The organism is Streptomyces sp. R11 (assembly GCF_041051905.1).
Classification (GTDB): Bacteria; Actinomycetota; Actinomycetes; order Streptomycetales; family Streptomycetaceae; genus Streptomyces.
In genome coordinates, this window is the sequence record NZ_CP163432.1 from 1,079,934 (window position 1) to 1,136,531 (window position 56,598).

48 protein-coding genes, 4 pseudogenes and 2 riboswitches (1 of these 54 cut by a window edge) are annotated in these 56,598 nt (G+C 71.6%); of the genes and pseudogenes, 12 read left to right on the plus strand and 40 right to left on the minus strand.

Translation table 11 applies throughout. The annotated features are described in order from the left end of the window. The 13 genes from AB5J55_RS04945 to AB5J55_RS05005 all read right to left on the minus strand — a co-directional run. A protein-coding gene (locus AB5J55_RS04945) for a phage baseplate assembly protein V (RefSeq protein ID WP_328429409.1) crosses the window boundary here: on the minus strand, positions 1-314 show its 5' portion. 223 nt of this gene lie to the left of the window's left edge; only the first 314 of its 537 coding nucleotides appear in the window; it begins with the start codon at positions 312-314; the stop codon falls past the left edge of the window. A 77-nt stretch (positions 315-391) separates the two neighbouring features. Further along, positions 392-1,531, minus strand: coding sequence for a hypothetical protein (locus tag AB5J55_RS04950; protein ID WP_369269475.1), 1,140 nt, complete (start codon positions 1,529-1,531; stop codon positions 392-394). Further along, a complete protein-coding gene (locus AB5J55_RS04955; RefSeq protein WP_369269476.1) occupies positions 1,524-1,907 on the minus strand; it encodes a hypothetical protein in 384 nt (127 codons plus the stop codon). Before AB5J55_RS04955 ends, AB5J55_RS04950 begins: the two co-directional genes overlap by 8 nt. Before the next feature lie 11 nt (positions 1,908-1,918). Next, entirely contained in the window at positions 1,919-2,647 is a 729-nt protein-coding gene (locus AB5J55_RS04960; RefSeq protein ID WP_369269477.1) for a hypothetical protein, read from the minus strand. An 18-nt stretch (positions 2,648-2,665) separates the two neighbouring features. Then, on the minus strand, positions 2,666-3,355 hold the full coding sequence (locus tag AB5J55_RS04965; protein WP_369269478.1) for a hypothetical protein: 690 nt from the start codon (positions 3,353-3,355) through the stop codon (positions 2,666-2,668). Between the two features lie 15 nt (positions 3,356-3,370). After that, positions 3,371-10,309 (minus strand): DUF4157 domain-containing protein, encoded by a 6,939-nt coding sequence (locus AB5J55_RS04970; RefSeq protein WP_369269479.1) that lies wholly within the window; start codon positions 10,307-10,309, stop codon positions 3,371-3,373. Beyond that, positions 10,306-10,644 (minus strand): hypothetical protein, encoded by a 339-nt coding sequence (locus tag AB5J55_RS04975; protein ID WP_369269480.1) that lies wholly within the window; start codon positions 10,642-10,644, stop codon positions 10,306-10,308. The genes AB5J55_RS04970 and AB5J55_RS04975 overlap by 4 nt, the downstream gene beginning before the upstream one ends. Beyond that, positions 10,635-12,659 carry an ATP-binding protein gene (locus tag AB5J55_RS04980; RefSeq protein ID WP_369269481.1) on the minus strand — a complete coding sequence of 675 codons (2,025 nt, stop codon included), beginning with the start codon at positions 12,657-12,659 and terminating at the stop codon, positions 10,635-10,637. The genes AB5J55_RS04975 and AB5J55_RS04980 overlap by 10 nt, the downstream gene beginning before the upstream one ends. Before the next feature lie 33 nt (positions 12,660-12,692). Continuing rightward, positions 12,693-13,541, minus strand: a complete 849-nt coding sequence (locus tag AB5J55_RS04985; protein WP_369269482.1) for a DUF4255 domain-containing protein — start codon at positions 13,539-13,541, stop codon at positions 12,693-12,695. Positions 13,542-13,574: 33 nt separating this feature from the next. Beyond that, positions 13,575-14,324 (minus strand): hypothetical protein, encoded by a 750-nt coding sequence (locus AB5J55_RS04990; protein WP_369269483.1) that lies wholly within the window; start codon positions 14,322-14,324, stop codon positions 13,575-13,577. Further along, positions 14,317-15,054, minus strand: coding sequence for a hypothetical protein (locus AB5J55_RS04995; protein WP_369269484.1), 738 nt, complete (start codon positions 15,052-15,054; stop codon positions 14,317-14,319). Before AB5J55_RS04995 ends, AB5J55_RS04990 begins: the two co-directional genes overlap by 8 nt. Positions 15,055-15,081: 27 nt before the next feature. Next, complete coding sequence (locus AB5J55_RS05000; RefSeq protein WP_004003113.1) at positions 15,082-15,606, minus strand: phage tail protein; 525 nt, start codon at positions 15,604-15,606, stop codon at positions 15,082-15,084. A gap of 33 nt (positions 15,607-15,639) precedes the next feature. Beyond that, positions 15,640-17,505, minus strand: coding sequence for a phage tail sheath family protein (locus AB5J55_RS05005; RefSeq protein ID WP_369269485.1), 1,866 nt, complete (start codon positions 17,503-17,505; stop codon positions 15,640-15,642). 524 nt (positions 17,506-18,029) lie between these two features. Between AB5J55_RS05005 and AB5J55_RS05010 the strand changes: the two are divergent. From AB5J55_RS05010 to AB5J55_RS05020, 3 genes and pseudogenes are all read left to right on the plus strand, one after another. Next, positions 18,030-18,544, plus strand: a pseudogene (locus tag AB5J55_RS05010) (enolase C-terminal domain-like protein); the annotation flags it as partial. Between the two features lie 71 nt (positions 18,545-18,615). After that, positions 18,616-19,674: an NAD-dependent epimerase/dehydratase family protein gene (locus AB5J55_RS05015; protein WP_369269486.1), complete on the plus strand. Its 1,059-nt coding sequence runs from the start codon at positions 18,616-18,618 to the stop codon at positions 19,672-19,674. A 142-nt stretch (positions 19,675-19,816) separates the two neighbouring features. Continuing rightward, positions 19,817-19,994, plus strand: a riboswitch (cyclic di-AMP (ydaO/yuaA leader). Between the two features lie 56 nt (positions 19,995-20,050). Then, on the plus strand, positions 20,051-21,613 hold the full coding sequence (locus AB5J55_RS05020; RefSeq protein ID WP_369269487.1) for an NlpC/P60 family protein: 1,563 nt from the start codon (positions 20,051-20,053) through the stop codon (positions 21,611-21,613). Between the two features lie 18 nt (positions 21,614-21,631). Here the strand turns inward: AB5J55_RS05020 and AB5J55_RS05025 are convergent. Then, positions 21,632-22,095: pseudogene (locus tag AB5J55_RS05025) on the minus strand (substrate-binding domain-containing protein); the annotation flags it as partial. Positions 22,096-22,098: 3 nt separating this feature from the next. Here AB5J55_RS05025 and AB5J55_RS05030 point away from each other — a divergent pair. Both AB5J55_RS05030 and AB5J55_RS05035 read left to right on the plus strand, forming a co-directional pair. Then, a pseudogene (locus AB5J55_RS05030) lies at positions 22,099-22,560 on the plus strand (Gfo/Idh/MocA family oxidoreductase); the annotation flags it as partial. A 12-nt stretch (positions 22,561-22,572) separates the two neighbouring features. Continuing rightward, positions 22,573-22,692, plus strand: a pseudogene (locus tag AB5J55_RS05035) (sugar phosphate isomerase/epimerase); the annotation flags it as partial. A 70-nt stretch (positions 22,693-22,762) separates the two neighbouring features. Here AB5J55_RS05035 and tgmB read toward each other — a convergent pair. From tgmB to AB5J55_RS05075, 8 genes are all read right to left on the minus strand, one after another. Beyond that, positions 22,763-23,719, minus strand: a complete 957-nt coding sequence (gene tgmB / locus AB5J55_RS05040) for an ATP-grasp ribosomal peptide maturase (protein ID WP_369269488.1) — start codon at positions 23,717-23,719, stop codon at positions 22,763-22,765. Between the two features lie 13 nt (positions 23,720-23,732). After that, positions 23,733-23,924 (minus strand): putative ATP-grasp-modified RiPP, encoded by a 192-nt coding sequence (gene tgmA, locus AB5J55_RS05045; RefSeq protein WP_369269489.1) that lies wholly within the window; start codon positions 23,922-23,924, stop codon positions 23,733-23,735. Positions 23,925-24,058: 134 nt separating this feature from the next. After that, a complete protein-coding gene (locus tag AB5J55_RS05050) occupies positions 24,059-24,487 on the minus strand; it encodes a hypothetical protein (protein ID WP_369269490.1) in 429 nt (142 codons plus the stop codon). Between the two features lie 121 nt (positions 24,488-24,608). Beyond that, the gene (locus AB5J55_RS05055) at positions 24,609-25,802 is read right to left on the minus strand and encodes an esterase-like activity of phytase family protein (RefSeq protein ID WP_369269491.1); all 1,194 of its coding nucleotides are present in this window, start codon (positions 25,800-25,802) and stop codon (positions 24,609-24,611) included. 53 nt (positions 25,803-25,855) lie between these two features. After that, the gene (locus tag AB5J55_RS05060) at positions 25,856-27,334 is read right to left on the minus strand and encodes an MFS transporter (RefSeq protein ID WP_369276095.1); all 1,479 of its coding nucleotides are present in this window, start codon (positions 27,332-27,334) and stop codon (positions 25,856-25,858) included. 198 nt (positions 27,335-27,532) lie between these two features. Beyond that, a complete protein-coding gene (locus tag AB5J55_RS05065; RefSeq protein ID WP_369269492.1) occupies positions 27,533-28,993 on the minus strand; it encodes a cytochrome P450 in 1,461 nt (486 codons plus the stop codon). Positions 28,994-29,107: 114 nt separating this feature from the next. After that, positions 29,108-30,505 (minus strand): FAD-binding oxidoreductase, encoded by a 1,398-nt coding sequence (locus AB5J55_RS05070; RefSeq protein WP_369269493.1) that lies wholly within the window; start codon positions 30,503-30,505, stop codon positions 29,108-29,110. A 208-nt stretch (positions 30,506-30,713) separates the two neighbouring features. Then, complete coding sequence (locus AB5J55_RS05075) at positions 30,714-31,439, minus strand: ankyrin repeat domain-containing protein (protein ID WP_369269494.1); 726 nt, start codon at positions 31,437-31,439, stop codon at positions 30,714-30,716. Between the two features lie 126 nt (positions 31,440-31,565). Continuing rightward, positions 31,566-31,649, plus strand: a riboswitch (cobalamin riboswitch). 154 nt (positions 31,650-31,803) lie between these two features. Here AB5J55_RS05075 and AB5J55_RS05080 point away from each other — a divergent pair. From AB5J55_RS05080 to AB5J55_RS05090, 3 genes are read left to right on the plus strand one after another with little or no spacing between them, the layout of a single operon-like run. Continuing rightward, entirely contained in the window at positions 31,804-32,856 is a 1,053-nt protein-coding gene (locus AB5J55_RS05080; RefSeq protein ID WP_369276096.1) for a FecCD family ABC transporter permease, read from the plus strand. Between the two features lie 2 nt (positions 32,857-32,858). Continuing rightward, complete coding sequence (locus AB5J55_RS05085) at positions 32,859-33,644, plus strand: ABC transporter ATP-binding protein (RefSeq protein ID WP_369269495.1); 786 nt, start codon at positions 32,859-32,861, stop codon at positions 33,642-33,644. 6 nt (positions 33,645-33,650) lie between these two features. Further along, the gene (locus AB5J55_RS05090) at positions 33,651-34,649 is read left to right on the plus strand and encodes an ABC transporter substrate-binding protein (protein ID WP_369269496.1); all 999 of its coding nucleotides are present in this window, start codon (positions 33,651-33,653) and stop codon (positions 34,647-34,649) included. Here the strand turns inward: AB5J55_RS05090 and AB5J55_RS05095 are convergent. The 15 genes from AB5J55_RS05095 to AB5J55_RS05165 form a co-directional block, all read right to left on the minus strand. Beyond that, on the minus strand, positions 34,619-35,590 hold the full coding sequence (locus AB5J55_RS05095; RefSeq protein ID WP_369276097.1) for an L-tyrosine/L-tryptophan isonitrile synthase family protein: 972 nt from the start codon (positions 35,588-35,590) through the stop codon (positions 34,619-34,621). The genes AB5J55_RS05090 and AB5J55_RS05095 overlap by 31 nt on opposite strands. 94 nt (positions 35,591-35,684) lie before the next feature. Continuing rightward, a complete protein-coding gene (locus AB5J55_RS05100) occupies positions 35,685-36,947 on the minus strand; it encodes a cytochrome P450 (RefSeq protein ID WP_369269497.1) in 1,263 nt (420 codons plus the stop codon). A gap of 12 nt (positions 36,948-36,959) precedes the next feature. Next, entirely contained in the window at positions 36,960-38,786 is a 1,827-nt protein-coding gene (asnB, locus tag AB5J55_RS05105; RefSeq protein ID WP_369269498.1) for an asparagine synthase (glutamine-hydrolyzing), read from the minus strand. 13 nt (positions 38,787-38,799) lie between these two features. Beyond that, on the minus strand, positions 38,800-40,158 hold the full coding sequence (locus tag AB5J55_RS05110) for an MFS transporter (RefSeq protein ID WP_369269499.1): 1,359 nt from the start codon (positions 40,156-40,158) through the stop codon (positions 38,800-38,802). Between the two features lie 112 nt (positions 40,159-40,270). After that, positions 40,271-40,495, minus strand: coding sequence for a hypothetical protein (locus AB5J55_RS05115; RefSeq protein WP_369269500.1), 225 nt, complete (start codon positions 40,493-40,495; stop codon positions 40,271-40,273). A gap of 29 nt (positions 40,496-40,524) precedes the next feature. Beyond that, positions 40,525-41,385: an ABC transporter ATP-binding protein gene (locus AB5J55_RS05120; protein WP_369269501.1), complete on the minus strand. Its 861-nt coding sequence runs from the start codon at positions 41,383-41,385 to the stop codon at positions 40,525-40,527. Continuing rightward, positions 41,382-42,449, minus strand: a complete 1,068-nt coding sequence (locus tag AB5J55_RS05125; protein ID WP_369269502.1) for a FecCD family ABC transporter permease — start codon at positions 42,447-42,449, stop codon at positions 41,382-41,384. Before AB5J55_RS05125 ends, AB5J55_RS05120 begins: the two co-directional genes overlap by 4 nt. A 2-nt stretch (positions 42,450-42,451) precedes the next feature. Next, positions 42,452-43,516, minus strand: a complete 1,065-nt coding sequence (locus AB5J55_RS05130) for an ABC transporter substrate-binding protein (protein ID WP_369269503.1) — start codon at positions 43,514-43,516, stop codon at positions 42,452-42,454. Between the two features lie 112 nt (positions 43,517-43,628). Continuing rightward, entirely contained in the window at positions 43,629-44,312 is a 684-nt protein-coding gene (locus tag AB5J55_RS05135; RefSeq protein WP_369276098.1) for a sigma-70 family RNA polymerase sigma factor, read from the minus strand. Positions 44,313-44,544: 232 nt separating this feature from the next. Further along, positions 44,545-45,276: a hypothetical protein gene (locus AB5J55_RS05140; protein ID WP_369269504.1), complete on the minus strand. Its 732-nt coding sequence runs from the start codon at positions 45,274-45,276 to the stop codon at positions 44,545-44,547. 183 nt (positions 45,277-45,459) lie between these two features. Continuing rightward, positions 45,460-46,038 carry a copper chaperone PCu(A)C gene (locus tag AB5J55_RS05145; protein WP_369269505.1) on the minus strand — a complete coding sequence of 193 codons (579 nt, stop codon included), beginning with the start codon at positions 46,036-46,038 and terminating at the stop codon, positions 45,460-45,462. Next, positions 46,035-48,371: a heavy metal translocating P-type ATPase gene (locus AB5J55_RS05150; protein ID WP_369269506.1), complete on the minus strand. Its 2,337-nt coding sequence runs from the start codon at positions 48,369-48,371 to the stop codon at positions 46,035-46,037. Before AB5J55_RS05150 ends, AB5J55_RS05145 begins: the two co-directional genes overlap by 4 nt. Further along, on the minus strand, positions 48,371-48,586 hold the full coding sequence (locus AB5J55_RS05155; RefSeq protein ID WP_369269507.1) for a hypothetical protein: 216 nt from the start codon (positions 48,584-48,586) through the stop codon (positions 48,371-48,373). Before AB5J55_RS05155 ends, AB5J55_RS05150 begins: the two co-directional genes overlap by 1 nt. Positions 48,587-48,693: 107 nt before the next feature. Further along, a complete protein-coding gene (locus AB5J55_RS05160; RefSeq protein ID WP_369269508.1) occupies positions 48,694-49,419 on the minus strand; it encodes a DUF1775 domain-containing protein in 726 nt (241 codons plus the stop codon). 55 nt (positions 49,420-49,474) lie between these two features. Further along, positions 49,475-50,074 (minus strand): DUF998 domain-containing protein, encoded by a 600-nt coding sequence (locus AB5J55_RS05165; RefSeq protein ID WP_369269509.1) that lies wholly within the window; start codon positions 50,072-50,074, stop codon positions 49,475-49,477. 214 nt (positions 50,075-50,288) lie between these two features. Between AB5J55_RS05165 and AB5J55_RS05170 the strand changes: the two genes are divergently transcribed. Further along, a complete protein-coding gene (locus AB5J55_RS05170) occupies positions 50,289-50,777 on the plus strand; it encodes a hypothetical protein (protein ID WP_369269510.1) in 489 nt (162 codons plus the stop codon). Here AB5J55_RS05170 and AB5J55_RS05175 read toward each other — a convergent pair. Beyond that, positions 50,746-51,156: a hypothetical protein gene (locus AB5J55_RS05175; protein WP_369269511.1), complete on the minus strand. Its 411-nt coding sequence runs from the start codon at positions 51,154-51,156 to the stop codon at positions 50,746-50,748. The genes AB5J55_RS05170 and AB5J55_RS05175 overlap by 32 nt on opposite strands. A gap of 246 nt (positions 51,157-51,402) precedes the next feature. Between AB5J55_RS05175 and AB5J55_RS05180 the strand changes: the two genes are divergently transcribed. Then, the gene (locus tag AB5J55_RS05180) at positions 51,403-51,558 is read left to right on the plus strand and encodes a hypothetical protein (RefSeq protein ID WP_369269512.1); all 156 of its coding nucleotides are present in this window, start codon (positions 51,403-51,405) and stop codon (positions 51,556-51,558) included. A gap of 12 nt (positions 51,559-51,570) precedes the next feature. On the opposite strand, the gene AB5J55_RS05185 is transcribed toward AB5J55_RS05180, so the two are convergent. Continuing rightward, on the minus strand, positions 51,571-52,803 hold the full coding sequence (locus AB5J55_RS05185) for a PP2C family protein-serine/threonine phosphatase (RefSeq protein WP_369269513.1): 1,233 nt from the start codon (positions 52,801-52,803) through the stop codon (positions 51,571-51,573). A 346-nt stretch (positions 52,804-53,149) separates the two neighbouring features. On the opposite strand from AB5J55_RS05185, the gene AB5J55_RS05190 reads away from it, so the two are divergent. Then, positions 53,150-53,713, plus strand: a complete 564-nt coding sequence (locus tag AB5J55_RS05190; protein ID WP_369269514.1) for a hypothetical protein — start codon at positions 53,150-53,152, stop codon at positions 53,711-53,713. A gap of 105 nt (positions 53,714-53,818) precedes the next feature. Further along, entirely contained in the window at positions 53,819-55,006 is a 1,188-nt protein-coding gene (locus AB5J55_RS05195; protein WP_369269515.1) for a cytochrome P450, read from the plus strand. Positions 55,007-55,102: 96 nt separating this feature from the next. Here the strand turns inward: AB5J55_RS05195 and AB5J55_RS05200 are convergent, their stop codons facing one another. Then, positions 55,103-56,584, minus strand: coding sequence for a DEAD/DEAH box helicase (locus tag AB5J55_RS05200; protein ID WP_369269516.1), 1,482 nt, complete (start codon positions 56,582-56,584; stop codon positions 55,103-55,105). Positions 56,585-56,598: the final 14 nt, after the last annotated feature.

The window sequence follows — 56,598 nt, forward strand, 5'->3', positions numbered from 1 at the left end:
GGCGAGCCGGCCTGGAGCTCGCGGCGCGCGTCGGGCGGCAGCTCGTCCGCGGCCCCGTACCAGCACCCGGTCCACACGGGGAAGCTGGGATCCCCCTGCTCGAACTCCACCCACACGCCCGCCCCGGGCGGCGGCACCACGAACTGCCCCGACTGGGGCCCGGTGAACGGCAGACAGGGCAGCGCCCACGTCGACGGCTCGTCGCCGAGGACGTCCGGGACCTCGACGGTGATACGGCCGATGCGCAGCGGGTCGTCGTTGCTGACGACCCGGCCGCGGAACTTGCCGAGGTAGCGATTGCTGGGTGCCGCCATGGTGGAGGTGCTCCTGGTCGATGGGACTGAGGTGTGGGGTGGGTGTGGGGGTGGGTGGGTGTCTGGGTGTCTGCGGCTTACGGCCGGACGTAGTCGCTGCGGGCTTCGAGCCCCTCTCTGGAGAGGGTGAAGTTCTGCTGGTACGAGCCCGGACGCAGGTTGTGGGTGACGGACTTGACGTAGTAGTCGCCGTCGTAGGCCCGGCCCGCGCCGCGTACGCCGACGAGCTGGCGGGGCTGGAGGATGTAGCCGTGCCGGTTGACGTCGAGCGAGCCGGAGCCGGAGACCACGTCGGCGGACACGGCCGCGCGGGCGAGGAGTTCGGCCTCGGCCTGCTCGCGCTGCTGCTTTGCGGTGCCGGAGAGCGTCCTGCGCTTCAGGGCCGGGGTGGGCCGCTTGCCCAGGGGCGGGCGCAGCGGGCTGATCGACGGTTGCGGAAGCAGGGCGGACTGCCGGGTCTCGGGGTTCTGCCAGCGGGCCTGCGGCTCTTCCCGGGCCGTCCCGTCGTACGCGAACGTCATCTGGTCGACGGTCGAGTTGGCGTCCATGTTGACGTTGAGGGCGTGCTGACGGATGCCGAGGCGGACTTCCGGCCCCCACCGGGCGGAGGACTGACCGGGGTTGGGACCGGGCTCCAGGTAGAAGGTGTACCCGTTCGCGCGGGCGAGCTCGGTGACGTACTGGAGGTCGGTGCCCGTCTGGTAGTGCACGCGGAGGTCCTGGTGCGGGGGTTGGGCGACCTTCTCGGTGTAGACGTCGGGCCGGACGCCGTAGTCGGAGTAGCGGCGCAGGATGTTGAGCACGCGCTCGGACGGCGGGAGGTTGGGATAGCGGGCGGTGCGCTCCTCGAGATCCATGAGCAGCGTCAGGTCCTCCCCGGTGACGGTGAGGGTGGAGTGACCGGGCTGGTTGCTGGCGCCGACCTCGTGGCGGACGACGAGCCCGTCGAAGAGGACGTCCGGGGTGCCCTTGACGCTGACGGTGACGATGATCCGGGTCTTGGGATCGAAGAACCCCTCGGGCAGCAGCCGTCGGCTGATGATCCCGTTCTTGGTGAGGTCGAAGGCGATCTGAAAACCGCTGCGCTCCCCCGCCGTGGCGGTGATCTGCGCGGACAGCAGGGCCTCGGTGACCTCGGCCGGGACGGGCCGGGCGAGCTTCGGCCCCATGAGGAGCGTGAGGTGCACGGGGCCCTGCCCCACGGGCAGATCAAACACGCCGGTCTCCCCTGCCGCCGGGGAACCCGCCGGCCAGCGGGATGTCGATGACGCGCCCGGCCTCGTCGGTCAACTCGCGTGGATCGAGTACGGGATTGGCGTCGGCGATCTGCCACCACTGGCCGACGTCGCCGAAGTAGCGCTGAGCGAGCAGGTCGGGACGCTCGCCGGCGCCGACGGTGTGGGGCTGGGTGAGGTCGCCGTCGGGGGTCGGGTCGAGAGGGGGCAGCAAACGGCGCTTGGTGTACCGGACTTCGCTGCCGTCGGGACGGCGATGGATGCCGATCTCGGCGTCGTGGTAGCGGCTGGTACGTGGATAGGGGTGTGCTCCCGGTATGGCGTCCAGGGCGTTCTCGTACGGCTCGATCTCAGCCATGGTTGTCCTCCTCAGCCCCTTCCGAACGCGACGTTGGTTCCGACTCCGGTGCCGAATACGCCTCCGGCTCCACCTCCGCCTCCGCCGAGCCCGAGCGAGCCGAGGCCGCCGCCGCGCGCGGCTGCGGCGAGCCGCTCCTTCTGCGCGAGGTGGGCCATGTACAGGTCGGCGCCCCGATGACCGGCAGGCAGGTCACTGACCGTGAGGATCTTCATGCCGATGCTGAGGGAGGCGCGGATCGGGTTGAGGTTCACGTCGAAGGCGGACTCGTTGACCGACAACTCGGTGAGCCGCACGGGCATCACCCGCTTGCTCCCCCAGGTGAACAGGGTGAGCGGCATCTCGATCGGGCTGATCTCGATGGCACCCTTCTGGGACAGCTTCATCGCTGCGCGGAGCTGGGCGGTGGTCGGTTGCACCAGCATCTCGAGCGTGGCGAGCTGCGGGTGGATGCCGTCGGGCGCCGCGATCTCGAACTGGTCGGTGGCGTCGATCTCCGCGGTGAACTTCCAGGTCTCCTGGGCGGGGCCCTTGAGCCGGAGAGCCTCGTTGCGGTCACCGCTCCCGGTGCCACCACTGCCGCTGTCGCCGCTGTCTCCGGCCGACTGGGGGGAGACGCTGCGCTCCAGGGTGTCCGGGTTGAACTGCAGGACGATGATCCGCTGGGGGGTGCCGGTGTCGGGGTTGACTACGACTATTCCGGAGCGGATGGGTTTGGGGATGTCGGCGTAGCGGGTCATGGGGTCCTGTCCCTGTGTCTAGCGGAGTCGTTCCGCGAGCCGTGCGTGCAGGGGCGCATAGTCGTGGTCCGGGAACACACTCGGAAGGATTTCCAGCATGGCCTGCAACTCCCGGGCTACGCCAACGAATTCCTCGTCGTTCAGCGGCGCCTCGGTAAAAGCGTGCTGCCAGTCGAAAACGCCTTTCGTGATTCGCAGGTTCTCCATGTACGTGACGTAGTCGAGATCCATCCTCCAGAGCGTGTTCGTCCGGTGGTCGGAGAACCAGATCTCCGGATTCGTGACGCCGACCTGCAACCGCATCGCCACAAAGGAGCCCGTACCCGTGAAGGGGCTGGAGTCGATGACACGGAACCCGGAGGCAATGTCCCGCTGTTCGTCCGAGTACAGCGACGATGAGAATTCGGGCGGATCCTCGTGCACTGCGAGCGGCAGAGGGCTGAGCCGAAACTCACCTGCGAGATCTTGGTGGGTATCAACAGTCCGCCACTGACTGCCCAGCTGCGAGAATCGAACGTAGGCATGACGGAGTTCCTGGCCGAGTTCGACACCTTCCCACTCTGCGAGGTCGTCGAAGGACGAGTCCTCCACCATCAGGTCGATGTCGTCCTGCGCCTCGTTCAGCACTTCGACCGCCGGGGAGTCGCGCAATTCGTCGAGAACTTTGAGCCAGCCCTCTTCGTACGCGGTCGGTTCCTCAAGCTCCATTCCTGCTCCCATGACCTAGAAGTACAGCTTCTGGTTCCGCACGGCCGTTTTCAAGATATCGATCATTCGCACCACCGCAGCCAATGCGGCAGGCCCGGAGGTCTGCGCCTTCAGCTTGCCCTCAAGGTCGCCCATTCCACTGAACGTCTTGGTCGGCTGCTTATCCCTGAGGGCGATGATCTTCTTGGCATGAGCAGCGGCCAGTCGCGTGACCGCGACGATCTGCTTGTCGGTCGCGTTGTTGAGATTCACCGTGAGCGGACTGTTCCCGGTGGCCCGCCACGGCGGCGCGGCAAAGGTGCCGGTGGTCCAGGATCCATCCGGTCGACTCTTTCGCTGCCAGTGCCCCTTGGGGTATTCATAGCTTCCCCAGTACATGTCCACAGCGCTCGGGAATCCCGGATGAGTGCCCCGCATGGTGATATTGACGTCGTACCAGACCATTTTCTCGAGTTGGCCTGTTCCCCCGGACTTCTTCCCGATCGCGCGGGCGGCGGGATGTTCCGCCTTCTCCCGAGCGGCGATGTTGTCCTCGCGGGTCGCCGGCGCAAGGTTCGACGTTGAGGCATGACCTCCCAGAACCGCCGTCAGCATGTGCATGCGCACCCAGTCACCCCGGTTGGAGAGGCCCTCGGCGACGACACGATCCCAGCCCAAGGGCCATACGTCGGGACGCTCCGAGGCCTCCGTGCCGAGCGGAGTGCTCTTCTTGATGTGGTGCGCCCTGAAGGACTTCGCGGTGTCCCCGTCGGAGAACGGAGGCAGGATCGTGGCCGGCAGGGGCGGCTCGTTCGCACCTCGTGAACGTTGCTCCAGAGCTGTCGCCAGCGTCTCCATGAGCGCCCTCAAAGCACGCAGTTGGCGCTCGACACCGGGCTGGTCGGCCGACAGGAAGATCGGTTCCCCGTACGAGGTCCGGCTGGTGCGACGGTTGTACCTGGCACTGCCCGGTTCCCGGTCGGGGAGACCGGCCTGCACGGCTTCCGTCTGCTTGCGCAGAGCTTCCGCCTGCTTCCGGGCCACTTCCTGTTTCGTCCGCAACTCCTGATTCTCGGAGATCGGCGCCGAGTTGTTCTCCCGTTCCCAGTCGTTGATGTACGACGTGATCTCAGCGAGGGTGCTGCGCATGGCCAGGTCAGCGCTCTTTCCCTTGCCGTCGAAGAGCAGCGTGTGCATCGCGCCGTCCACCGTGCGGAAGCGGACCGAGGGGAGGTCGTAGTCCCTCCTGCCCTCCTGCTGTGCCTGCCTGTCCCGGTCCCTTGCGCGATCCCTGTCACGGTCGCGTCGCCGATCCCGGTCGTTCCGCCGCCGCCACTGGTCCCGCAGTCTGCGCAACCGGTCGTTCAAGCGGTTGCCAACCTTCCGGCGAGCCTTGCCGAAGAGCTTGGCGGCGGCGCGGCGGGCCCTGTTGACAGCCGACTTGACGCTCTGGCGGGCGCGTCGGACGCGGTTGCCGGGGCGGCGGTCCTTGTCACGGTCACGGTCGGCGTCCCGGCGGCGGTCGTCGGTGCGCGTGTTGTCGGGGCGGCGCTTGTCGTCCGTCCGCCTCTCGTCCGGACGGCGCTTGTCGTCCGTACGTCGGTCGTCCGTACGTCGGTCGTCCGTACGTCGGTCACCCGGGCGGCGGTTGTCGGGGCCCCGGCTGTCCGTGCGGCCCGTGTCGGGCCGACGGCGCGACGGGGTGCCAGGAGTGTCGTCCTTGTCGTTGCGGGTGCGCTGCTCCGCATCCCGTACCCGCTTCCGGGCGGCGTTGACCTCACGGCCCTCCTCACGGCGCCGCTCGTCGTCACGGCGCTTCCTCGGGCGGGTGGTGTGCGAGGGGCGCTTCTTCTCCGGGGAGGAGCGCTTGCCGGGGCGCGGCCTCGTCGGTGGCCGGGACTTCTGGTTCGTGGTGGGCCGGCGCGGCGCGGTGCGGTCGTCGTCACGATCGGACCCGCGGTCGGTCGGGCGGTCCGGATTCGGTGAGCGGTCGCTGGTCGTGGGCGCCTGGGCCTGGTCACGGTCCTTTGTGTTGCCCGGAGCGTTCGGCTGTGCCGGCGGAGCGTCGGGGCCGTCCGGCTTGTCCTTCTTCCTGCGGAGGTTCTTCAGCATGTCGCCGAGCTTGTCGGCCACCTTGCCCATGAACCTTCCGACGCCCTCGATCAGGAACTCGTAGATCAGCTCGAGCAGAGCAACGACACCCGCGGCCACCGCCTTCGCGAAGGGGAGCGCGCCGTTGCCGCTCTTGACCGACTTGAGGAAGTCCATGAACAGGCCGAAGGCGGCGAGGATCTCGCTCAGCGCACCCCATGCCGTCTTCAGGGCGTCGATGACCGCCATGACCCAGCCGGCGCCGGGGATCAGCTTCGCGACGACTTTTTCGACGACCAGGACACCGATGATGACCGGCAGTTGGGGCAGCGCCTCGTCCCACGCCATCTGGGCCATCTGCTCGACCGTCACCCCGCCGGAGACCAGCTCCTGGAAGTCCTCGATCGGAATGCCGATGATCTCCTGGACCTTCTGGTTGAACCAGGCCTTCACCGCGCTGGTGACCTCGTTGAAGAGGTGCTCCCTGGCCCCGGTGTCCGCGGCGGCTCCCGCCTTGCTGATCCAGTCCCCGGGGTCGGAGACGATGTCGTTGAAGATGGCGGCCCACTCACCGAGGCCCTCCACGACGGCGGCACCGAATTCCAGTGCACCGACCGTGGCGGACTCGGCGACCTCGACGGCCGCCAGCATCCCGGTCTCCAGGACGTCGAGCCCCGCCAGCAGCGCCCCGCACAGGCCGTCGAGCAGTCTCCCCGCGATCTCCTTGAGGCCGTCGGCGAGCTGGTTGACCTTCTCCACGGCCCAGTCACGCGCACCGTCGATGGTGCGGCGCCACTTGTCGCGCATCGCCGGGTAGTCGGCGAGGAGCTCGTCACCGAGGGCGACCAGCACGTCCGCAAACTTGTTGATCTTGTCGATCACCCAGTTGCGGGCATCATCGATGAGCTTGAAGACCTGCTGCTTGAACCTGTCGATGAGATCGGTGACGAGCTGCCGGGCCTTCTCGAAGATGCCCTTGATGGCCTTCTTGAGCCCCTCGAAGAACTCCTTCAGCTTCTCGATGGCCTCTTCGAGCCAGTTGTCGGCGTCGTCCTTGCCGTCCTCCTGCTTCTTCTCCGCCTCCTTCTCGGCGTTGGTCTGCTCGTCGGTGATCTTCTTGTTGTCGTCCTCGGTCCGCTTGTCGACGTCCTTGTCCGTCTGCTGCTGCTTGTCGTCGATGTCCTTGCGGACCTCGTCGTACTTCTTGCCTTTCTTGCCGTCGATCTCCGCGGTCTTGTCGTCCTGCTCCTTGCGCCACTTGTCGCGTGAGTCGGCGACGTCGGAGCGGCCCTTGTCCCGGGCATCGGACTGCTGCTTGCCGCTCTTGTCGACCTCACGTTTGAGGTCCTGATCGTGCTTCTGCCGGTCCTTGTGCGCCTTGTCGTCCTTGGCCTTGCGCTCCTGCCCCATCTTCTGCCGACCCTCGCCGAAGCCGGCCTGGATCTGCGGGCCGCGGTCGTGCTCGGCCACGGCGGACGCCGACTCGATCGGCACCCCGCCGCCGGTCATCGTGCGCCCGGCACCCTTGGCGTTCTTGCCGTTGCCGCCGGGCACCTTGCCGGTCAGGGTCTCCTTGGGCACATCCGGGTAGATCTGGTCCTCGCCCATCGGGCGGGCCGCGTCCTCCCGGCCGGAGCGGTGCAGCTCCGACTTCCGCTCGTCGAGCTTCCGGCCCTGCTCGTCGGTGCGCTGCGGGTCCGAGTCGTTGTCCAGCGGCAGTCGCGGCGCGTCCCCCACTTTGGCGTTCTGCAGGCCCTCGTCCTTCGTGGGGAGGCCGAGGATCGAGTCGATCAGGTCGTCGAGCGGCAGGATCTCTTTGAGAAGTTTGCCGAAGAGCTGGGCGCCAATGGTGACGGCGATGTCCCACCAGCTCGGCTCCGGCACGTTCGCGCCCGGTACCTCGCCTTCCGGCTTCTGGTCACCGGTGATCTCGGGCGTCTTGCCCGGGGCGGCGTCGGTCCGGGCCACCTTGGCATTGGTGTACGTGCCCGGAGCCGCCGACGTCGGGCCGCCCGGCACCGTGCGCGGCGAGCCGGAAGGGCGCTGTTCCTTCGGCGGCGCCTTGCGCAGTGCCGAACGCTCCTTGTCGACCGAGCGGCCGACAGCTCCGTTCACGCCCTTGAGCGTGTCCAGCATCTGATGCGGCTTCAGGCCGGCGGCCGTGGCGAGTCCCGCCTCGGGCGTGGCGTTCGAGACATCCGGTGCGGCACCTTCCTTCTTGGACCTCGCCGGGGCCGATGCGCCCCCGCGCCCACCGCCACCCCTTGCCGGGGCCGGAGCCTTGGACGAGCGACCCCCGCCGCCCGGGGTTCGGCGGGCGTTTCGCGCGACCTGCCGTGCGGCCTGGCGCTTGCTGCCGGATGGCTTCGGCCGGGCGGTGGAAGCCCCTCCCCCGGAACCCGAAGCGCCCCCAGCCTTGGGCGTGTTGGTCTTCGCCTCCGCGGCGGACATGGGTGAGGGGCCATTGCCCGGCGCAAGTTGTGGAGCGGAGCCCGGCCCCGGTGTGGAGACCTTGTCCGGGCCGGTCTCCGGTCGGGGTGAGGTGGCATCCCCGTTGCCGTCGGTGACTCCCCGGTCGTCGGGAGTCGGGGTCGGCGTGGTGCCGGGAGTGTCCGGGTTGCCCCCTCCGCTGTCGGCGCCGGTACCGGTACCGGTACCGCTGCCGGTGCCGCCCGTCTTGTCCTCGCCCTCGGCGGCCGGCTTCGCGGCGTCCTTGTCCGTTCCGGCACCAGGCTCCGTCGCCCCCTTCGCCGGGGTGCTCTCGCCCTTCGCCGGGGCGCCCGCCGCCTGGGATCCCTGTTTCGAGGAGTCTTCGGACTTGCTGCCGCCCTCCGCCGCCTTGCCCGACGCCTGGGACGAACCCGCGTCCTGGGTGCGGGCGTCCTCGTCCGCCTTGGCCAGTCGCTCGGGTCCGGCCGGCTCACCGGTCGGCGGAGCTCCACCGGGGCCCGCGCCATCGGCGGTACGGGCCTCCTCGTCCCGCCGGCGGGCCTCGGCGTCCTCCGCACGCTGCTCCGCCTGCAATTTGTCGCCGATGCCCCCTGCCGAGGGCGCCGTGCTGAGCCCGGACCCGTCGGCGCCGATGCCGGAGGTCGACCCTGCGCCGTCCGGCCCGACGCCCTGCTCCGAGGACGCTCCGGCGAAGAGGTCCTGGTCGGCGAGGCCTTGGGACCCGTCGTCCGCCCCGGAACGTGCCGGTGTCTCCTCCGGGCCGACGGGTTCGGCCTCGTCAGGCGCCGGTCCGGCGTCCGTGGACGGCAGGGCCGGCCGGGGGGCGGTGCCCTTCTTCCGTTCCTCGACAAGGCCCGGGTTCCTGGCGGCATCCGTGTAGCCGACGAGGTCGACGTCGGGGACGGGTTCGTCGCCGCGGGCGGCCGCCTCGGAGGTCTCCTGGTCGGCGGTCGTCTCCTGCTCGGTCGGCTCCGAGTCGAGCCCCAACGGCTCGTCGTCCGCGTCCTGTTCATTCTCCGGATCGCCCGCCGCACGAAGCGGGCCGGTGTCGCCGCCGGTACGGGACCTCTCGCCGGGCTCGGCGCCACTCCTGTCGACCGGCATCGGGGCGGCCGCGGCGCTCGAGGCGACCGCCGGGCCCTCGTCCTGGTGCGCCTGCTGCTCGCCCGCTTGCTGCTCCGGCTCCGGCGGGGCTTCCTCCTGGCCTCCTGCCTCTTCGCGGTCCTCCTCGGCGGCGGCCTCGTCGTTCTTCGCCTCGTCTTCCTTCGTGCCGTCGTCCGCGGCCTTCTGCTGTGCGTCCTGCGCGGAGGCGTTCTTCTCCTCGCCGGCGGACGCGTCCTCGTCCGCCTGCCGGGACCGGGACCGATCCTGGTCCCGCGCCCCGGCCTCCTCCTTGTCCTGCACAGCGGCATCCTCGGGGGACGTGCTCCCCTTCCCGTCGCCGGCGGCTCCCGTACGCCCCTCGGTCGCGGGCTGGACACCGCCCTCGCCGGGCTTCTCCTGCTCGTCCTCCCCGCGCCCGCCCTCGGCGCCCTCCTTCGGCTCGCGCGCGTCCGGGCCTTCCTCGGCGGTCTCGTCGCGTCGGCGCTCCTGCGCGACTTCGTCCGCAGCGCCGGGCACGGCCAAAGGCGCCGCCGCGGCATCCAGCGGCAAGGGCCCCGCCTGCTCCAGCTCCTCGACATCCGCCAGCAGCCGGTCGAGGACCGGCGCGGGCACTCGGGTCTCCAGCCGGTCGAGGACGACGTCCTGTACCTGCGCAGACATCCGCGCCAAGTGCAGCCGTGCCCTGCCCGACCGGTCTTCCGGGTCCCCGCGCAGCGAGCGCAGGACGGTGTTGGCCAAGCGGTCGACCACCGTCGCAGGGTCCAGCTCCTGCATGCGGCGCCGGTCCGCGTCCACGGTCGCGTAGCGCAGCCACCCCGGCGTCGCCTGGCCGACCTCCACCTCGGGAGTCTGCGGGTCGTGGTCCTGCCCGGGCACGAGTTGCTGCGCCGCCGCCTCCGCCTCCCGCTCGATCGCCTGCTGCGGCACACTCACCGCACCCAACTCCCGCCCGGCACGCAGCGCCCCGAGACCGTGCGGGTTCTGCACGGTGTGCAGAAGCTCGTGGGCGAGAAGGCGGCGCCCCTCGTCCGTGCCCGGCTTGAAGGCGCCCTCGCGGAAGAAGATGTCCTGGCCCACGGCCACCGCGTCGGCGCCGAGCAACTCGGTCAGCTGCCCGGCGTCACGACCGGTGTGCAGCCGGACGCGGCTCAGGTCGTGCCCGAGCCGCTCCTCCAACTCCCGCCGTACACCGGGGTCGAGAGGCTGCCCGGCGCCGCTGACGATGTCCTTCGGCTCGGGCGTACGAGACTTGGCGGCGCGCTCCTTGCGCTTGCGGCGGCGCTGTTCGGCGGCCTGCTCGGACTGGGCGTCCTGGGCCTGGGAACTCATCGGGTCACCTCCCCGTGGCCGCTGAGCCCTTCGTGCACGGCGCGGGCAAGTTCCTGGCCGAGACGGCGGGCGGACAGGCCGGCGGGCAGGGGCGGCAGGCCGGACAGCGCTTCGAGGATCAGGGCGCCGTCCGTGGCCAGCGGGACGCCGTGGGCGTGGACCAGGCGGGTCAGTTCGCGTTCGAAGGCGTCCGACACCCGCTCCGGGTCCACGCGGAAGCCGTGGAGGGCGAGTTCGCCGATCTCGACCCGGATCTCACGAGGGTTCCGGCCCTCACGAGGGTCCCGGGCCACTTGGGGGCCCCGGGCCCCACGGATCTCCCCGTTCACACCCATCCCCGCACCTCCCCCGGAGTCAGCGAGCGCTCCAGCTTCTGGTACTCCGTGCGAGCCGCCGCCAGCATGTGCCGCATCTGCAGGCGGTCGCCCTCCTCGGCCGCGAGGAAGGCACCGGACAGCGCGATGTTGCGGATCGAGCCGCCCGCGACGGTGAGTTGGGCGAGGAGCCCCGGGTCGATGTCCTTGACGGGGGCGCGGGAGGGGAGCACCCGGCGCCAGATCTCGGCGCGCTCGTGCTCGGCCGGGAAGGGGAAGTCGACGACGAAGCGGATGCGGCGCAGGAAGGCGGTGTCGAGGGCCTTCTTCATGTTGGTGGTGAGGATGGCGAGGCCGCGGTAGGCCTCCATCCGCATCAGCAGGTAGCTGACCTCCAGGTTGGCGTACCGGTCGTGGCTGTCCTTGACCTCGCTGCGCTTGCCGAACAGGGCGTCGGCCTCGTCGAACAGCAGCAGTGCGCCGCCGCGCTCGGCGGCGTCGAAGACCCGGCGGAGGTTCTTCTCGGTCTCGCCGATGTACTTGCTGACCACCTGGGAGAGGTCGACGATGAACAGGTCGAGGCCGAGTTCCTTCGCCATCACCTCGGCGGCCAGCGTCTTGCCCGTGCCGGACCCGCCCGCGAACATCGCGGTGACGCCGAGGCCGCGGCGCAGGGTGCCCGCGAAGCCCCACTCCTGGTGGACGGTGGGGCGCTGCCGTACATGCGCGACGATCTCGCGCAGCACGTTGGTCTGCCGATCGTGCAGGACCAGGTCGTCCCAGCCCGCCCCCGGTTCGATCCGGCGGCCCAGCTCGTCCATGCCGATCCGGGCCTCCTCCATGCCCGCCCGCCAGGCGAGTTCGGCGGCGTCGACGGAGTCCTCGTACGGCAGTCGGCGGCGTACGGTCGCGGCGGCGGACCGGATGATGTGCGGGGGCAGCTGGAACTGGGCGACGAGGGAGCGCAGTTCGCCGTCGTCGAGGTCGGCGACGGAGTGGAACGCCTGGGCCCAGAGTTCGGTCTGCTCGTCGTCGTCGAGGCGGGGTACCGCCACGCGTGCGCCGTGCGGGCGGTCCGTGCGCAGGGGGTCCTCGCTGGAGACGACGACCGGTACGGCGGCGCCGGCCAGGAACGCCTCGGTCGCCGCCCGCTGGTCGCGGTCCAGTTCGCCGACCTCGACGAGCAGCGCGGAAGGCAGCAGGATCGCCTCGCGCTGCCAGAGCCGGGCGAGCCCGTCGCGTTCGGCGGGGTCGGCCGGGATGTCCTCGGCGCCCATCGCGTACAGCCCGAGTCCCGACCGGGCTGCCGCCGCGGCGGCGATGTCGGCACGGCTGCGCAGATCACCGCCGGTCACCTCGACGAGCAGCGGCGCTTCGGGGTTCGCCCCCGTCGTCCAGCCCTCGGCGACCCGGCTCGCGGCGACGTCGTACGACGGCGGCAGCTGTTCCGGCATCGGGGTGCGGCGCAGGCGGCCGTGCAGGCGGGCGTCGAGGTAGGGCGAGCCCAGCAGGAAGTGCAGGATGCGCTCGTCCAGGCGTAGTCGGGAGGTCGTCAGCCGGGACTCGTCGTCGAGCTCGACGATCCGCCAGCGCCGCAGCGGCGCGACCGGCGTGAGTGCGCTCCAGTGCGGCTCGGCGAGCGCGGCCAGGGCGAGCGAGAAGGTCGGGTACGCCCGCTGCGGGTCGCCGCACGCCGCGGCGCAGCGGGCAGCCGTCGTGGGGTCCAGTTCGTCGGCGGCGGCGAGCAGGATCAGGTCGCGTTCGAAGGGGGTGAGGCCGAAGCAGGTGAGGAGGGCGTCGAGGGGGGCGGTGCCGGGGACGGCCAGGGGGGCGGGGCTCGCCGCAGGGGTGGCCTCCGCGTCCGGCGCCTCTCCGGCGCCGGCGGCATGGGCGTCGATTCGGGTCAGGACACGCCTGATCTCCTCGATCAGCTTCGCGCCCACGTCGGGTCCGCCTTCCGTGCCAGAAGCTTCCGAAGTGCCCGACGTACCCGAAGCGGCCGAAGTGGTCGCCGTGCCCGCCTCGTTCGTGCCCATGCCCTCACCTGCCCCCGTCGTCCCCATCTGTTCTCAGCCCTCCGTGCCCTTCCGGGGCTCCGGCTGCGGCGGCTTGCTCGCCCGGGTGGTCTTGCGGGCCCGTGCCGGAGCCTTGGCGACGGTCCTGTCCGGGGTCTTCGTGGTCTTCTTGGCGGCACCCCTCACGGGCAGCCCGGGTTCCGCCGAGGCCACTTCGTCAACAGACACCGGTGCGGTAGTAGTTGACGGCACCTCTGCCTTCGACCCGGCCCCCGGAGGGACCGGCGCCCCGGGCGCACCGAACGGCAGCACCCGTACGTCCGTCCGCTCCACCGGCTTCGCCGGCACCGGTGTCTGACGACAGTCGATGAAGACCAGGGCCGCCTGGTAGACCACCGACAGCGAGTACGGCGTCTGGTGGAGCATCCCCCACAGCTTCGACGTCTCGTCGACGTCCATCGCCGTGGGCGTGAACCGCACCCGCTGGGCCGCCTCGGCGAGGTCGCTGCCCACCAGGTGCGGGAGGTGGCCGGTCTCTTCGATGACGTCCTTCGGCAGGATCGGTATCTCGTGCAGGGTCCGCACCACGGAACCGATCAGCCGCTGCCCGACCAGGGTCGTCTCGTCGCCGTACGCGCTGATGAGGTAGTGCAGGTCCAGCGCGGCGGCCGGCCGCTTCACCAGTGTGCCGTCGGCCGCCCGGGTCGGCAGGTCGTTGTTGCGCATCGACGTGTTGGGGGTGACCTGGTAGAGGAACACGTTGATGGTCGGGTGGTCCGGCGCCTCCGCCGGCGGCTTGCGCGGCTCCACCTTGACGGCCTCGTCGAACTCCGAGCCCACGTTGGACGCGAGCAGCAGGGACAGGGCCTGGGTGACATGGGCGATGGCGAGTGCGTTGCTCATGAAGTCGGTTCCTCGGTTCCTCGGTCCGTCATGTCACTCCCGCCCCCGCGCGAGGTAGTCGGCCAGGCTCAGGGTCGCCCCCGGCCGCTCGGCCGACGACGGCGTGCGCTGCCGTGTGCCCCCGGACGTCGAGGGTCCGGCCGTCACTTCCAGCCGCCCGATCTGCACCTGCACCACCTGCTCGGGCGCCCGCGCGGGGCGCCGTGCGGCGGCCTGCCGTACGGCGTCCCGTGCTGCCGCCGTGTCCGCGGCGCTGGGCCGCAGGGCCGCGGACCCGGCGGCGGGGGATGCGGCGTCCGTGCCCGGGGGGATGGGCACGGACGCCGCGGTCCGGGATGCGCCCCGCTCCGGGCGCGCACGGCCCGCCGCGCGCTGCGCGGCGTCCGGCGCGGGCCGGGGGCCGGGCGCGACCGGTGCTGCGGGACGCAGGAGCGGCGCTTCGGGCAGGGCCCGGGGTGCGGGTCGCGGTGCCGGGTCGGCCGAGGCGCGTTCGGTGCGCAGGACCGTCCGCTCCCGTTCCGTGTGCAGTCGCGCGGCGGGCGTCGCCGGGGCCGGTGTGTCGCCCGGCCGTGCGGCGGACGGCGTGGTGGCGGGCCACAGCAGGTCGGAGCCGTCGTCCGGTTCCGCAGCCGTGGCCCGTACCGCCTCGACCCGCTCGAACGGGCCGGGCAGCCGGGGCCGTACCCGCACCACACCCGGCCGGGAACCGACGGCTGCCGGGGTGTGCCGGGCGATCAGCCGGTCGAGGAAGTCGGGAACCGGCGCCCCGTCCGCGTCAGACATCCGCACACAGCTCCAGGTAGTAGCGGCGCCGCAGCGGGCTGAGCGCCATGATCTCCGGCTCGCTCCAGCCGTACGACGTGGCGAGCAGATGGACGTCGAGCAGCATGTCCCTTGCCCAGGCGTCCAGTTCGGTCCACAGGTAGGAGGCGATGTCCAGCTCGGCCCGGGTGGCCTCGCCGCACTCGGGGCAGGCGATGTTGAGCGTGACGTCGGCGCCGGGGTCGGCGGCCTCGACGGCCTCGGCGATCCGGCGCTGGACCGGGACGGGCAGGTCCTCGGCGGGTACGGCCGCCCCGGCGCGCTCCGCCGAGACGAGGCACCGCGCGAGGAGGGCGGCGCGCGGGTCCGCCGCCCGGGCCGCCGCCGTCAGGTCGGCGGCCCCGGGCAGCCGGAACTCCACGTCCCAGCCCTCCTGTTGGACCCGCACCACGGAGACAGCGGACCCCGCCCGACCGCTCAGCGAGCGTGCGAACTCCCCGGCGTCCAGGTCGAACTCCATGTCCTCCCCGCACGCCGCGCAGCCCAGCCGCACCTGCATCCGCTCCCCGAACAGGGCGCGGCGCAGCGCGAACAGGTCGGCCTCGCGCTCCCCCACCGGCAGCACCGGCAGGGTCGCGGCGTCGACGTCCGGGCGCGCCGTGCGGTGCAGCAGCAGGGCGCGCCCCGTCGGCGCCTCGGCAAGGCCCGCCTCCCAGGTGGCCAGCAGTTCGGCCGCCCCCGTGATCGCCATCTATTCCCCCCCTCACCTACCCACTGGTCAAGCGGGGTTGAGGAACGAGGGCTCCTCCGGCTCGGGGACCTCGTAGTCCCGCTCCCAGCCCTCGCACTCGAGCTTCAGCGACTGGATGGCCACCGCGTTGGCGTTGGCGTCCAGCTCACCGAGGACCTGGTACTCGCTCGGCCAGGTCCGGTACAGCTTGTGCGAGACGGCGACCTGGCCGGCCTCGTTGAGGACCTGGATGACTATGTCCTTGCGGAAGTCGGCGAGGGAGACCTCGGAGCCGAGGCCCGCGCCGACCTGCCAGACCTTGTTGGCCCAGCGGTCGAACTCGGGGTCGTGGGTCACCCCGCGCTCCAGGGTGATGCCCTCGAACTCGGAGCGGCCCGGCGACTTGCGCGGGGAGGAGGGGTCGCCGCCGTGGCGGTGCTTGACGACCTCCGTCGTCCGCTTCAGCGGACTGATCTTGCTGATGCCGGCGACCGTCCGGCCGTCCCACAGGACGAGGAACTTGAAGTTCTTGTAGGGGTCGAAGCGATGCGCGTTGACCGTGAACTCAGCCATCGGATTCCTTCAGTTCTCCACGATTCCCCGCGCCTAGAGCGCGAACTGCCCGGACGTCTGCTGGATTTTGACGATCACGAACTCCGCCGGCCGGACCGGTGCGATGCCGACGAGGACGTTGACGACGCCGTTCTCGATGTCCTCGGCGGTCGTCGTGTCGCTGTCGCACTTGACGAAGTACGCCTCGCGCGGGGTGCCGCCCTTGAAGGCGCCCTGGCGGAAGAGCGTGTGCAGGTACGAGGACGCGGCGAGCCGGATCTGCTGCCACAGGTTCTCGTCGTTGGGTTCGAACACCACCCACTGCAGGCCGCGCTGGAGGCTCTCCTCCACATGGAGGGCGAGCCGGCGCACCGGCACGTACTTCCACTCGCTGTCGAGCGCGTCGGAGCCCTCCAGCGTGCGCGCGCCCCAGACGACCGGGCCGGTCACCGGGAAGGTGCGCAGGCAGTTGACGCCGAGCGGGTTGAGCAGCCCGGTCTCGCGGTCGGTCAGGTTGACGGTGAGCGAGTGCACGCCGGCGAGCCGCGCCTCGGTGCCGGCCGGGGCCTTCCACACGCCGCGCTCGGAGTCGGTGCGGGCGATGACGCCGGCGACCGCGCCGGACGGCGGGAAGGAGCGCAGCCGGCCCGTGAGCGGGTCGGTGAGCTGCAGGTGCGGGAAGTACAGGCCCGCGTGGTTGCCGCGCACGGCGTCGAAGGCGGCGAGTCCGGCGCGTGCGGTGTCGACGCTGACCCAGGTGCTCGGCGCGTCGACCAGCAGGAAGATCCGCCGCTCCGCGCACAGCCGCTGGGCGGCCGAGATGACGGTGAGGGCGTCCTCGGTCTTCTCGTACGCCGCGACTTCCGGCAGCGCCAGCAGGTTGACGTCGGCGACGCCGCGCAGTGCCTGGATGCCGCTCTTGTCGCCCTCGGAGCCGATGAGGTCGCGCGGGCCCGGTGCCTCGCCGTCCTCGCCGCCTTCCAGCGGGAAGACCGGCGGGTTGACGGAGGCCTCCAGGCCCAGGTCGTTGGCGCACTCGCCGAGGAAGCGGACGACGTCCTCGGGGTCGGTGGAGCCGGCGACGACCTGGATGCGGCGGCCGAAGGCGGTGACCTCGGCGCCGGCGAAGGCGTGCTTGCCGGGCGCGTCGGGCAGGGCGCGCAGCTTGCGCTCCAGCAGCAGCGCCAACTCGGCCACGCTGCACGGGGCTTCGCCGTCGCAGTCGGGGTCGTGGAGCGTGAACTCGCGCTCCACCTCGCCGATCTTGACCGTCAGGTCGACCGCGAGGTTCGGCAGCTCGTGGCCGAACGGCTTGGAGACGGTGCCGGAGGGGTCGGGGCGGCCCTCGCCGACGACCTCGACGCGGATCAGCTTGGAGCCCGCGTTGATCACGGTCTGCGCGTAGCGGCCGTGCGAGGCGTCCATGGACAGGCCCGTGAAGCTCTCCCGGGCGTCGCCCTTGGCGTCGTAGACGCGCAGGTTGAAGGTCTCGTCGGGGCACGGCGTGTCGTGGTCGACGGCGACCCGCAGGCCGTTGCCCCAGACGCCGGGCTCCTTCGCGTGCACGTCGAGGACCGGGCCCTCGCTGTGGCCTTCGGTGGACTTGAGGGTGACGCAGGCGGCCTTGCCGCTGCCGGCCTTGGCGACGCGGACGATCACCGCGACGCTGCCGCCGTTGCCGAAGAACTGGTGGACCGCGTAGCCGACTGCGCTCTGGGCGCTCAGGCCGCCGAAGCGACGCTCGAACTCCGTGAAGCTGGTGACGCGTACCGGCTCGTTCAGCGGACCGCGCCGGGTGTGGCCCACGAAGGCGGTCACGGACGTGGTCAGGGTCGAGATCGTGCGGGTGCTGCTGGGAAGCTCTTCGACGTAGACGCCGGGATACGTCGGCCTGGCGGCGCTCACCGCGCTCATCGGCATTCCCCCTCCTACTCCCTGTCTTGGGCACCGGACAAATGCACCAAGAGGTGGCGGAGGGAGGCATTCCCTTTTCGGCACGCGAAGACGCCCCCCACACGAGCGACGCTACGACGCACACCGCTATCAGTTCCCCCGTCTGCGCCCCGGACTTGTCGGTCGCCGGGGCCAAGCAACGCGCTTGTGACTCCTGATGCTCAAGTGCTCAATCCACCTTGGTGCGTTGGAAGTTGACGGAACAAGGTGCCTTCAGGCCAGCCCGGCAGGGGGTTTGGTGAAGACCCCCTCCCGGCATCCGCACATCGCGCCTGCACGCCCCGGCCAGGTGGTTCACGGAATCTGCACAGCGCTGTCCCCGCGGAGCGCCCCGAGGGCTCCCGCCGGGCCGGAACCCTTTCGCCCACCTCGTTCGACTGGTCGCACGCACGTACGACCTCCTCGAGTCGCACACAACACACCTTGGCCGATTTTCCGGGGGTGACGCGAACTCGACCCGGCACCCAGCCCCATGAGGCCGGGTAAATCCCTTCGACTCGTTCAAGCTCAAGGGCGGTGTGTTCCCGCCCGGCGAGGAGATCGCGGCGATGAAGGCGCTGGCGGAGGCTTCCCCGGACGGCCGCTGCGGCTGGACCCCAACACGGCCTGGACGGTGGAGACTTCACGGCACGTGGCGCGTGAACTGGACGGCGTGCTGGAGTACCTGGAGGATCCCGCCGCGACCACCGCCGGCATGGCGGAGGTGGCGAAGGACTGGCCGCTTCCCCTCGCCACCAGCATGTGCGTGATCGACTGGGAGCATCTGAGGCCGGCGATCGAGCAGAACGCGATCCAGGTGCTCCTCACCGACCACCACTACTGGGGCGGACTGCGCCGCACCCGTGAACTGGCGGCGGTCTGCGAGGTGTTCGGCATCGCCCTGTCGATGCACTCCAACTCGCACCTGGGCATCAGCCTCGCCACGATGACCCACGTGGCGGCGGCCACCCCCGACCTCGACCACTCCTGCGACACGCACGGCCCGTGGAACTCGGCCGACGACGTGAAGCAGTGCTCACTCCCGTGCGAACGACGCTACCGTGATCGACCGGCTTCCGCGCGGGAGAAGGAGTGACGGTGGGCGCAGACGGGTCGACGGCCGTGTTGGTCACCGGAGGCAGCGGGTTCGTCGGAAGTCATCTGGTCAAACGGCTGCTGGAGCGCGGGTATCGGGTCCACGCCACGGTACGCAGCACGGCCGCCACGGCGAAGGTACGCCCCCTGCTGGAGATGCAGGAGGCACATCCGGGCCGCCTCCACCTGTTCGAGGCGGACTTGTTGGCCGAGGGCTCCTTCGACGAGGCGATGACCGGATGCGGAGTGGTGTTCCATGTGGCGTCGCCGTTCCTGATGCCGGAGAAGATCAAGGACGGCCGCAGGGACGTCGTCGATCCGGCCCTGCTCGGCACCCGCAATGTGCTGGCGGCCATCGAGCGCACACCCACAGTCGAAAGACTCGTCCTCACCTCGACCGTGGGTGCGATCTTCGGCGACTACGCCGACGTACTGGCCATGGACGACGCGGTGCTGTCGGAGCGCTACTTCAACACCACCAGCACGATGGAGAACAACCCGTACCACTACGCGAAAACGGTCGCGGAACGCGCGGCGTGGGACGCGGAAGCCGCCCAGGGCCGCTGGCGGATGGTGTCGGTCAACCCCGGCCTGATCCTGGGCCCCTCCCTCACCCCCACCTCCGAGTCCGGCAGCCTCTTCCTGCTGGAGGAGCTGTTCAAGGGCTACTTCTTCTACGGCGCACCCGACTTCAGCTTCACCACGGTGGACGTGCGTGAGGTGGCCGACGCGCACATCGCGGCGGCCCGGAACCCGGACGCGAAGGGCCGCTACATCCTCGCCGCCCGGACCATGACGTCCTTCCACGAGATGTCCCGCATGATCCGGGCCCGCCATCCCCGTGACCTGCGCCTCCCGCGCACCGCGCTCCCGCACTGGCCCGTTCGCGTCCTGGGCCCGGCGTTCGGACTGAGCCAGGACTACATCCGCAAGCACCTCGGCATCCGGTTCCAGGTGGACAACAGCCGCAGCGTGCACGAACTGGGCATCGCCTACCGTCCGATCGAGCAGACGGTCCTCGATCATTACGAAGCGTGGCGAAGTCAGCGCACCGCGAAGTGAATCCGGTCTCTTTCTCACTCGGAGCGTCGAAGGTCACAAAAACGTATCGGACATTTCACATGTCAATCTTCACGCGGGCCTCACAAGTTGGTTAGGTTACGCATCGGACCGCACGACGAACTCCGGCGAACCCCGCCGGGACGCGCGGCCTCCGCCGAGTCCGGTGCGCGCCCGCAAGGGTCCACTGGAGCCGGGGACCCAACCGAACTTGGGGTGAATCGGCCCAACCGCCCTTCGGGGCGCGGGCCGTAGGGCACACCTTCCGGAGACGACCGCCCGAACCCGTCAGCTAACTCGGTAGGCGGAGTACGGAAGGAGTACGTCACCCATGGCGCCGGAACGCACCGCGCGTCCGGGGGCTCTGAGCCTCCCGGGCATGCGCAATTCCGCACTCGCGTCGGCAGCCCTGACCTCTGTGGCCCTGCTCGCCCAGACGGCCAACGCAGCCCCGTCGGCCGCGGACGAGGCGCCGAGCCGCGAGGAGGTCAGCCGGCGGGTCAGCTCCCTCTACGACCAGGCCGAGTCGGACACGGGGACCTTCAACGCCACCCGCGCGGCAGCGACGGGATCGCGGGCGCGCACCGACCGGCCGACGGACACCGCACGCCGGGCCGCCGCCGCGCCCCGTGACAACGAGAGCAGGCACAGCGACCCCGCGCTCGACAGCGTCGCGCGGCAGTGGTTCGACGCCGCCCGTGCGAAGGTGGGTCCGATTGTGCCGGCGGTACTGCCGACCGACCGGATGCCCGAGCGCCCCACCGGGACGCGGTCCGCGCGCCCGGCGAACGGCCCCGATCAGGCGCGGGAGTCGTCGGGCCGTGCCGCCCTGGAGCTGCCCGCCGCGCCGGTCGCCGAGCTCACGTCCGGTGCGGCCACCCGGACGGCTGCCGTGGCCGAGCTGACCGCCGGGCCCGTTGCCGCACTTCCGGGCGCTTCGGAGGCACCGCAGCAGACGACCGCAGGGAGCGCCCTCGCCCTGCCCCTCCCGGCCGCCGAGCCCACGGCCGAGCCGCAGGAGCGGTCCGCGCTGCGCACGACCAAGGAGCAGAACCAGCGCAAGCTCGACCGGGCCCGCGCGTTGCTGTCCGCGTACAGCGCACGGCAGAGCGCGCCGCTCGCGGCGATCGAGGCGGCGCCGGTCACCGACACCTGGGGGGCCGCGCCGACCCAGGCCCAGCCCACGGCCGATGCGTATCCCTCTGCCGACGCACAATGGCAGGCACTGCAGGCACAGGGGCCGGCCGACCTCACCACGGTCCCGGCCGGTACGACGGCCTGGGCCGCGTCGACGCCCTGGAGCACCACGCCGGACCCGCTCACCGACCCACTTCCGGCAGTCACCACGCCGGACCCGCTCACCGACCCACTCCCCTCAGTCGTCGCGCCGGACCCGCTCACCGACCCACTCCCGGCAGTCACCACGCCGGACCCGCTCACCGACCCTCTCCCCTCAGTCGTCGCGAGCCAGGACATCGCCACGGGCCAGACCGCGATCCCGGGTCCGGCAATCACCGCTGCCGACCAGACCCTCGACACGAACCCGTCCGTCGAGCCGAGCGCCGCCCTCACGTCAACGGGCCCGCAGGACACCCGGGCCCTGCGCGCCCTGGACTTCGCCCGCGCCCAGCTCGGCAAGCCCTGCGTCTGGGGCACGACGGGCCCGGAGGCCTACGACGGGCCCGGCCTCACCCAGGCCGCCTGGAAGGCCGCGGGCATCGCCCTCCCCCGCACCGCACCGGAACAGGCGACCGCCGGCCGTGGCATCGCGGTCACCTACGCCGAGCCCGGTGACCTGGTCCTGTTCCATGCGGGCCACGTCGGCATCTGCTCCGGAAACGGCACGATGATCCACGCACCGGGCCCGGGCTCCTCCATACGCGAGGAGTCCATCTACTACGCCGGGGAGTCGGCGATCCACAGCGTGATCCGGCCCGCCTGAGCCACCGATCGGCCGCCGTCACGGGACGCGCGGGGCCGGCCCGCTCGTGCCCCGCACCACGAGCTTGGGGTCCAACAAGGCCTCGCGCGGCTCCAGTTCCGGCTTCTCCAGCCGCTCCACGGCGAACCGCACCGCGTACTCTGCCATCAGCAGCGCGTCCTGACGGACCGTCGTCAGACCGACCGGCATCAGACGGGAGAGGCGGTTGTCGTCGGAGCCGCCGACGGACATGTCGCGCGGTACCTCGACGCCCGCGCGGGTCGGGGCCATCAACAAGCCCATGGCGCACCGGTCATTGCCCGCGAGGACCGCGGTGGGCAGGGGCAGGCCCTGGTCACGCTCGGCGAGTAGCAGACCGCTCGTCTCGATGCGCGCATCGCGGCCCGGTAGGCGCGACGCCACTCGGCCGAGCCCGGGCCGCGCCCGCCGTCGATGTGCACGACCCGGCGGTGCCCCAGCTCCACGAGATGGTGCATGGCTTGTAGGTCATCGACCCCGGCCGGATCGGCGAACCGCTGATCGTGCACTGCGCCCACCGCAACCCGACCGTCCCTCAGTCGTACACCCCCCCATGGCCGCCCTCGACACGGCCGTCCACGAGGTCGACGTGCTGCGCCGACTGCTCGACGACGAGATCGTCTCCACCCAGGTCGTCGCACCGCGCGCCACGAGCAAGCGCTTCGCGCACCTCAGGGACCCGCAGATCATGCTGTTCGAGACCGCCAAGGGGGTCCGCATCGACCTGGAGGTCTTCGTCAACTGCCAGTACGGATACGACATCCAGTGCGAGACCGTCGGCGAGGAGGGCCTCGTCCGGCTGCCCGACCCCGCCGCGGTCGGTCTGCGCACCGCCGGACAGCACGGCACGGGGGTGCTGACGGACGGGCCGCTACCGGGAGGCCTTCGACACCGAGTTCCGCGACTGGATCGCGGGGATCGCCACCGGCGACGGGCCCTGCACGCTGCGCGAGCTGAACTTCGACGGCGTGGCGACGGCCTGTGTCTTCGCGTGGGAGGAGCGGGCCGAGGAGTCGTCGGCATTCATGCTGGACCGCATCCGCAAGGAGCTGGGGAAGTAGGAGTGGGCGAGCTTCGCGGGGCACGCCCGCGCCGTGGCGCCGACCGCCCCCTCGACGGTCGGCACCCGACTCACCCGCGGCCTTCGGTCGCCCGGCGGTCCGGCCTGCGCTGGGCCAGCCACAGGGCCACCTCCTCCGCGATCGGCTGCCCGGTCTCCAGCTCGACGAAGCCGAACTGGCCGCTCTGGTTGCACTCCAGGAACCACCAGATGCCGTCCTCGTCCTCGGCGAAGTCGAAGGCGGCGTACGCCAGTCCGGCGAGGGTGACGTACTCGTGCACCGCCTTGCCGATGCGGTCGGGGACCGGGACCGGCTCCCAGGCGTGCCCGGTGTCGCCGTAACGTCCGTCGACCTGGCCGGGTTCGGCGGTCTTGCGCGCGGCGAACATCCGGCTGCCGACGGCGGTCAGCCGGATGTCGGCCCGCTTGGAGACGTACCGCTGGAGAAGCGCGGGGCCGGCCGCGACGGCGGAGAAGTCCGCGTCGGGGCCGACGAGGGTGGTGGGCAGGGTCAGCCCGGGGTTGCCGGGCGGCGGTCCCGAGGCGGACTTCACCACCACGTCCCGGTACTCCTCGGCGAACTCCCGTGCCAGCCGGGGGGAAGTGGTGAAGACCGTCGGCGGCACGGCGAAGCCACTGAGGTGGGCGACCCTCAACTGCCAGGGTTTCAGGCGGGCCTGGTCGGCGTTGCGCGGATGGTTCATCCACCGTGCGGCGGCGGAGTGGAGCATCCCGTACAGCGCCTGCCGGGTCTCGGCGGTCAGCCATTCCGAGCGATGGGCGGCGTGTGCGGCCGGTTCGCCGGGCCTGCGCACCCAAATCGAGCGCAGGCCCCCCATGCTGAGCACATGTCCGTTGACGGACAGGTGGCCGTCGAAGTCGCCGTGCGCGTAGTCGGCGGACAGCACGGCCTTGCCCGGCAGGTCGGCGGGGTCCAGTCGCATCACGGGCGTCCCCGTAGCGTGCAGCTCGGCCACCACCATGTCGGCGGTCACGTCCTCCTCGGACGTCAGGATCAGTACGGTCATGCGCGCACGGTCGTCAGTCGTCGAAGTGGGTCGCAGAGCCCGCGGTCGACGTCGTCGTGCCGACCGCGAGCAGGAGGTCCGGGTCACTGACGGCTGGGCGTCCGTCGGGCAGCACGTTCAGCTGCCGGGCCGGGTCGAACTGATACGGCGTGACCGCGAGGGAAATCCCCTTCGGAAAGGCGTACTTGAGGGTGAACGGTTGCACTTTAAACCTCCGTGGCGTGTTGTTTGAATTACCGTCACTTACGCGCCGGTTGCGTAAGGAATTCATCACTTTCCGCCACATCGGCGTGAACGTAGTCACACCCTTCACAGGAAACCCAAAGGCCTCTGGACCCGTCAGGCCTTCGGCGTACCCGCTCGCAGTTCGCGCAGCAACCGCGGTGCCGCCTCGACGAGTTGATCCAGCTGGTGGTCGAGCAGCGGGATGAACTCGTCGAGCGAGTGGGCGAGGGACTCCGGGATCTCCAGCAGGTAGCGGTAGCCGTTCTCGGCGTCCGGATCGTCGACGCCGATGTCCGACTCGACGGAGAACGCCTCCGGAGACATCCCCACCACCAGGCTGCACACCATCTCGCGGCCGTCCTCGAGAGTGAGAGTCACAGCCAGGACCTGCGTCCCCGGAATGGCGCCGTACTTGGCGAACTCCCGCCAGGTGACGTGCGGTTGGTGCTCCAGGAACAGTCCGTACCCCAGTTTCCTGAGCCGCTCCGCGGCACTCCACTGGGCGATGGGCAGACGCTGGGCGTCGCGATCGGCTGTGTCCACGGGCCGATCATAGGACCGGCGGCTCCGGCACGCCCTGGTCGAGCGCCCGCGCCGGCCCGGTCACCCGCTCGACCAGCCGGCGGCCTCACATCTGACCGGGCACTCGCTCCTGCGCCTGCCTTCAGCGGAACGCGCGCCCGTCCGCGTGGAGCGGGGCCGAGAGGCGGACGGTGATGAACTCGTTGTCGTCCGCCTTGCCCGCCGTACGGCCCGACGAGAAGGGGAAGTTGTTGTCGTTGAGGACTGCCAGCGTGCGGTCGTCGACGAGGTTCACGTCCTCGATCGTCTGGAACGGGAAGCGGAAGGTCTTCCCGAAGCCGCCGAGCCCCTTGGGGTTGGCGATGTCCAGCAGGTCGGCGACGAGGGTCTTGTCCATCAGGCCGTCGCCGTTGCGGTCACGGGTGTCGGCCAGGTAGATGCGCTTGAACTGAGCGGTGTCGCCCTGTCCCCCGTCGCGCTCGATGACCAGGAAGCGGTGCCGGTCTACGGCGATGGCGTCGCCGATGGCGTTCGCGGTCGACTCCAGGCGGTAGACGAACCCCTTCCCGGTGTAGGCGCGCTTGCGCAGGTCGAACTCGCTGAAGCGCAGGTCGCCGGGGGTGTCGCCGGTCACCGTGCCTTCGAGGAGCGGGTAGAGGCGGCGGCCGTCCACCGAGCGCACCAGACCTTCGAAGCCCTTGCTGCTCGCTATGTTCGGCTGGGCGCCGTTCAGGTACGGGTTCTCCGGCGCCTTCACCCCGTCGAGCGCGATGGGTGCCTCCAGGAGGCGGCCCTTCGCGGAGAAGTGCAGCAGCCAGGGGCCGAACTCGTCGCCCATCCAGTACGTCCCGTCCGGCATCCGCTGGATCGACTCGACGTCGAAGTCGGCGCCGGTGAGCGCCCGGTCCGCCCGCGTGAGCGCGAACGGCACACGGCCGTCGGGGTCGCTCAGGTTGAACCCGCCGAGCACCTTGACCTTGCCGGTCCGCGTGTCCGGCTTGATGCGGTGGACACGGAGCAGGAAGTCGGCGCTGTTGGCCTTGTTGCCGTACCCGTTGTCCGAGAGCACGTCGAAGGTGCCGTCACGCCGGTTCACGACACCGCTGAAGCCCTGCACCGGCTGGTGCGCGAACGGCGCCGAGATCCCGTTGAAGGGGCCGGCCCCGATCGCCGAGCCGGACGGCTCGCTGCCCGGCACGAACGTCTCGGCCGGCAGTGACGCGAAGCCGGTCAGCGTGGCCCGGCCGAAGTCCTGTCCGCCCCGGTCGGCCACGGCGGGAGATGCGAGGGAGACGGTCAGCACCGCGGCACTGATCATGATCGAAGTTCTTCTCATGGCGCGCACAGTAAGAGCACCGGGTGACGGATGCGCCAACGACAGACGTCGGTTCAGGGCGTCGGCATCCCGCCGCCCTGGAGCCGCTCCAGGTCGGCGGGGCGGACCTGGATGACGAGCAGGGCGATCACCGCGGCGATGCCCGTGAAGATCGCGGCCACGATGAAGGCGGCCGAGATCCCCGAGGTCAGGATCTCGTCGGCGTACTGCGACGGCAGCTGACCGGTGCGTTCGAAGCGCAGCCGCTCCAGCGGGGTCGCCTGGGACAGGAACGCGGGGATCTGTTTTTCGGCCTCGTTGTTGCTGGCCGTACCGAACGTCGTGACCAGGATCGACAGTCCGAGGGAGCCGCCGACCTGCTGGGTGGCGTTGAGAAGTCCGGAGGCGGCGCCCGTCTCCTGGGTGGTCACGTTGGACAGCGCCATCAGGGTCAGGGACACGAACTCCATGCCCATGCCGAGGCTGAAGACGAGCATCGGGCCGAGAATGCTGCCCGCATAGGTGGAGTGGACATCCGTCAGGGTCAGCCAGCCCAGGCCCGCGGCGGCCAGGATCGCGCCCGTCACCATGAACGGCTTGGGACCGTACTTCGGCAGGAGCTGCGAGGCGATCCCCGCGCCCACCGCGATGACCGCGCTCACCGGCAGGAAGGCCAGGCCGGCCTCGAGCGGGCTGAAGTTCAGCACGTCCTGAACGAAGAGCGTGAGGAAGAAGAACATGCCGAAGATCGCGGCGGCCAGGCTCAGCATCATGCCGTACGTGCCCGCCCGGTTGCGGTCGGCGAACATGTGCAGCGGGGTGATGGGCTGTCTGGAGCGCTGCTCGACCAGGACGAACAACAGCAGGAAGACGACGGCCGCCCCGAACGCGGCCAGGGTGAACGCGTCCCGCCAGCCGTCCTGCGCGGCCCGGATGAACCCGTACACCAGCAGCACCATGCCAATGGTGGAGGTCAGCGCGCCGGCGATGTCGAAGTGCCCTGGGTGGCGCTCGGACTCCCGGATCCAGCGCGGGGTGGCGAGCACGATCAGCAGCCCGATGGGCACGTTGACGAACAGCACCCAGCGCCAGTTGAGCCACTCGACCAGCATGCCGCCGGCCAGCAGCCCGATCGCGCCGCCGCCCGCCGAGACCGCGGCGAAGACACCGAACGCCCTGTTGCGTTCGGGCCCTTCACGGAAGGTGGTGCTGATCAGGGCGAGGGAGGTCGGGGACGCGATGGCGCCGCCGACACCCTGCAGGGCACGGGCGGCGAGGAGTTGCCAGGAGTTCTGGGACAGTCCGCCGAGCAGCGAGGCGAGGACGAAGAGCAGCACGCCGAAGACGAACACCCGCCGTCTGCCGAGGATGTCGCCCATCCTGCCGCCGAGCAGGAGCAGTCCGCCGAAGGTGAGCGTGTACGCGTTGACCACCCAGGACAGGCTCGTCGTGGAGAAGTCGAGCGAGCGCTGGATCTCCGGCAGGGCGATGTTCACGATGGTGATGTCGAGCACCACCATCAGCTGGCACGAGGCGATGACCAGCAGCGCCATACCACTGCCACGGCCCTCGCTCCGCTCCGTCTCCTGCGGGGTGGTCCGTGCTTCGGGTGTCGGCTCGGGATTGCTCATGGCATCGCGCCGTGACGGGGGTTCGGTGGCTGGTTCCCGCCACCATTCGACGGTACGCCGCTGCCGGACGGGCCTCCAGTCGATCACGGGGCCGGGCCGAGCCACCGCGGCATGCTCAGGTCAGCGAGCGCCGCGGATCAGGCCGGTCAGATAGCGCCACAGCGACGAGCGCTGCCGTGCCGACCGGTCCGGCAGCACCGCGTCGGCCGATTCCGGTGCCGTGTCAGGCGCTGTGCCCGGCCCCGTGCCCGATGCCGTCAGCTGTGCCGGCCCTCGCTCCGGCCCCGAGGGCCGCTCGGGCGGCGAAGCGAGTTCGTACCGTACGGGCAGCGAGCGCAGTCCCCGCATGAACGGCGAGGAGCGCCACGGCAGTTGGTCGGCCGGCAGGGCGAGGTCCAGATGGGAGAACCGCTCGAACAGCCGGCCCACGCCGACCGCGGCGACCGTCGACGCGAGCTCGCGGGCGGGGCACTGGCGGCGGCCCGCGCCCCAGGACAGGTGCGCCCGGGTGCTGATCGTGCTTCCCTGCGCCACATGGTCGGCGAAGAGCGGGTCGGCGTGCGCGGCGGCGGAGGAGACCCACAGCGGGTCGCCCGCGCGGATCGTGTAGTTGCCGAGGGCGGTGTCCTCGGCGGCGAAGCGCGGCACGAAGTTCACCAGCGGCGGCTTGCGCATGACCACCCGGTTCATGGTCTCCCTGATCATCCCGGCGGACAGGCTGGCGCGCACGCCGCCGTCACCGTCCGTGGAGATGACCTCGACCACCGTGTTGGACATGAGGATGCCGACGTGGTCGGAGGTCATGCCGAGCAGCATGAACAGCTCACGGGCCAGCTCGTCGAGCGACAGTCCTGGATGCGCGGCCAGCAGATAGGAGGGGAAGTCGTCCCCCGGCTCCTTGAGCTTCGCGGCCCCCAGTTCGGCGAGCGTGGCGAGCAGCCGCTCCAGGGCGGGCTCCGCGTCCGGGCCCGCGTCGAGGACCCGCCACATGTCCATGAGGGCGTCGTCGCCCTGGGAACCGGGGAAGCCGAGCAGATGGCTTGCCACCATCAGCGGCAGCGGCCGGGAGAACTGCGCGGACAGGTCGGCCACGCCCGTGCCGCCGCCCTGCCCGACCAAGGTGATCAGGTCGTCGGCGTACGCGGTGACGGCCGCCTTCAGCCGTTTGGCCTGCGGGTTGCCGGGGTCCTGGAAGGGCTTGAGCGCGGCGTCCCACGCCGTGCGCAGCGTCTGGTGTCCGGGGCCGCCCTGGATCAGTACGTGGTTGACCTCCAGGGACGGCCCGAGCGGCCAGTCGGCGGGCACTTCGCCGTCGGTGCGGGCCCGCCAGTTCTCCAGCCCCTTCGGCCAGCCGTCGTCGTCCTGGAGCACCTGGAGCGCCTCGCGGTAGCCGAGGACCAGCCAGGCGGGCACTCCGAGCAGGTCGACCGGTGCGACGGGCCCGTGTTGCTGCCGCAGGCGCTCGTACACGAGCGAGGGGCGTGTCTCGTAGTCGCGGGTCAGCAGCGGTTCGGGCGTCATCTCCTCCAGGCGAGTGCCGTCGACGTCCACGGATCCGCTCTCGCCCACCTGGGATTCCATCGTCCCGCCGCCCTCCGACACTCCCCGCACCGACGTACTACCAGCCAGTAGCCGACAACGCTCGGGACCCTACCCCAGCGGTCCCTCGCGAGTGCACGACGGGGGCGGCGGACGTCAGCCGTCCGTCGGCGGGATGTTCTGGTTGGCGCGGAAGAAGTTGTCCGGGTCGTAGGTGTGCTTGGTCGCCGCAAGGCGGTCGAAGTGGCCTCGGTAGGTGGCCCGGACGCGGTCCGTGCTCTCGGCCTCGCCGATGAAGTTGACGTAGGAGCCGCCCATGGAGTGCGGGTGCAGGTCGGTCCAGTAGTCGACGCTCCACTGCCGGATCAGGTCGGCGTTGGCGGGGTCCGGGTCGACCCCGGCGATCACTCCGGACCAGACGGCGTCCCGGTAGGCCCAGGCCGTGTCGTCGGGGCCGACCTGGTGGGCCGCCGCGTCCACGGGGTAAAGGTGCATCAGCGACAGCGCGGTCGGGATGTTCTCGCCGTACTTGTGGTGCACCTCGATCGCCGCGTCGGAGATCGAGTCGAAGAAGTCGCCGCGCCAGTACCACTGGTAGCCCTTGGGGATCAGCTCGTCGAACATGCCCTGCAGGCCGGGGTAGGGCATGGGCGTGGTGAAGTGGAAGGCGGGCGGCGCCGGTTCGTTGACCGCGGTCAGCGTCTGCTCCAGGCGGTCGCCCTGCAGGTCACCCGTGTAGCACCAGACGATGCCGCACATCTTCTGCCCGTGGATCGGCTCGGGGAACGGTGGTCCGGGCGGGATGACGAAGACGGTGAAGAAGCCGTACAGGTCCTGCGGCGCCGCGGGCAGGAACTCGCGGTACCAGCGCAGCACTTCGGGTGTGCGGTCGACCGGCCACACCGTCACCGCGACGCCGACCGTGTCCACCGGGTGCAGCCGGAAATTGAAGGACGTGACGACGCCGAAGTTCCCGCCGCCGCCCCGCAGCGCCCAGAACAGGTCCGGGTGCTCCTCCTCGGAGGCGGTCACGAACGTTCCGTCGGCGAGGACGACGTCGGCGGACTGGAGGCTGTCGATGGTCAGGCCGTACTTGCGGGTGAGGTAGCCGTGCCCGCCGCCGAGGGTGAGGCCGCCCACGCCCGTCATCGAGATGATGCCGGCCGGCACGCCCAGACCGAAGGTGTGGGCGGCGTGGTCCAGGTCGCCCAGCTGCGCGCCGCCGGCGACCTGTGCGGTCATCGCGGCGGGGTCGACGCGCACCCCGCGCATGGTCGACAGGTCGAGGACGAGCGCGTCGTCGACCAGGCACAGACCAGGTCCGCTGTGGCCGCCGCCCTTCACCGCGAGCTCGACTCCGGTCTCCCTGGCGAAGGAGAGCACGGCCCGCACGTCCGCCGCGTCCACACACTGCGCGAACGCCGCGGGGCGCCGGTCGATCATGGCGTTGTAGATACTGCGGGCCGCGTCGTAGCCCGGGTCCTGCTCCGTGATGACGGGCCCCCGCACTGCCTCACGCAGACTTTCGAGTGCCGTTCCGTTGATGCCGCCCATGACCGGACCCCTCTGTGTGGCTACGGTGAGCCGCGGACGGATGACGGCGCTTGACGTCCGGGCGGGCAGCGGGGGCGTGGTGCGCGGGTCCGTTCGCGCCTCGTGTCGAGTCGGCAGGGCGCACCCGGCCCCGCCACATCTCAGTCTTCACCCAGCCATGGACGGCCGCACGTCGGCGGCAGGCGTAGGTTTCCTCGTCCGCCCGGTGTCAGACCAACTCCTCGGCGGACCTCGCCCCTTGATCGCGCAGCCACCCGACCAGCGTGGGGTGGCCCGAGCGCTCGGCGGCGTCCAGCGCGGTCAGCCGGTCGTAGCCGATCCAGTTGACGTCACCGCCGCGTCGCAGCAGGTAGTCGGCCATCCCCTGCTGCCCGCCATGACAGGCGCACCACAAGGCGGCGGTGACGTCCTGCGCGGCCGGCGGCTCGGACTCGGACGTGAAGCACGCGGCTACCCGGTCGGCTTCGCCGAGGGCGGCGGCCTGCCACAGATTGGCGCGGGCGCCGCGTGCCACCAGCCGCCGTGCGCTCTGCCACTGCCCGAAGGCCACCGCGTCCGCCAGCGGCGTGCCGTCGCCGATGACCCCGCCGTCCGCCTCCATGTCGGCGCCCAGGTCGAGGAGGGTGTCGAGGACGGGCACGTCGTCGCTGCCGGCCGCCCAGTGCAGCGGGGTCTCGCGGTGCGCGCCGGGGAACCGGGCGTTGACGTCCGCGCCCGCGTCGACCAGCACGGTCACCGTGCCGGGACCGCCCGGCACATGGCCGGGCCAGTCGGTGGCGACGTGCAGCAGGGTCCGCGTGCTCTTCATGTTGCCCACCCGCGCCGTCGCCAGTCCCGGATGCGCGGTGAGCAGGTCCCGCAACGCAGCCACGTTGCCGGTCCGGATCGCTTCGACGCAGGCACGGGCCAGCGGAGCGGTCGTATCGATCAACATCGGATCACCTCCCAGGTCCCCACCTGCATAACACGGCCCACTGACACCACCTCCGGCGGCACCGCACGGCGGCCCTGCCCCGCGGCCCCCGGACACCCCTCTGTTACGCTCCCCGGGCCTCCCGCGGGGGAAGTCCGGTGAGAGTCCGGCGCTGACCCGCAACGGTGTGCGTGGGGACCTGTGCGGTCCGTCGCGTGAGCCCGATTGCCCGCGGTGGGTGCGACCCGTTGACTGCTCGCCGCGGACTGCGAGAGGGGACCGCGCGGCCGGCACGGTCGTACGGGCTGCCTCCCTGCTCGACGTTCACAGGCGGCCCCAGGCGAAGGACCGCCCGCCCGTGCACCGAAGTCCGCCCCGGACGCCGATACCGAGATCCGGCCCGTCACGACTGTCCGTGGTGTCCCTCGTCCCCGGCCTGGTCCTGCTCCTGCTCGTCTCACTCCTGTGCGGCGTGGGGCTCGGAGCCGCCGGGATCGGGTGGGGCGAGGTCCTGCGGCTGCTCGGGGCCGGGCTGACCGGCGGGACCATCGACTCCCAGGACGTCGCCGCGTACACGATCGTCTGGGAGATCCGGCTGCCGCGCGTCGTGCTCGGCGCGGTCGTCGGGGCCGGGCTCGCGGCCGTCGGCGTGGCGGTTCAGGCGATGGTGCGCAACGCGCTCGCCGACCCGTTCGTGCTGGGCATCTCCTCCGGCGCCGCGGTGGGCGCCAACGCCGTGATCCTGCTCGGCGCGTTCGCGGGGCTCGGGGTCTGGGCGCTGTCCCTGTCCGCCTTCGCGTCGGCGCTCGCGGCGATGGCGCTGGTGTACGCCGTGGCCCGGTCGCCGCACGGGCTCACCCCGCTGCGGCTGATCCTGACCGGGACGGCACTGGCGTACGGCTTCGAAGCCGTCACCACCGTCATGGTGTTCGGCGCGGCCCGGGGCGAGGCGGCCCGCTCGGCGATGATGTGGCTGCTGGGGAGCCTCGGCGGCGCGACCTGGGCCCAGGTGCCGCTGGCCGCGGTGACCGTGGCGGCCGGGTGGGCGTGGCTGCGCCTGCGGGCCGAGGCGCTCAACGCCCTGGCGATGGGGGACGAGACGTCAGCCGCGCTCGGCGTCCGACCGGCCCGGCTGCGCAGGGAGTTGTTCCTCGTCACCGCGGCCGTGACCGGCACGGTGGTCGCGGTCAGCGGCGCCGTCGGGTTCGTCGGTCTGATGGTGCCGCATGTCGTACGGATGCTGGTCGGCGCCGATCACCGGCGGGTGCTGGCCGTGGCGCCGCTCGCCGGAGCCGTGCTGCTGGTGTGGGCGGACCTGCTGTCACGGCTGCTGCTCGCCCCCGCCGAACTGCCCGTCGGCGTGATCACCGCGGTGGTCGGAGTCCCCGCCTTCCTGCTGCTGATGCGGCGGGGCGGCTACGCGTTCGGAGGCCGGTGAAGATGAGGCTCGACATCGAGGACGTGACGGTGGAGGCCGCCGGTGTCCGGCTCGTCGAGGACGTCCAAATCGCCGCGGACAGCGGTGCGTTCGTCGGGCTCGTCGGCCCCAATGGCAGCGGCAAGTCGACACTGCTGCGCTGCGTGTACCGGGCGTTGCGGCCGGCCCGGGGAGTCGTCCGCCTCGACGGGGCCGACCTGCACGCCATGGATCCGCGGGCCACCGCCCGGGAACTGGCGGCCCTGCCGCAGGAGTCGTCCGCCGAGTTCGACTTCACCGTCGCCGAAGTGGTCGCGATGGGACGCCTGCCGCACCGGAACCGCACAGCCGCGCGGGACCGCGCCCTGTGCGACGAGGCCATGACCCGCACGGGCGTGACGCATCTCGCGGACCGGGGGTTCCTCACCCTGTCCGGTGGTGAGAAGCAGCGCGTGCTGATCGCCCGCGCACTCGCCCAGCAGCCGCGGGTCCTGGTCCTCGACGAACCCACCAACCACCTGGACATCGCCCACCAGTTGGACGTGCTCGCGCTGGTGCGCGGCAGTGGCCTCACCGTCCTCGCCGCGCTCCACGACCTCAACCTGGCCGCCGCGCACTGCGACGTCCTGTACGTCATCGACGGCGGCCGGATCGTGGCCTGCGGGCCTCCGCACGACGTGCTCCGACCTGCCCTGCTCGCGGACGTGTTCGGGGTGCGCGCCCATCAGGTGCGGCACCCGGAAACGGGCGCGCTCCAGCTTCTTTTCGATCTCCTCCAGCCGTCAAGTGACCCTGTGAATCCCAGTTAGGACCCCATGCGCAAGTTGCTCGCCGCGGCCCTCTGCCTCGCGGCCGCCGCCACCGGTTGCGGTGCGAACGTCGAGTCGTCCACGGACGCGAAGTCCACCGCCGTCACCCTCACCAACTGCGGCCGCAAGGTCACCTTCGACAAGGTCCCCGAGCGCGTCGTCACCAACGACGTCGGCATCACCGAGCTGATGTTCGCCCTCGGCCTGGAGGACCGCATGGCCGGGTTCGCCATGCCCGACGACAAGGGCGACCTCAGCTCCGTGCCGTGGAAGGACGGCTACGACAAGGTCAAGTGGCTCTCCAAGGACCAGCTCACCAAGGAGAACGTCGTCGACGCCCGCGCCGACCTCGTCTTCGCCGGCTGGAACTACGGCTTCCGTGAGGACGGCGGCTTCACCCCCGACGCCCTGAAGAAGCTCGGCATCCCGTCGTACGTCCTGACGGAGTCCTGCCACAACGGCCGTACGGAGACCGCACGCGGCATCATGCCGCCCCTGGACGCCCTGTACGCCGACCTGACCAACCTCGGAAAGCTGTTCGGCGTCGAGAAGCGGGCCGCCACGCTGATCGCCGACTTCAAGAAGCAGATCGCCGACGTGCGGGCGAAGGCACCCGAGCCTGCCGACCGGCCGAAGGTGTTCCTGTACGACAGCGGGCAGGACCAGCCGTTCACCTCCGGCCGCTACGCCGCCCCGGAGCAGATCATCAGCGAGGCCGGCGGCGTCAACGTCATGCGCGACCTGCAGGACTCCTGGACCACCGTGGGCTGGGAGAGCGTCGTGGAGCGCGACCCGGACGTCATCGTGATCTGCGACTACGGAGACGTCAGCGCCGAGCAGAAGAGGAAGTTCCTGTTGTCCTACCCGCCCCTGCGCAACGTCTCCGCCGTCAAGCACGAGAGGATCTTCGTCCTCGACTACGTCGACCTGGTCGAGAGCCCCCGCAACCCGTCGGCCGTCGAGAGGCTCGGCACCTATTTGCGCAAGGTGGCCGAGGAGCGCTGACCCTCGTCCCGTGACCGTTCGAAGTGGCTCGGTCTGCCGTCGCGGTGGACCAGGCGGCCGAGCCGCTGGGCGCGGGCCCGCGGCATCAGGGACCAGGTGCCGTCGTGCTCGCGCAGCGCGGCGGAGTGCCAGGGGGTGGTCCAGGCGTCCGGGGCGTCGAGGAGGCGGATGCCGAACTTGGGGGCGCCGACCGGCTGGGGGTGGATCGACAGGCGTACGGCGCGCGCGTGGTGCTCGGCGATCAGCTCGCCCCAGGCCCGGCTGCGCTGGATGACGCCGTACGCCCGCCGTCGGCACTCCCGCTGGAGAGCGGACCGGCTGCCGGTGAAGTCGGCGGTGTCGTCGACGAGGAAACGGGTGATGCCGCGGTAGAGCGCGAGGGCGGGGGTGTCGGCACGGACCTCGGCGCGCAGGGCGTCCAGGCTGGGCGCGTAGCGGTCGTGGACGTGGGCGCGTTTGGCGTCGTGGGGGAGGTCGCCGAGGACGTCGCGCAGGTCGAAGACGCACAGGCGTGTCAGGTTCAACTGGCCGATGAGCAAGCTCAGTTCGTCGGAGTACGCGTCGATCCGGTCATCGGGCACCCGGATCAGGTCGCCGAAGACGTGGCCGTCGGAGCAGATGACGACGCGGGCGCCGGGCGGGTGGATCTTCTCGATCTCGCGGCACAGCGAGTCGAGGAAGGTGAGGGAGAGGCGCTCGCCCATGTCCGGGAGGTGGCCCAGGGTCTTGGCGGGGTTGGGCGACTTGCACGGGAAGCCGGGCAGGGTGAAGACGATGGGGGCGCCCTCCCGCACGAAGTCGGTGATGCGGTGCAGTTGGTGCGGGAAGGCCTCGGCCGAGGCGCGGTTCGGGTCGGTCGTGCGGTGGTGCGGCAGGAGCAGGTTCAGGATCTCGGCGCCGATGGTCGTGGGCGCTGTGTCCGGAGCGGTCATCAGCGGCATGTCGTTCCTCCGGGGGCGTGCGGGCATGGCGGCGTCGCGCCTTGGCGAGTGAGGCGCTGTCGGTGGGTGGGCTCGGCTCAGCCGGAGATCGACTTCACAGCCGTCGGTCGTAGCCGACGGGCAGGCGGTTGGTGCCGCGGCCCAGGACGGCCGGGATCCACTCGATGTCCTCGTCGCCGACGGCGAGGTGCAGGCCGGGCAGGCGTCGCAGCAGGGTGCCGAGGGCGATCTGGAGTTCGGCGCGGGCGAGGGCGGCGCCGGGGCAGAAGTGGATGCCGTGTCCGAAGGCGAGGTGGGGGTTGGGCGAGCGGTCCAGGTCGAGTGCGTCGGGGGCGTCGAAGCGGCGCGGATCGCGGTTGGCCGCGCACAGGGAGACGATCACGGAGTCGCCGGCCGGGATCTCGGTGCCGTGCAGCTCGCTGTGCTGGTCGAAGAAACGCCAGGTGGTCAGCTCGAAGGCGCTGTCGTGGCGCAGGAGTTCCTCGACCGCGCGAGGCATGAGGGCGGGGTCGTCGCGCAGCCGGGCGAGCTGGTCGGGGTGGCGGAACAGGGCGATCAGGGCCGTCGTGATCTGGTTCGTCACCGGTTCCTGGCCGGCGACGAGCAGCTGGAAGATCATCGAGTCCAGCTCTTCCTGGGACAGTTCTCCCTGGTCACGGGCTACGACGAGGCGGCCGAGCAGGTCGTCGTCGGCGTGTTCCCGCTTGTGGGTGACGACCTCGGCGATGTAGCTCTGCAGCCCGTGCAGCCGGGCTTCGTACAGCGGCCGCCCCGGGTCCGTGGGTCCCACCGGCTGGACGACCTTGCCCCAGTCGCGGTCGAAGCGCGCGGCCAGCTCCGCCGGCAGGCCGATGACTTCGGCGAGGACCCGGAAGGGGAAGTGAGCGGCGAAGCCGGCCACGAGATCGGTGGAGCCGGCCTCCGGGAGCGCGTCGACGAGTGCATCCGCCACCTCCTGCAGACGGGGCCGGAGTTGCTCGATCCGGCGCGGCGTGAAGGCGTCCGTGACGAAGCTGCGCATGTGCGTGTGCTTGGGCGGATCCTGGTGGAGGAGGTGGACCTGGAGCTGCGAGTGCTGCGGGTCGGGCATGATCGAGGCGCGGGCCCGCCAGCGGTCGTTGCCCCGGTCGTGGTTCTTGCCGAGCCGGTCGTCGTTCAGCGCGGCGTGCGCGGCGTCGTATCCGGTGACGAGCCAGGCCCGTACGCCACTGGGGAAGAGGACCCGGTGGACCGGCCCGGCCTCGCGCATCCGCTCGTACAACGGATAGGGGTTGGCCTTGTACGGGCACCCCGTCAGCGGGACCGGATCGGCGAGCGGCTGCGTGTCCACGGCCGCGAGCGGCTCCTGGATGGTCATGGATGAGGCTCCTCAGAGGGCGAGTTCGGGCTGGTGGTGGTCCAGCCACAGGGCGAGGTCGACGACGCGTTCGAGACGGAGGCGATGGCCCCACTCCAGGTGCTCGGGCGGGGTGTCGAGACAGGGCTTGATGCGGGTCTCGTCGGCGAGCGCGCGGACCTGTTCCACGGACAGGGCGTCGCGGGCCAGGTCCTGCAGTCCGCGGTTGTAGTCGGGGTGGTGCGTGGCCGGGTAGTGGTTCTTGGGACGCCGCAGCACCGAGTCGGGAGCCAGCCCCGCTCCGGCGGCGCGCAGCAGGCTCTTCTCCCGGCTGTCGAAGCTCTTCAGCGCCCAGGGCGCGTCGAAGGCGTACTGGACGAGCCGGTGGTCGCAGTAGGGGACGCGGACCTCCAGCCCCTGGGCCATGCTCAACCGGTCCTTGCGGTGCAGGAGTTGGCGCAGCCAGCGGGTCAGGGACAGGTGCTGCATCTCGCGTTGCCGGTGCTCGGTGGGCGTTTCGCCGTCGAGGTGCGGGACGGCGGCCAGGGCGTCGCGGTAGGTGTCGTCGCGGAACTCGCCGATGTGCAGGCCGAGTTCGGGGTTGAGCGGCATGGCGGCCTCGTCGCCGGTGACCAGCAGCCACGGGAAGGTGGCGGCGGCGAGTGCCTTGGGGTTGTGGAACCAGGGGTAGCCGCCGAAGACCTCGTCGGCGGCCTCGCCGGACAGGGCGACGGTGGAGTGCCGCCGTATCTCCCCGAACAGCAGGTACAGCGAGGTGTCCATGTCGCCGACGCCGATCGGCGAGTCGCGGGCGACGACCACGGCCTTGCGGTGCTCGGGGTCGAGCAGCGCACGCGGGTCGAGTACGACCGTGCTGTGGTCGGTACCGATGAACGCGCCGGCCTCGGTGGCGTACGGCGTGTCGTGGCCGGTGCGCAGGACGTCGCCGGTGAACTGCTCGGCCTGGTCGCTGTAGTCGACGGCGTAGGAGCGGATGCGGGCGTCGGGTCCCTCACGCAGGCGGAGTTCGCCGGCGAGCAGCGCGGTCAGCACGGTGGAGTCGATGCCGCCGGAGAGCAGGCTGCACAGCGGGACGTCGGCCTCCAGCCGGCTGCGGGCGGCCGCTCCGACGAGGGTGCTGATCCGGTCCACGGTGACGTCCTGGTCGTCCTCGTGGGCACCGGCCTCCAGCTGCCAGTAGCGGCGTTCACGGATGCCGTCCCGGTCCAGGACGAGCAGCCCGCCCGGCTCGACCTCCCGTACCCCTGACCACACCGTCGGCCCGGTGTTGAACAGCAGGCTGTACGCCTCCCGCAGCCCGTCCGCGTCCACCCGGGGCCCTAGCTCGGGGTGCCGGAAGAGCGCCTTGGGCTCGGAGGCGAAGGCCAGGCCCCCGTCGACGGCCGCCCAGAACAGCGGTTTCACGCCGAGCCGGTCCCGGACGAGGAGCAGCCGCTCGGCGCGCTCGTCCCAGACGGCGAACGCGAACATGCCGTCCAGGTGGTCGGCCATGGACTCGCCCCACTCGGCGTGGGCGCGCAGCACGACCTCGGTGTCGCTGCGAGTGCGGAACACGTGTCCGCGGCCCCGGAGTTCGGCTCGCAGTTCGTGGTGGTTGTAGATCTCGCCGCTGTAACTCAGCACGGTCGTCGGCTCGTTCGGCCGGTCGGTCATCGGCTGCACGCCGCCTTCGAGGTCGATGACCGCCAGACGGCGGTGGCCGATCGCGGCGCGCTCGCCCAGCCATACGCCCCCGGCGTCGGGGCCGCGCCGGGTGAGCTCGGCGGTCATGGCCTCGATGACCGGGGCCTGGCTGCGGGCGTCCTGGTGAAAGGACACCCAGCCGGTGATTCCGCACATGGGGACTCCTGGATCAGGTCGAGACGGTGTCGGTGGCGCGCTCGGGCACGGCGGCTTTCCGTCGGCCGGGGAGGGCGAGCAGCGGTACGGCGAGACAGGCGGACACGGCGGCGAGGGCCAGCCCGGCCCGCGTCCCGTCGCCAGGGCCGGGGCCGGCGAGGGCCCAGGCGGCGGTGGCCAGGGCGGGGCCCAGGGTGAAGCCGAGGCTGCGGGCGACCTGCACCGTCGAGCCGACGGTCGCAGTGCGCTCCGCCGGGGCGGCGCCCATGACCAGAGCCTGGGTCGGACCGCCGTTGAGGCCCATGCCGACGCCGGCCAGCGCGAGCCGCCAGGCCACTTCGGGCGGGGACCAGCCGTCGCCGAGCGGGACCAGCAGGAGGAGCCCGGCCGCGGTGAGGGAGGCGCCGGTGACCGCGACCCGTCGCGGGCCGTACCGGTCGGCGAGCCGTCCGCCCAGGGGCCCGGCCAGCGCCATGCCGAGCGGGAAGGCGAGCACGGTCAGCCCGGTGGCGGTGGCGCTGACACCGTCGTCCCGCTGGAGGTGCAGGGCGACGACGTAGTGCATGGCGGCGAACCCGGCTGCCAGCGTCAGCACGGCGCCGTGCGCCCGGAACAGCCCCGCCGCCCGCAGGACACCCGTCACCGGACGGCCGCCCGGCCCGCGCAGCCACCACCACAGCGGCGGTACCGCTGCAGCCGCGAGCAGAAACCACGTCGGCTTCTCGGAACCCAGTGTCAGGGCGAGCAGCAGCGCGGCCAACCCACCGGCCACCGCGAGGGAGTCGGCCAGTGCCCGCCGATCGGGTACGCGCAGTGCCCCGTCCGCGGGCATCGCTTTCCAGGCCACGATCAACGCCAGCAGACAGAACGGGATCTTCACCAGGAACACCCAGCGCCAGCCCAGGTGGTCCAGCAGGAGCCCGCCCACGGCAGGGCCGGTCACGGCGCCGAGCGGGCCGAGGGTCGCGGGCACACTCATGGCACGGGCGCGCGCCTCGGGCCGTACGGCACGGATCGCCAGTACCGGCATCAGCACGAACAGCACCGCCCCGCAGGCGCCCTGGCCGATCCGTGCCGCGATCAGCCAGGCCGCCCAGGGAGACAGCGCGGCCAGGGCGCTGCACAGCGCGAACCCGACGGTGGCCCCCAGCAGGGCGGGCCGCGTGCCCGCGCCGTCCAGCCACCGGCCGACGGGCAACAGCAGGGCGACGACCGGGAGTTGGTAGCCCAGCGCCGCCCACTGCGCCGTGGCGGCCGAGACGTGCAGGCCCTCGGCGATGTCGGCCAGCGCCACGTTGACGATGTTCATGTCGAGCATCGCCACGAACGACAGCGCGCCCGCCACGGCCACGAGAACCCAGCGGTCCTTCACTCTCGCGCCCCTCCCCCTCACGGTCGACTGCGGTCAGCAGCCTCGTTCCAGAGGTCGGGAGCGCCCGGCGCCGAGTTCCCAAGCATGGCCTGAAATATGATGAAATGCGGAATCAGATCGTGGCGAGGCCGTCCAGGTTGCCGGACTTGGCCTCCGCGACCAGCGACGAGAACTGGTCCGCGCTCATCTGCACCCGCTGCCCGAAGTCGTCCGTGAGGATCACCCGGCGCTCGGCCGGAGCGGCGGGGTCGACGAAGAGTTGCGGGCAGCCGCAGTCGCAGTTGCCGCAGAAGGTGGCCACCGGGTCCAGGCCGGCAATGCCTTCGATGTCGCTCATAGTTCGTGACCTTTCGCGATCGTGGGCGCTCACCGGTGTGACCGCCCGGGACCAGCCCCCAAGACGCCGCTCGGGGCCGACACGGGGACATCCCTGTTGCTGTGCCCGTCCGACGCGTCCGCGGGAGCCCGGTGGTCGAAGGCGATCAGCGGATCGCCGGTCAGCGGGTGGTCCACGACGGTCGCCCGTACGCCGAACACCTCGGCCAGCAGGGCGGGTTGCAGCACCTCGCGGGGCGGTCCGGACGCGACCACCTGGCCGTCGTGCAGCACGTGCAGCCGGTCGCAGACGGAGGCGGCGGCGTTGAGGTCGTGCAGCGAGACCAGGGTCGTACGGCGCCCGGCCCGCAGCAGGGCGAGCAGTTCCACCTGGTGGCGGATGTCGAGGTGGTTGGTGGGCTCGTCCAGGACCAGTACGTCCGGCTGCTGGGCGAACGCCCGGGCCAGCAGGACGCGTTGGCGTTCCCCGCCGGACAGTTCGGTGAACCGACGCCCGGCGCGGTGCTCCATGCCGACGTCCGCGAGTGCGCGGGCGACGACGTCCCGGTCGGTGGTGTCCTCCCCGGCGAAGGCCCGCTTGTAGGGCGTACGGCCCATGGCGACGACCTCGCGTACGGTCAGCTCGAAGTCGCCGCCCCGCTCCTGCGGGAGAGCCGCGACATGGCGGGCCGTCTCGGCGGGGGTCAGCCGGCGCAGGTCGGTGCCGGACAGCAAGACCCGGCCCGCGATCGGCTTCAGGTGCCGGTAGACGGTGCGCAGGAGCGTGGACTTGCCGCTGCCGTTCGGTCCGACGAGGCCGGTGATCTCGCCCTCCGCCGCGATGAGCTGGGCACCGGCGACGACCGTACGGCCGGCGTACGCGACGTGCAGGTCCTCGATGTCGATCCTCAACTGCCGCTCCCCAGGCGCCGGTCCAGCAGATACAGCAGTGCCGGAGCACCGATCAGCGAGGTGACGACACCGACCGGCAGCTCCTGTGTCTCCATGGCCGTACGGCACACGATGTCGACCACGACCAGGAGCAGCGCCCCGAACAGTGCCGAGACGGGCAGCAGGCGGCGGTGGTCCCCGCCGACGACCAGGCGGCAGACGTGCGGCACCATCAGCGCGACGAAGGCGATCGCGCCCGAGACGGCCACCAGGACGCCGGTGAGCACGCTGGTCACCGTGAACAGTTCGCGCCGCAGCCGGGTGACGTCGATGCCGAGCCCGGCCGCGGTCTCGTCGCCCATCAGGAGGGCGTTCAGGCCCCGGGCGCGCGCCTGGAGGCACAGCCACCCGGCCGGCACCGCGACCGCCGGTACGGCGAGCAGATCCCAGTTCGCTCCGCTGAGGCTGCCCATGAGCCAGAACAGCACGCTGTGGGTCTGCTGCTCGTCGCCGGCCTGGAGCACGAGGTAACTGGTGAACCCGGACAGGAACTGTCCGATCGCCACCCCGGCCAGCACCAGCCGCAGCGGCGCGAACCCACCGCCCCTGCGGGCCACGGCCCACACCAGCGCGAAGGTGGCCAGGGCTCCCGCGAAGGCCGCCCCGGACAGCCCGAGTCCCAGCGCGCCACCGGCCCCGAGCCCTAGCACGATCGCGGCGACCGCACCGAGGGAGGCACCGTTGGAGATGCCCAGGAGGTACGGATCGGCCAGCGGGTTGCGCACCAGCGCCTGCACCGCCGTACCGAGGAGACCGAGCCCGGCGCCGACGAGGGCCGCCAACAGGGCTCGCGGTACGCGGAGTTGCCAGACGATCAGGTCGTTCGTGCCCGGACGCGGCGCCTCGCCGGACAGCCGGCGCCACACCACGCTCCACACCTCTGCGGGCGGGACGGACGTCGAGCCCCAGGCCACGGCGGCCGTCAGCGCGGCCAGGAGCACGACGCAGAGCACCGACGCCAGCGGCCCGACGGGCACCGTTCGGGCCTGCGCAGCCGTCTCGCGCCGCGACAGCAAGGACGTCACGGTCAGCCGACCTTGCCCGGATACAGGGTCTTCGCGATCTCCTCGACGGTGTCGGCGTTCTCGACCCCGGCGATGGTGGTCTGCTCGGAGCCGATGCGCAGGAAGTGCCTCTCCTTGACGGCGTCCAGGCCCTTGGTGGCAGGGTTCGACTCCAGCCACTTGCGTGCCTCGTCGAAGGCCTTCCGGTTCGCCGCCTCGCTCCCCCGGTTGCGCACGCCGAGCTGGATCCAGTCCGGGTTCTTGGCGATCACGTCCTCCCAGCCGACCTGCTTGTAGTCGCCGTCGCAGTCGGCGAAGACGTTGCGAGCCCCGGCGAGGGTGATCACCGCGTTGGCGATCTGACGGTTGCAGACGGCCATGGGCTGCTTGGTGCCGGCGTCGTAGTCGAAGAAGAAGTAGGTCGGCCGCTCGCCCTCGGGCGTGCCGCCCACCGCCTTGCGGACGGCGTCCACCTTCTGCTTCATCCCGTCGACGAGTTCCTCGGCCTTCGCGCCGGTCCCGGTGACCGCGCCGAGGGAGGTGATGTCGTCCTCGACGGCGGACAGGTCGGTGACCGGGCTCTTGCTCATGGCGGCGCACGCCGTGGACTTCAGGAAGGTGTGCTTGATGCCGGCCGCCCCGAACTCCTCCTCGGTCGGCGCGTCCCCCATGCCTGCGCCCATCTTCATCGAGGCGAAGGTGTCGATGTACAGGTCGGCGCCGGAGCCGAGGAGTTCCTCCTTGGGAATGACGGTGTCGCTCAGCACTTTCACCTGCTGCGCCTGAGCGTCCAGCTCGCCGGGCAACGTGCCCTTGCCGGGCGGGAAGCCGGTGCCGATCACCTTGTCCCCGGCGCCCAGCCGCAGCAGCAGTTCCAGGCTGGAGGCGTTGCTGGTGACGATGTTCTCCGGGGCCGAGTTGAAGGTGGTCTCGGCGCCCGCGCAGTCGGAGACGGTGACCGGGTAACCCGCGGAGTCGTCCTTCCCGGCGGCGGGGCTCGCCGTGTCGCCGCTCCCGCCGCCACAGCCCGCCGCCAGTAGGCCGCCGACCACCGCGGCCGTCGTAGCCCGCCCCACACGAGAACGCATCGAAACTCCCCAGATCCACTAGATGCACGGGCGGAACTCCGCCGCCCGTTCCAGTAGTCGGGGCGAACCCGGTGTCAGTTCCCGGCAGGGGGAACCGACACCGGGCAGCCGGTCACGCGGCCACGACGGCCGGTTCGGCAAGTGCCACGGCGTCGGCCGCAAGCTGGACGTCGACCTGGACCTTGATCCCGAGTTCGACCTCGGCCCGGTCCCCGGCCTCGGCCTCGGTCAACTGCTCCACGAGAGCTGCCCGGGCGCGGGCCACGCGCGAGCGGACCGTCCCGACGGGGCAGTCGCTCACCTCGGCCGCCTCCGCGTAGGGCAGGCCCATCATCTGGGTCAGGACGAACGCCTCGCGGCGCTCGTCGGGCAGGCTGTCCAGCAGGTCGAGCAGCGCGATGCCGTCGTCGAAGCCCGGCAGGCCGGTCGGCTGGGCGCGTTCCGCCACCAGCGTCCAGTCGTCGGTGTCGAACAGCCGCGGCCGGGCGGCGGCGTACCGGTGGCTGTCGATGACCGCGCGACGCGCGATGGACAGCAGCCATGCGCGCGCCGAGGAACGGCCCTCGAACCGGTGCAGACTGCCGAGCGCGCGCAGGAACGTGTCCTGGGCCAGGTCGTCGGCGGCCTGCGGATCGGCGGACAGATGCGCCACGTACCGCACGACGTCACGGTGCAGCGAGCGCACGAAACGGTCGGTGGCATCCGGGTCACCGCTTCGGGCGGCCAGCGCCCATGCGGTCGTCGACTCGTCGCAGGAGGCCGTTCTGGAGCCTTTTGCTGCCTTCGTCTGGCTCACGCGGGTGGCGCGTGAGGAGGGCAGGGCAGGAGTGATCACCTGAGTCCTTCTCGGTATTCCGGACTCCGGCACGGCGGCCGACACGACGACGGCGAGCGCTGCGGCGTCGCCGCCGGAGGAGTCCGGGGATGCAGGGGACACGGCCGTACGCAGGTACGGCCGAGGCCCGAGGCACGGTCGGCGTCGAGCGCGTCGACGTCCGTGTCCGTACGGCCTCGGGGAACCGGCTGTCTCAGACGACAGCTGTCCCCGCCGGAGGCCCCCGAGAGGTGATCGTGTGGACGAGCGGAAGCAGCCGCGGCACCCGCTCGGAACGACCGCGCCGCGGACGCAGACGCGGACGGTGCGGCGGCAGAGGCAGAGCGAACGACAGCCGCAGCGGGGCGGCCAGCCATCCGGCGACGGCCCGCAGGATGCGGAACGCGGCACGCTCCCCGTGCCCCAGCCACAGGCCGCACAGCAGCGCGGCGAGGGTGTGGGCGGCGAACATGCCGAGCGAGGAGGTGCCGGCCATGTCGTGGCCCATCCCCATGGGGCCCGGGTCCATGTGGCTCATGCCCATGTGGCCGCTGCCCATATGGGCGGTGGCCATGTGGTCTGCGGACATGGAGCCCATGGAATCCATCGACATGTGGTCCATGGAGCCGATGTGCGCGGACGTGGAGCCGGCCATGGCACCCATGGCGCCCATGCCTTGCCCGACGCCGGCGGAGGACTGCGCGAACTCGAAGGCCGCGTGCAGCCCGCCCTGGGCGACGACCACGACGGACACGACCAGCGGGAGTCCCCGCTCCCGGCCCGCCAGGCACCAGCCCGCGCCGCCCGTGACGGCGGCACCGGCGGCCAGGGTCCACCACGGAACTGCGGCGCCCGACATGAGCACGTGGCCGAGGGCAGCGAGCAGCACACAGACGGACGCGAACACCGCGGCCCGAATCGCGCGCACACACCACCCAGCAGTCATGACGGCCCTCATCCTCGCATCCGGGGCCCACTCGTCACGGGTGGGTACGCACAACACCCCCATGCCGCACTCAAGCCCAGAAGAGTGATACAGGACACGTCACGAAGAGGGAACTGGGCGCGCTCTCCGACCGACAGTTGGAAGTGCGGGGCTCTGGGAGCGTCCGGAGTTGTGGAGCTGCCCTCACTGCTGCCCGCCTGGGCGGATCACCACCGCCTGCACCTCGATCCGCCCGCCATGCTCGAAGTGGAGCGTGAACGGCACGTAGATGCCCGTCTGCCACCCCGAGTCGGCTCGCAGCGTCACGTCCAGGCCGTACGGCGACATGGCGAGGCCACCCCCGGCCGGCACCCGGGCCGAGTCGACCGTCTGCGCATACGCCATCCGACCGCTGGTCATGCGGTGCCGGCTGAGCGCCAGGTCACCGTCGACGGCGGACGACGTCACCTTAAGCAGCCGGTCGTCCGCGCCCCCGGAGTTGGTGATCCGGAAGAACGCGGCGGTGTCCGGGACGTCGCCGTACGGCAGGAAGACCCGCCCGTCGGTGACCGCGATCCGCGCCGGGCTGCCCGCGTTGCCGGAGCCCACCCAGGTGGTCAGGCCGGCCAGGGCGACACCGCACGCTGCGACGGGAGCGAGCGCGGCGAGCAGGCCGTCGGTGATCCGGCGACGGGTCGGCCGCCAGGCGCGGGAGTCGGTCGCTCGCCCGGTCGGCGGCTCGGTCGTCGGCTCGGCCGTTCGTCGGGCCGTGGGCACGCTCATCGGGTACGACCTCCAGTGCTGACGGGCTTGCGGTCCCGGTCTCCGCCCTGCGCACCGGCCCGGGCCGGCGTCGACACCGGCTGCCAGGCCCGTAGCCGCAGGCTGTTGCCCACCACGAGCAGTGAGCTCACCGACATGGCCACCGCGGCGACCATCGGGTTGAGCAGGCCCACCATGGCGAGCGGCACGGTCACCAGGTTGTACCCGAAGGCCCACAGCAGGTTGGCGCGGATCGTGCCCAGGGTGCGCCGGGCGAGCCGGACCGCGTCCCCGAGGGCCTCGATGTCGCCGCGCACCAGAGTCACGTCGGCGGCCCCGATCGCGACGTCCGTGCCCGTGCCCATCGCGATGCCGAGGTCGGCACCGGCCAGCGCCGCGGCGTCGTTGACGCCGTCGCCGACGACCGCCACCCGGCGGCCCTGTGCCCTCAACTCCCGTACGAGGTCTGCCTTGTCCTCGGGTGTGCGGCGCGCGTGCACCTCCTCGATGCCGAGGGCGGACGCGACCGCCCTGGCCGGTGCCTCGCGGTCGCCGGTGGCGAGGACCGGGTGCACGCCGAGCCGCCGCAGCCGGTCCACGGCGCGGTAGCTGCCCGGTCGTACGACGTCCCCGATCTCGATCAGCGCCACCGTCGCCCCGTCGACGCGGACGAAGACGGGCGTGTGCGCGGCTGCCTCCGCCGCCGGGAGCGCCTCGGCCAGTGCCGCCGGCATCTCGTCGTCCGGCGCGAGGACTTCGACCAACCGGCCCTCGACCCGGCCGCGCACGCCCCGGCCCGCCTCCGCACGGAAGTCGCTCACCTCGGGCAACGGCCCCTGCAGGGTCCTGCGCGCGTACGCGACGATCGCGCGGCCCAGTGGGTGTTCCGAGCCCTGCTCCACCGCCCCGGCCAGCCGCAGCACGGCTTCCTTGCCGAGCCCGTCGGGCACGTTCGTGACGCGGGTGACGCTCATGTGCCCGCAGGTGAGCGTGCCGGTCTTGTCGAGGACGACGGTGTCGATGTGCTGGAGCCCCTCCAGGGCCTGCGGGCCCCGGACCAGGACACCGAGCTGCGCGCCGCGTCCGGTGGCAGCCATCAGCGCGGTCGGGGTCGCCAGGCCCAGCGCACAGGGGCAGGCCACGACCAGGACGGCCACGCACGCGGTGATCGCCGCCTGCGGCTCGGCCCCGGCGCCGAGCCAGAACCCGAGCACGGTGGCGGCCAGCGCCAGCACCATGGGCACGAACACCCCGGCCACGGCGTCAGCCAGTCGCTGCGCCCGGGCCTTGCCGGCCTGCGCCTCGGTCACCAGCCGTGTGATGCGGGCGAGTTGAGTGTCCGCGCCCACAGCCATGGCCCGGACCAGCAGCAGACCGCCCGCGTTGACGGCGCCGCCCACCACCGTCGAGCCGGGCCCGACCTCGACGGGCTCGCTCTCCCCGGTGACGAGCGACAGGTCCACGGCGGAGTTGCCCTCCACCACCTCCCCGTCGGTGGCGACCCGCTCGCCGGGACGTACGACGAAGACCTGCCCGAGCGCCAACTCCTCGATGGCGACGAGGCGTTCGGCGCCGTCGTCCTCGCGTACCGACACTTCCTTGGCGGCGAGCCGGGCGAGTGAGCGCAACGCCGCGCCGGTGCCGTGGCGCGCCCGCGCCTCCAGGAACCGGCCGGCCAGCACGAACAGTGGAACGCCGACGGCCGCTTCGAGGTACACGTGCGCGACGCCGTCCGAGGCGGAGGGCAGCAGGCTGAACGGCATCCGCATCCCCGGCTCGCCCGCACCACCGAGGAACAGGGCGTACGCCGACCAGGAGAAGGACGCCACGACTCCCAGGGACACCAGCGTGTCCATGGTGGCCGTCGAGTGCCGCAGGCCGCGCAGTGCCCGCACGTGGAAGGGCCAGGCGCTCCACACGGCGACCGGCGCGGACAGGACGAAGCACAGCCACTGCCAGTTGCGGAACTGCCAGGCGGGCACCATAGACAGTACGAGCACCGGCACGGCGAGCAGCGCGGTGACCAGCAGCCGATCACGCTCCTGCCCGACATCCTCGGACCTATCGGGCTCCTGCTCGCCCCGCCGCCCCTCTTCGTCGCGACGCTCCCGGTTGCTTGGCGGTTCGGGCAACGCGGCCGTGTATCCGGCCTGTTCGACGGTCGCCACGAGTTCCTCGGGGCGGACGTCCGGCGGATGGCTCACGCGGGCGCGCCCGGTGGCCAGATTGACCGTGGCGGTCACGCCGTCCAGCTTGGCGAGTTTCTTCTCCACCCGTCGCACGCAGGCCGCGCAGGTCATCCCGCCGACGGTGAGGTCCGTGGTGGTCATCGGGGGTGCCGGTTCGGTGGTCATCAGCCGCCGCTCCCGTGCCGCATGTCCATGTCTCCCATGTCCATGTCCCCGGAGTCCGTGCCGCCGCCGTTGCCACTCGTCCCGGGGCGGTGCATGCCGGGCGCGACCGGCCCGGTGGCGGCTCCGACGGCGTACGACGCCGTGAAGATCAGAGCGAGCAGCAGCAGAAACCCGCAGAGGGCGGGCGGTGGCACAAGCTTGCGTGGTTCTTTCATCACCGGCCTCCTGAGGTGCGTTCCGCTTCAGGAGTCGGGTTCGGAGGGCAGGGAGTTCCCGGCCCTCCGGTGGTTCACGTCATACGGATGTCTCGGCAGCCGCCGGCTCAGGAAGCTCCGCCGCGACGGCTCCTCAACCACCACGCCCCGGCACCCAGCAGGACGACGGCCGCGCCGATACCGATCGGCAGGGCCACCGGCATGCCGTCGTCGCCTTCCGTGTCGTGGGCCGCGGCCTGCGCCGACGGGGTCGACGGTGCGGTCGAGGGCGTGGACGTCGTCGGCTCCTCACTGGGTGCGGGGCTGACGACCTTCGCGCCGGGTGCGGCGGCCTTCAGATCCAGGCGGGGCGCGGGGTGGCCGTGCCCGTGGCCGTCGCCGCCGCTCTCCTCCTCCAGCTCGATCCAGCGGTCCACCTGGCCGTCGCTGTAGCTCTGCAGGGTCTTGAAGACCAACGACTTGGCATCGGGCAACTGCCGTACGGTGACGACGTACTCCGCGTCCTCGCGGACCCCGAGTGTGGCCCCGGAAACGGTGTAGCCCCGGCTGGTGGGGGCGAACTTCCAGCCCTTTGGACCTTCCTTGAAGGTGATGTCGGCCGGGGCGATGCCCTCGGGAAGGATCACCTCGAGCTTGCTGATCCCGGCGGAGGCGGACTCCGACTCCGCGGTGAAGGTCAGGGCGACGTTCTGGTCGAGCGCCCGGGCACCCTCCGCCTCCACCTCGGTATGCGCCGCGGCCGGTCCCGCGAAGGCTACGGCGACCGCGAACGCGACCGCGGTCAGGGCGCCGGTGCGACGCAGGCGGCGGGTCAGCAGGGTGGGGCGGGGCACGTGCGACTCCCTCGTACCGGTGATGTGGTCGCTGCATTCAAGCGCAGGGGACGGCTCAGCGCGAGGGGCCCTCGTCCGGAGGGTGACGGAGGCAGGAGGCGACGACCACGAAGGGCCACAGGGACTGAATGGCCGTCACAAGGCGTTCGGCGACGCCCGCGGGACCGTCCTGAAACATCTCGATCATGAACCAGGCCGCGCTGACGAGCATCAGTGCGGTCGCTGTGAGGGCGGGTCCGGGCCGCAGGGCCCACGGTCCGGCGATGCGGTGATCGGCGGCCAGTACGGGCCACAGCGCAAGGAGGGCGAAGCCGACCCCTACGGCGGCACCGTGGCGCAGTGATCCCCCACTGCTCGGCGGCGGGATCATCGCCACCACCACCGCCGCCAGGCCACCGGCGCCCAGCGCAACCCGCCCGGGCAGCGCGGCCGGCCGCAGTCCCCAGGCGGTGACGAAATGGCAGACGCCCAGGGCGGCCAGGGCTCCGGTCATCACCCAGAACCCCGCGGAGCCGTGGGCCGCCAGGACGCTGATGGTCTGGGTGGCGGGGTCGTAGCGGGGCCCTTCGAGCAGCGCCGCGATCGTCCAGCCCGCGATCAGCACGACGGGGGCACACCCCGACGACAACAGAGCCCATCTCGGGACAAGTCGCATCAGGCCACCGTAAAACTCCCTCACGGTTCGCTCGCCGCGCACACGCAGAGGACGAGCACCATGACGGCCTGGAAGCGAACTGACCTGCGACTTTCGAACTAAACGACCGCAAACGCCAGCCCGCGCCACCCCTTCCGGCGCATAGAAATATCCACCAGCATGAAGGGCCCTGCCCGGGTCGGCAGGGTCGGCGAGTGCTGGGGGTTGAACAGACATGCAGCGCACCATGGGGAAGCAGGCCGTCGAGTGGCTGGCCGCGGCAGCCGCGGATCCTCGGGCGTGCAAGCAGCAGTGGGACGACGGTGCGGATGCGGTGCTGCTGGAGGCAGGGCGGCTCTGGGACGTGCTGAGCGTCCCCGAACACCTCGGACTGAGCGCCCTTGATCTGCTCAGACGGGCGCAGCCCCGGGCGTCCGGCCCCGTCCTGGTGAACTGCGGGGCGCGCAGGGTCGGCTTCTTCCTCCCGCCCGATCCGGCAGCCGAGTGGGTCGGGCCGGGCGTGCGCCATGTCGGCAAAGGGTCATGGGTCGCCGTACCGCCGCCGTATCTGCGGGCCGGATGGCGCCTGGAATGGCTGCTGCCACCCGATGGGACCGGCGCGCTCCACGACCCCGAGGCCGTGGGGCCGGCGCTGCGCGAGGCCGGCCGGGCAGGCGGCGGCCCGGCGCGCGTCAGTCGTCCATACGCGGGGCGGCCACGCTGACGCGCCCGTTGCTCCCGCTCCACTCCCACAGCCCCACCGGTCCGGGCAGGCCCCGGGGAACGACGACGGCCGGTACGCGGTCGGCCGCCTCGACGTCGACGTGCCGCTCCCCAGCCGGTTCCGCGCCGGCTGCTCGGGCCAGGCCGGTGAACCGGCCCACCGTCCAGGAGGTGACGGCCTGCTCCTGGCCATAGGCCGTGGCCAGGGAGTCCCACCGTGGGGCATTGCGCCGGGGCACGGCTCGACCGTTGGCCTGCCACTCCGCGACCAGCGCCGCGTAGATCGACGGCTGGCCCCGGACGCCGGTGGCCGGTACGGCGTACGACACGGGTGCGGCGTCGCCTCCGAGGAAACGCCGCGCCGCCTCAGTGCTGTCCATGCCGGGGCCAACGCCGAGGCGTGCGCCGGTGGTACGCCTCGCGCGCCCTCTACCACCCAGTCGAGTGAGGGCACATCCCCCGGATGGAGCCATGGCTTCGCGAATGCGCCGCCCCCGCACCGTCCGGCGCCGCCCCCGGCAGTCCGCCACCATCCCCTACCGTCCCCCATCCCCTACCGTCCGCCGCCCGAGACCCACCGCGAGCGCCGGACACCGTTCCCCTCGATCGAGACAGGAGCCGCTTGCATGGACCGGAACGACAGCGATGACACCTCCGACTGCCCCTGGTGCGCCGCACTGCACGAGGCGGGGCTGCCGCCGACGGCACAGGCGTCCGGATCGGCGGGGCGACGGCATGACCCGTACGTCTCGGGCGCCCAGTACGACGGCGACGACTGGTGAGGGCGGGACGGCTCAGGCCTGCGCCTCGCCGGGGAGCGGGGAGCGCTCGTGCAGCTGGGCGGCGAGTACGGCGACGTCGTCCTCGGCGTTCGCCGCGTCGAGGCGGGCGAGCACGGTGTCGAGGACGTCCTCGACACCGACGGCGGACCCGAAGCCGACGCCGGCCAGCCGGTCCAGGGAGTGGTCGATGTCCTCGCCGCGATGCTCGACGAGTCCGTCGGTGAACAGCAGCAGGGTGTGGGCCGGGGAGAGTTTGTAGGTGGCCGGCTCGTAACCGCCGAGGCCCGTGCCCAGGGGCGGGCCGACCGGCACCGGCAGCAGTGAGGTACGCCCCTCCCCGTCGATCACGGCCGGCGGCAGGTGGCCGGCGCTGGCCAGGGTCACCTGACCCCGGTTGGGGTCGAGGCGCGCGATCAGACACGTGGCCGGCCGGCGCTCCGGCTCCGCGGAGGCGATGTCGTCGAGCTGGCGCAGCACGCGGTGCGGCGGCAGGTCGGCGGAGGCGATGTAGCGCAGGGCGGAGCGATAGGCGGTCATGTCCACGGCCGCCTCCAGGCCGTGCCCCATGACGTCGCCGACGACGAGCAGCGTCCGGCCGAAGTGCAGGCGGACGGTCTCGCACCAGTCCCCGCCGACCAGGGTGCTCTGCCCGACCGGCATGTACCGGATGGCGACGTCCAGGTTCGGGTGCGGTCGGCCGGGTTCGGCGAGCAGGGCCCGCTGGAGCTTGCCGACGATGCCCTTGACCCGCTCGTGCTCCCGGGCGTGCCGGATGTGGGAGGCGGCGCGTTCGGTGAGGAGGGCGAGGAACTCCGCCTCTGACCGGGTGAACGGTGTCCGGTCGCGGGCGCAGACCAGCACGCCGTGACGGACCCCGTCGGTGACCAGGGGGACCAAGAGCACGGGGCGGGCACCGTCGGACGACGACAGGGATGCCGCCGTGCCGTCACCCGGGCCGGTCGCGTCCCGTGCCGCCTCCCTGGCCGCGGCCATGGCCCACCGGATGTCGGGCAGCACCGCCGGGTCTCCGTGGACGGCCGCGTACCCCGCACCGGCCTCGCTCCCGCGCCGCAGGACCGCGGCCGTGCCGCCCGCCTGCGCGGCCGCCTCCCGGGTCAGCTCGGCGTACGTGACGTCCTCTTCCAGCGTGGTGCCGATCCGCTCCACAGCCGTGCGCAGCTCGGTCAGCCGGGACGGTATGCCGAGGTCCTGCTCGGGTACGCCGGGGGACGCGACGGGCTCCACCGTCGCGGGTCTGTGAAATGTCTGGAACCAGCGCACCACACCAAACACTCTAAAAGAGTGACAAACCGGCACAGGTGACGCACAGGTTGCCGAGCGCTCACCACCCGCCCAACAGGGATTCGCCCTGCGTAACGGGGGCACGGGCGGCGTACGGGTGGTGACCGGCGGCGACTGGCGGCGACTGGCGGACGCAGGGGCGCACGCTCCGCATATATCTGCCTGTTTGATGCGCGGGCGCTCGCCCCATACGGGGAATTGAGCCCCCGGCGTATGGCCGGGACCCCGGGCACCCGGTGCACTGAGGCCTCCACCTCTCGGTCGTCTGCGCACCTCAAGGAGGCTTTACATGGCACTCACGGAGTGGACGAGGTCAATGGAGTGGCTGGCCGCGGCATCGGAGGACCCCGGCGCCTGCAAACAGGAGTGGCAGAACGGCAGCACCGGCGTCACGCTCCTGGCCGCCGGACGGTTCTGGGATGTGCTGATCGTGCCGGAGGACCTCGGGCTGCGCGTCGCCGACCTCCTGGACGAGCTGCCACTGCTCGACCGCGGGCCCTGCCTGCTGGACACCCGACGACGTCATGTGGGCTTCCTGCTGCCCCCGGAGCCGCAGACCGTCTGGATCGGCACCGGCGTGCGCCTCCTCGGCGCGGGCACCTGGATCACCGCTCCCGCTCCGCACTGCCGCTGGGGCTCGCTGCGCTGGCTCGTCCCACCGGACGGCACCGGCACCCTGAACATGCCGGAGATCCTGGAGGTGGCCCTGCAGCGCTGCGCGGCCGAGCTGTCCCGCAGACAGGGGCTCTGTACGCCCGCCTCCGCACACGGCGACACCGCACCGGACACCGGGGAGGACAACGGGCCGCAGCTGGTGCGCCAGCGCGCGTCGGGGGCCCGCCTGCGCGCGTGAGTGGGGCCCATGGGGCAGTCCCGAACTCGCCACCGGGGACGCATAGTCTCTGAGTGGGCTCCGGGCAGGCCGGAATTCCGGGAACGGGAACGGAGGGCAGCTCCAATGGTGACAGCGCGCCGGTTTCCGCTCGGCTCCGCAACCACGCTCACGGAGCTGGAGGACCACCCCCACCCCCGGCTGGCCCTGCTGCGCGCCCACGAGCCGGTTTCGTGGGTTCCCGTGCTGGGCGGCTGGCTGGTGACCCGGCGTGATCTCGCACTGCGCGTGATGCGCGACGCCGCGACCTTCACGGTCGACGACCCCCGCTTCTCCACCGCCCAGGTGGTCGGTCCGAGCATGCTCTCCCTGGAGGGCGCCGAGCACAAACGGCACCGCGCCCCCTTCACCGACCCGTTCCGCACGCAGGATGTGCATGACCGGTTCACCGGGTTCGTGGAGCAGGAAGCCGCCCGGCTGGTGGAGAGGATCAGGCCGCGTGGCAGCGCCGAACTGCGCCGGGAGGTGGCCGGGCCCTTGGCCGTCGCCGTCGTCGCCGAGTCGCTGGGCTTGGTCGACGCGGACGCCGAGGCGGTGCTGTCCTGGTACGACGCCATCGTGAGCGCGGTCTCCGACATCACCGCCGGGGTGTCGGCCAACCCCGCGGGGGCGGTGGCGTTCGACCAGCTGCGCGGAAGCGTCGAGGCGACGGTCGTGGCAGGAAGCGGTACGTCGCTGCTGGTCGCGGCGGCCGAGAGCGAGCGCCTGACGCTGCCGGAGGTGGTCGCCAACGCCGCGGTGCTGATGTTCGGCGGTATCGAGACGACCGAGGGCATGATCGCCAACGTCGTACTGCACTTGCTGGCACACCCTGATCAACTCGCGCTGGTGCGTGCCGATCCGGACCTGGCCGACGCGGCGATCGAGGAATCGCTCCGCCTGGAACCCGCGGCGGCGGTCGTGGACCGCTACGCCACCGCCGACGTGACGATCGGCGGGGCCGACGTGCGGCGCGGTGATCTGGTGGTCGTCTCGCTCGCAGGCGCGAACCGCGACCCTGAGGTCTTCCAGGACCCCGACCGTTTCGACTTGCGGAGGGACAACTCCCGCCTGCAGCTGGCCTTCGCGCACGGCCCGCACTTCTGTCTGGGCGCCCACCTCGCCCGCCTGGAGACCCGCGCCTGCCTCCTCGCCCTCCTCGACCGCCTCCCCGGCCTGCGGCTCGACCCTGCGTCGTCCCCCGCGCCCAAGGGCCTGGTCTTCCGGAAGCCCCCGGCGCTGCGCGTCCGCTGGGAGGTGCCCGCGCAGCGCTGACTCGGCGCGCGGTCACTCCGTTTTGCCTACGCGCGGTCACTCCGTTTGCCCACGTGGCGATCAGGGCTTGCGATGGCACGAGGAGCAGTTGCTCACCTATGCGCCGCGACGGACCCGGGCGGCCTTGCGGGCTTCGGCAATCTGGCGGGCCTCGGCGGACCGGCGGGACTCGCCACCGCCCGCCCGCCCGGGGCGGGTTCCCATACCGCGGAAGGGGGCACCGCCGCGCTTCGGGCGCTCCGCGACCGGCCCGCTGCCGGCGACGGGGACATCGGAGGGAGCCTGGGCGCCGGTGATGCGGCTCAGCTCGGCCTCGCCGGAGCGGACCTGCGTGATCTGCGGCCTGATACCCGCGTCGGACATGAGGCGGGCCATGTCACGGCGCTGGTTGGGCAGAACCAGCGTGACGACCCTGCCGGACTCGCCGGCGCGGGCGGTTCGGCCACCGCGGTGCAGGTAGTCCTTGTGGTCGCCGGGCGGATCGACGTTGACGACGAGATCGAGGTCGTCGACGTGAATGCCCCGGGCCGCGACGTTGGTGGCCACCAGCGTCGTGACATCTCCGGTCTTGAACTGTGCCAGGGTGCGGGTGCGCTGGGGCTGCGACTTGCCGCCGTGCAGGGCCGCGGCCCTTACGCCGCTGCTCAGCAGGTGCCTGGTGAACTGGTCGACGGCATGCTTGGTGTCCAGGAACATGATCACGCGCCCGTCGCGGGCCGCGATCTCGGTGGCGGTGGCGTACTTGTCGGCACCGTGCACCTGGAGCACGTGGTGTTCCATAGTGGTGACCGCGCCGGCCGACGGGTCGACCGAGTGGACCACCGGGTCGTGGAGGTAACGACGGACCAGAAGGTCGATGTTGCGGTCCAGCGTCGCCGAGAACAGCATGCGCTGGCCGTCGGGACGTACCTGGTCCAGCAGTGCGGTGACCTGCGGCATGAAACCCATGTCCGCCATCTGGTCGGCCTCGTCCAGAACGGTGATGCTCACTCGGTCCAGGCGGCAGTCCTTGCGCTCGATGAGATCCGCGAGGCGGCCAGGAGTCGCGACGACCACCTCGGCCCCGGCACGCAGTGCGCCGGCCTGCCTGCCGATCGACATGCCGCCGACCACCGTGGCCAGCCGCAGCTTCAGCAACCGGGCGTACGGGGCGAGCTCATCGGTGACCTGCTGGGCAAGCTCGCGCGTGGGGGCGAGGATCAGGGCCAGCGGCTTCCGCGACTCGGCACGCCGGCCGGCCGTGCGCACGAGGAGCGCCAGGCCGAAGGCGAGCGTCTTGCCCGACCCGGTGCGCGCGCGACCCAGCACATCGCGCCCTGCGAGGGAGTTCGGCAGCGTGGTGGCCTGGATCGGGAACGGCTCGTTCAGGCCGCGGCTGCTGAGCATCTCCAGCAGCTCGACGGGCATGTCCAGTTCGCCGAACGTCGCTGCGGCGGGGAGGGCCGGGGTGACGGTGGCCGGCAGCGCGAACTCCCCCTGCGGCGTGGCGGAACGGCGCCCGGTGCCGCCTGTACTGCCGCCGGGGCGGCGCTGCCCCCGTGGCCGGAAACCATCGTTCGTGCTGGCTGAACGGCTCAAGGAGGACCTTTCTG

What these genes read in the sequence shown, in the direction of transcription:
- AB5J55_RS04955 (WP_369269476.1), bottom strand. Translation starts at nt 1,907, where the DNA reads ATGGCTGAGATCGAGCCGTACGAGAACGCCCTGGACGCCATACCGGGA.
- AB5J55_RS04960 (WP_369269477.1), bottom strand. Translation starts at nt 2,647, where the DNA reads ATGACCCGCTACGCCGACATCCCCAAACCCATCCGCTCCGGAATAGTC.
- AB5J55_RS04965 (WP_369269478.1), bottom strand. Translation starts at nt 3,355, where the DNA reads ATGGAGCTTGAGGAACCGACCGCGTACGAAGAGGGCTGGCTCAAAGTT.
- AB5J55_RS04970 (WP_369269479.1), bottom strand. Translation starts at nt 10,309, where the DNA reads ATGAGTTCCCAGGCCCAGGACGCCCAGTCCGAGCAGGCCGCCGAACAG.
- AB5J55_RS04975 (WP_369269480.1), bottom strand. Translation starts at nt 10,644, where the DNA reads ATGGGTGTGAACGGGGAGATCCGTGGGGCCCGGGGCCCCCAAGTGGCC.
- AB5J55_RS04980 (WP_369269481.1), bottom strand. Translation starts at nt 12,659, where the DNA reads ATGGGCACGAACGAGGCGGGCACGGCGACCACTTCGGCCGCTTCGGGT.
- AB5J55_RS04985 (WP_369269482.1), bottom strand. Translation starts at nt 13,541, where the DNA reads ATGAGCAACGCACTCGCCATCGCCCATGTCACCCAGGCCCTGTCCCTG.
- AB5J55_RS04990 (WP_369269483.1), bottom strand. Translation starts at nt 14,324, where the DNA reads ATGTCTGACGCGGACGGGGCGCCGGTTCCCGACTTCCTCGACCGGCTG.
- AB5J55_RS04995 (WP_369269484.1), bottom strand. Translation starts at nt 15,054, where the DNA reads ATGGCGATCACGGGGGCGGCCGAACTGCTGGCCACCTGGGAGGCGGGC.
- AB5J55_RS05000 (WP_004003113.1), bottom strand. Translation starts at nt 15,606, where the DNA reads ATGGCTGAGTTCACGGTCAACGCGCATCGCTTCGACCCCTACAAGAAC.
- AB5J55_RS05005 (WP_369269485.1), bottom strand. Translation starts at nt 17,505, where the DNA reads ATGCCGATGAGCGCGGTGAGCGCCGCCAGGCCGACGTATCCCGGCGTC.
- AB5J55_RS05020 (WP_369269487.1), top strand. Translation starts at nt 20,051, where the DNA reads ATGCGCAATTCCGCACTCGCGTCGGCAGCCCTGACCTCTGTGGCCCTG.
- tgmB (WP_369269488.1), bottom strand. Translation starts at nt 23,719, where the DNA reads ATGACCGTACTGATCCTGACGTCCGAGGAGGACGTGACCGCCGACATG.
- AB5J55_RS05055 (WP_369269491.1), bottom strand. Translation starts at nt 25,802, where the DNA reads ATGAGAAGAACTTCGATCATGATCAGTGCCGCGGTGCTGACCGTCTCC.
- AB5J55_RS05060 (WP_369276095.1), bottom strand. Translation starts at nt 27,334, where the DNA reads ATGGCGCTGCTGGTCATCGCCTCGTGCCAGCTGATGGTGGTGCTCGAC.
- AB5J55_RS05065 (WP_369269492.1), bottom strand. Translation starts at nt 28,993, where the DNA reads ATGGAATCCCAGGTGGGCGAGAGCGGATCCGTGGACGTCGACGGCACT.
- AB5J55_RS05070 (WP_369269493.1), bottom strand. Translation starts at nt 30,505, where the DNA reads ATGGGCGGCATCAACGGAACGGCACTCGAAAGTCTGCGTGAGGCAGTG.
- AB5J55_RS05075 (WP_369269494.1), bottom strand. Translation starts at nt 31,439, where the DNA reads ATGTTGATCGATACGACCGCTCCGCTGGCCCGTGCCTGCGTCGAAGCG.
- AB5J55_RS05085 (WP_369269495.1), top strand. Translation starts at nt 32,859, where the DNA reads ATGAGGCTCGACATCGAGGACGTGACGGTGGAGGCCGCCGGTGTCCGG.
- AB5J55_RS05090 (WP_369269496.1), top strand. Translation starts at nt 33,651, where the DNA reads ATGCGCAAGTTGCTCGCCGCGGCCCTCTGCCTCGCGGCCGCCGCCACC.
- AB5J55_RS05095 (WP_369276097.1), bottom strand. Translation starts at nt 35,590, where the DNA reads ATGCCGCTGATGACCGCTCCGGACACAGCGCCCACGACCATCGGCGCC.
- AB5J55_RS05100 (WP_369269497.1), bottom strand. Translation starts at nt 36,947, where the DNA reads ATGACCATCCAGGAGCCGCTCGCGGCCGTGGACACGCAGCCGCTCGCC.
- asnB (WP_369269498.1), bottom strand. Translation starts at nt 38,786, where the DNA reads ATGTGCGGAATCACCGGCTGGGTGTCCTTTCACCAGGACGCCCGCAGC.
- AB5J55_RS05115 (WP_369269500.1), bottom strand. Translation starts at nt 40,495, where the DNA reads ATGAGCGACATCGAAGGCATTGCCGGCCTGGACCCGGTGGCCACCTTC.
- AB5J55_RS05130 (WP_369269503.1), bottom strand. Translation starts at nt 43,516, where the DNA reads ATGCGTTCTCGTGTGGGGCGGGCTACGACGGCCGCGGTGGTCGGCGGC.
- AB5J55_RS05140 (WP_369269504.1), bottom strand. Translation starts at nt 45,276, where the DNA reads ATGACTGCTGGGTGGTGTGTGCGCGCGATTCGGGCCGCGGTGTTCGCG.
- AB5J55_RS05145 (WP_369269505.1), bottom strand. Translation starts at nt 46,038, where the DNA reads ATGAGCGTGCCCACGGCCCGACGAACGGCCGAGCCGACGACCGAGCCG.
- AB5J55_RS05150 (WP_369269506.1), bottom strand. Translation starts at nt 48,371, where the DNA reads ATGACCACCGAACCGGCACCCCCGATGACCACCACGGACCTCACCGTC.
- AB5J55_RS05155 (WP_369269507.1), bottom strand. Translation starts at nt 48,586, where the DNA reads ATGAAAGAACCACGCAAGCTTGTGCCACCGCCCGCCCTCTGCGGGTTT.
- AB5J55_RS05165 (WP_369269509.1), bottom strand. Translation starts at nt 50,074, where the DNA reads ATGCGACTTGTCCCGAGATGGGCTCTGTTGTCGTCGGGGTGTGCCCCC.
- AB5J55_RS05170 (WP_369269510.1), top strand. Translation starts at nt 50,289, where the DNA reads ATGCAGCGCACCATGGGGAAGCAGGCCGTCGAGTGGCTGGCCGCGGCA.
- AB5J55_RS05175 (WP_369269511.1), bottom strand. Translation starts at nt 51,156, where the DNA reads ATGGACAGCACTGAGGCGGCGCGGCGTTTCCTCGGAGGCGACGCCGCA.
- AB5J55_RS05180 (WP_369269512.1), top strand. Translation starts at nt 51,403, where the DNA reads ATGGACCGGAACGACAGCGATGACACCTCCGACTGCCCCTGGTGCGCC.
- AB5J55_RS05190 (WP_369269514.1), top strand. Translation starts at nt 53,150, where the DNA reads ATGGCACTCACGGAGTGGACGAGGTCAATGGAGTGGCTGGCCGCGGCA.
- AB5J55_RS05195 (WP_369269515.1), top strand. Translation starts at nt 53,819, where the DNA reads ATGGTGACAGCGCGCCGGTTTCCGCTCGGCTCCGCAACCACGCTCACG.